Raw genomic sequence first — 57,355 nt, 5'->3', positions numbered from 1 at the left:
CGAAATGGGCCTGCAGATGGTCTCCGGACTCCATGGCGGCGGCGCGCAGGCTCTCCCATTCGGAGATCAGTGCGTCCGATCCGGCCACGAGGAAGCGTCCCGTGGCGGTCAGCCGCAGGCCGCGGCCGTCCTTCGTCAGCAGCTGCATTCCGAGCACACGCTGAAGCTCCCGCAACTGGGCGGACACCGCCGATGGCGAGTACCCCGTGAGCTCCGCGGTCGCCCCGACGGTGCCACATTGGGCGAACACGCGAAGTGTGGTGAGCCTGACATCGATCATGCGCTTATTTTGCATGGATATCTTCAAAATCTCGCGCTTTTTCTGTGGCGATTGTGATCCTAATCTCATTGTGACAAGCCCGTCGCGTATCCCGCCCACCGTGCCTTCCGGGAGGAAACCCATGACCGCTCCAGCGAACGCCCCCATCAGCTCACGCGGACGACTCACCGCCGCGCTGCCTGTGGAGCAACTGGCGGAAATCTCCGCGTTGTTCGAGTTCCGGCGCACCGGATACTCTCTCGACGCCCCGTTCTACACGGATCCGACGCTCTTCAAGGTGGACATGGAGGCCATCTTCGGACAGCACTGGGTCTTCGCCGCGAGTGCCCCGGAGCTTCCGGAGCCGGGAGACTACGTGACGGTCGATTACGGCCCGTATTCGCTGATCGTGCTGCGGAACGACGACGGCGGGGTGAACGTCCTGCACAACGTCTGCCGTCATCGCGGCGCTCGTGTGCTCACCGAAGCCGGGGGAACGACCGGCAACCTGGTGTGCGGCTACCATTCCTGGACGTATTCGCCCGAGGGTAACCTGATCCACGCTTCGGCTCCGGGTGAGACGAAGTTCGACAAGAGCTGCTTCGGCCTCAAGCGCGCTCACGGCCGCGAGGTCGCCGGCCTCATCTTCGTGTGTCTGGCGGAGGAACCGCCGACGGACTTCGACGAGACGTCCAAGATCTTCGAGCCCTACCTGGCACCTCATGATTTGTCCAGGACCAGGATCGCCTACCAGCAGAACATCATTGAAGAAGGCAACTGGAAGCTCGTCATGGAGAACAACCGTGAGTGCTACCACTGCGATGGGCACCCGGAACTCGCGTGCTCCTTGTTTCCCACCTGGGGACTGACGGAAGGCCTCATTCCGGCCCATCTGGAAGACGTCTGGGATCGCAACAAGGAAGCCCAGAGTTCGCTTGAGCAGCGCTGCCGACGCTACGGCCTGCCATATGAGGTGATCGAGGAACTCGACACGCGCGTGGCCGGCATCCGCATTTCCCGGGAGGCCCTCGACGGCGAGGGCGAATCATTCTCGGCCGATGGGCGCCGTCTCTCCAAGAAGCTGCTCGGTGATCTGCCTGACTTCCGGCTGGGCCGTTGCTCGATGCACCTGCAGCCGAACTGCTGGTTCCATTTCATGGCGGATCACGTCATCACCTTCGCCGCTTTCCCCATCAACGAGCATCAGACTCTGGTCCGCACCACCTGGCTGGTGGCTGACGACGCCGTCGAGGGCATCGACTATGACCTGGACAAACTCACCTACACCTGGAAGCAGACCAACCTCCAGGACAAGGCCTTCGTGGAACTGTGCCAGCAGGGCGCCGGAAGCCCTGTCTACGAACCCGGTCCCTACATGAAGAGTGAGTATCAGGTGGAGGCCTTCATCAATTGGTACGTGCAGCGGGTGCAGGAGCACTTGGCATGACCGGACTGCTCACCCAGCCCGCGATCCGGGATCCCCAGCGCATCCGCGGTCTGGAGATGCCCTGGAACCGGGTGATGGGAAGCGCGGAGACTCCCGCCCGGGCCGCCCGGGCTTTGGGCCCCTGGCATCCGCAGGAATTCACGGCCGAATGCGTCGAAGTGATTTCCGAGGCGGGCGGCCTGATGACCTTCGTATTCCGCCGCGGCGACGGCGCCCCCTTGGCGTTCCGCGCCGGTCAATACGTGAACATCGCCTTCCCCGTGAACGGTGAGGACGAGGAACCGGTGGATCGCAGCTATTCACTGTCCAGTTCGCCCACTCAGCCATGGACCTTCAGCGTCTCCGTCAAGAGGGACGCCACGGGAGCCGTTTCGCCATGGATCCACCAGAACGTCAGGCCCGGCACCGTCCTGGACATGCTGGGACCCGTCGGTGCCTTCCACCTGCCCGACGCCGACCGTCGCGCACGGTACCTCCTGCTGGCGGCCGGTGCGGGCATCACCCCGATCATGTCCATGGTCCGGACCATCCACTCCCTGCCGGGGCACGCCGACGTCGTCGTCCTCTTCCACGGTTCCGAAGCAGAAGGCTTCGCCTTCCAACGGGAGCTGAACCACATCGCCTCCGTCGACTCGCGCATCCGGGTCCACTACTCCCTGGGAGACCGCGACACCTCCGGGGAATGGCAGGGCCTGCGTGGACGGCTGACAGCGGCGATGATCGATGAGGTGGCCCCGGACGCCAACGGCAGGCAGGTCTACGCCTGTGGACCCGAGGGGTATCTGAACACGGCCACCGAACTGCTGAGGAAGGTCGGTGTCGACGACACCTCCATCTACATGGAGTTCTTTTCCGGAAACCGGCAGACCCTCCTGGAGTACCAGCAGGAGATCGCGCTCGCTTCGGACCTTGCAGAGGAGATCGCTGAGGAGATCTCCGACTCGCCCGAGGACTACTTCGAAAGCCAGCCTGCCGCCTTCGGGCTCTACGAACCCGGGTACAACGGCGACGGCACTCTCGACGCTTCGGGGCTGCCTTTGGAGGCAGTGGCCACGGACGTGCCCGCTGTCGAGGTGGCCGCGGAGCCCGGAACGCCCGATCCCTCGACGTTCAACACCGTGGGCACCGGAAGCCTCACCCTGTCCTTCCTGCGCACCGGACTCAACGTCCGGATCGATCCCAGCGAACACATCCTCGAGGTGGCACAACGCGCGGGAGTCAGGATCGGCGCGAACTGCAAGGAGGGCATGTGCGGCTCGTGCAAGGTCGTCAAGCTCTCCGGAGAGGTGGACATGAACCATCAGGGCGGCATCCGGGCCAGGGAGATCGCGGCCGGCAAATTCCTGCCCTGCTGCTCCACGGCGGAGACCGATCTGGTCATCGACGCCTGACCTCTCCGTCACCCCTGTCGTCCCTCAGCACGTCTCAAGATCCAGGAGTAGATCGTGACCATTGTTCTTGAAAGCCGCCCCGCCGGAGGCGTCATCGCCGAAAATCCCGCCGCCTCAGGCAAGACCGGCACCGCACAGTACGTCCTGACCCTCGCTTGCCCGGAACGCCCCGGCATCGTCCGGGCCATCACCGCCTTCCTCGCCGACCACGGCTTCGACATCGTCGAGCACCAGCAGTTCGACGACCAGGTCAGCGGCAAACTGTTCCTCCGGACAGCCTTCACGCCCGGAGACGAAGAGGTCTCCGTGGAAGGACTCAGCGCCGAGTTCGCAACCGTGGCCGAGGAGTTCGGGATGGAGTTCATCATCCACGACGGCAAGCCCCAGCGTCTGCTGGTGATGGTGTCCAAATTCGGCCACTGCCTCAACGACCTCATCTTCCGGTGGCGCGCCGGCAGTCTGGGCGCGGAGATCGCCGTCGTGGTCTCCAACCACGAGGATCTGAGAGCGATGGCTGAGGCCGCGGGCCTGCCGTTCATCCACGTCCCGATCACCGCTGACACCAAGCCTCGGGCCGAAGCACGGCTGCTGGAACTGGTGGAGGAATACCAGGCCGACCTGGTGGTGCTGGCCCGCTACATGCAGGTCCTCTCGGACGGTCTGACCCGCACCCTCCGCGGACGCGCCATCAACATCCACCACTCGTTCCTTCCAGGGTTCAAGGGCGCCAAGCCCTATCACCAGGCCTATGACCGAGGGGTGAAGCTCATCGGAGCCACAGCCCACTACGTCACCGCTGACCTGGACGAGGGCCCGATCATCGAGCAGGAGGTCTTCCGGGTGGACCACAGCCTCGACGCGAACGCCCTGGCCACGGTCGGCCGGGACGCCGAGTCCCAGGCCCTGTCCCGGGCCGTGCAGTGGCACTGCCAGCACCGGGTCCTGCTGAACACCACCCGAACAGTCGTTTTCCGCTGACGCGAACCAGGAGATCACAAGAAGATGAGCACATCACCACGAGTCGTCATCATCGGCGCCGGCATCGTCGGCACCAACCTCGCGGACGAACTCTCCAGTCGCGGCTGGAACAATGTCACGGTCGTCGAGCAAGGACCACTGGAGCTGGCGGGCGGCTCGACCTCCCATGCGCCCGGCCTGGTGTTCCAGAACAACGGGTCCCGGACCATGACCCAGTTCGCCAGCTACACGGTGGAGAAGTTCCTGGGACTGAGCAAGGACGGCCAGTCCTGCTTCAACCAGGTCGGCGGGCTCGAACTGGCCACCACGCCCGAGCGGCTGAAGGACCTCCACCGCAAGATGGGCCTGATGACCTCCTGGGGTGTCGAGAGCCGGATCATCGACGCGGACGAGTGCGAGAAGCACTACCCGCTCCTCACCACCGGCGCGCTGAGCGAGGGGCGGAAGATCCTGGGTGGTCTGCTCATCCCGAGTGACGGGCTGGCGCTCGCCGCCCGCGCAGTGCAGCTGCTCATCGAACGCTCCACTGATCGGGGTGTCGAGTTCCGTGGCTCCACCACCGTCACGGGAATCTCCCGCGAGGGCGGCAAGGTCACGGGCGTGGAGACGGATGCCGGCCTGATCCCGGCGGACATCGTCGTCTCCTGCGCCGGGTTCTGGGGCCGTGAGCTGGGCAGGATGGTGGGGCTGGAGGTCCCGCTCCTGCCACTGGCCCACCAGTACGCGGTCACCACCCCGCTGGCCGAACTCGAGGGCGTCAACGAGCTTCCCAAGGGGGCCACCAAGCCGATCCTGCGCTACCAGGACAAGGACCTCTACTACCGCGAGTGGGGAGACCGCATCGGCATCGGCAGCTATGCCCACCGCCCCATGCCGGCGGACATGTCCGCGCTCCCGAAGGTCTCCGCCGAGGACATGTCGGATCACAGCATGCCGTCCCGGCTGGACTTCACCCTGGAAGACTTCCTTCCCGCCTGGGAGGACAGCCGAGAGTTGCTTCCGGCGCTGCGCGACGTGGAGATCGAGGACGGCTTCAACGGCATCTTCTCCTTCACGCCGGACGGCGGACCGCTGATCGGCGAGCACCCAGATCTGACCGGATTTTTCGTTGCGGAGGCCGTCTGGGTCACCCACTCGGCCGGCGTCGCCAAGGCTGTCGCGGAGCTCTTGATCGAAGGCCGCTCCCGCACGGATCTGCACGGGACCGAGCTGACCCGCTTTGAGAAGGTCCAGACCTCGGACGACTACGTCTCGGAGACCTCCCAGCAGAACTTCGTGGAGGTCTACGACATCCTTCACCCGCTGCAGCCCAGGGAGTCGCCGCGCGATCTCCGGGTGAGTCCGTTCCACGTCCGCCAGAAGGAATTGGGCGCCTTCTTCCTGGAGGCCTCCGCATGGGAGCGTCCGCACTGGTTCGAAGCCAACCACGCCCTGGTGGGGGAGCTCCCGGCCGAATGGCAGGCGCCGGAGCGTGAGTCATGGTCCGATATGTTCCACTCCGCCATCTCCGCCGCGGAAGCCTGGAAGACGCGCACCGCCGTCGCACTCTACGACATGACGCCGCTCAAGCGCCTGGAAGTGGTCGGTCCTGGGGCCGAAGCACTTCTGCATCGCCTGAGCACCGGCAACATCACCAAGAAGCCGGGGGCGGTCACCTACTGCCTGCTCCTGGAGCACGACGGCGGCATCCGCAGCGACGTGACGGTGGCCCGGCTCGAACAGGAGCGCTTCCAGCTCGGCGTCAACAGCAATGTCGACTTCGACTACCTGCGCGTCGAGGCGCGCAAGCAGTCGGCCGATGACCCATCGCAGTGGGCACACGTTTCCGACATCACCGGCAGCACCTGCTGCATCGGGCTCTGGGGCCCGCTGGCCCGCGAGGTGATCGGCAAGGTCAGCGGCGACGATCTGAGCAATGACGGCCTGAAGTACTTCCGGGCCAAGGAGATCTCCGTAGGCGGAATCCCGGTCACTGCGATGCGGCTGTCCTACGTCGGTGAGCTCGGTTGGGAGCTCTACACCAGTGCCGAATACGGCTTGAAGCTCTGGGACCTGCTCTTCGAGGCGGGCCAGGAGCACGGCATCATCGCTGCCGGCCGTGGTGCGTTCAACAGCCTCCGTCTGGAGAAGGGATACCGTCTCTGGGGCACGGACATGAACACCGAACACCACCCGTATCAGGCCGGCCTGGGCTTCTCCGTGGCCAAAGACAAGGTGGGCTTCATCGGCGCCGAGGCACTGCTCGAACGCAAGGAGCAGTCGGCGGAGAAGATGCTGCGCTGTCTCACGATCGACGACGGCCGTTCGGTGGTGCTCGGCAAGGAACCGGTGTACGTCGATGGCGAAGCCTCCGGCTACGTCACGAGCGCCGCCTACGGATTCTCGATCCACCGCCCGATCGCCTACGCCTGGCTGCCCACCGAAGTCGGAGTCGGAGACCGTGTCGAGATCGAGTACTTCGGCGAACGGATTCCCGCCACGGTGACGGCCGAACCACTCTACGATCCCAGCATGGAGCGTATCCGCGGCTGAGCCCGCGGACGGTGCAGCTCCGCCCCGGTCATGGACTCTCATGACCGGGGCGGAGCTTTGTGCTGTCCACGGGGCCGTCATAATCGACGGAATTCCCCGGTCTCGTGGGCTTTCTTGCGCTCTGGCAGCCGGGAAACAGCGTCGGGGAACGCAGGGCGGGGACCGGGGCCGAGACCGGGAGACAGTGTGGCGTGGAAAGGCCCGGCCGGTCGAAACCAGCCGGGCCTTTCCGGGAACGGGCCGCCGTGTGCGGACGCGAATGGACTAGTTCACCTCGGAGCGCCTACTTCACTTCGAGTTCGTAGGGACAGCGTGTGGAGGGAACACCGTTGAGCGCCGGTTCGCGGCGGTGATGCCGGTGGTGGACCGGACACGGCAGATATTGTCCCTCAGTCTCCTCAGCCGGGTCACGCGGTGCCACGGCGGCGTGTTCGGCAAGCACCCCGGTGTGATGACGGATCCTCAGACGGTACAGCAGGGAACCGATGACGATGACGCCGACGACGAAGATCACGCCGCCCCACTGGAAGTACCACTCGAACGGCGGGACGGAGTTGTAGATCTCCTGACGAGGCCACACCAGGTTGAGCGTCATCGCCGCACCCCACAGCACAGCCAGGATGTTCACGGGAAGCCCCCACTTGCCCAGGCTGAAGCCCACCTCCGTGCCGTCGTCTTTCAGAGGCCACTTCTTCAGGAACCGGCGGCGCAGCATCGGGGTGGTGACCAGCAGGTAGGACAGGTAGATCAGCACGATGCTGATGCTGGAGAGGATCGTGAAGATGGCCGGCTGAGTGATGTTCACCAGCAGCGGGATGATCGCCAGAACGCCGATGACGACCGCTGCGACGGTCGGGGTCTTGTGGGCCGGATTCACCTTGCTGAGCTGGCGGCTGAAGGGCAGGTTGTTGTCCCGGGCCATGGCGAACATCATGCGGATGGCAGCGGCGTGCACCGCCAGGGTGCAGACGACGACGGCCACGACGATGCAGACCAGGAAGGCCTTCCCGAATGGGCCGCCCAGCACGGAGAGGACGATGTGCTGCAGGCCGCCGTCTGCGGAGCCGAGCTTGGGGTCTTTCAGATCCGGGGCTGCGAGAATGCCGCCGAAGAGCAACAGACCGCCCAGCAGGAACGACGCCGTGACGGCCCGGATGATCGCTTTGGGTGCGGTCTTCTTGGGATCTTTGGTCTCTTCACCCAGGGAGGACGCCGTGTCGAATCCGTACATCACGTATCCGGAGGCCATGGCGGCGATGAGGAACACTCCGAAGAAGCCCAGGGGCTTCCCTTCGCCGAAGCCTCTGGTGTCCACCAGAACCTCAGGGCCGTTGTTGATGTGCCAGAACAGGGCTATGACCAGGAGTACCGCGGCGATGAGCTCGACGAAGACCCCGATGCTGTTGATCTTGGTCAGCAGCTTCACACCGAAGGCGTTGATCAGTGTGGAGATGGTGATCATGATGGTTGCCAGGATCACGCCGTTGATGGCGAAGTCGTAGGGTCCGGAGCCGTCGCCGATGAACTGGAATCCGCTCCACAACTGAGGCAGCGTGATCTGGAGGGCCAGGGCCACGGATCCGAGCGCCATGATCGAGGAGATCAGGAGCAGCCAGCCGGCCAGCCAGGACGGAGTACCGCTGCTGAGCCGCTTGGCCCAGTTGTAGACCGACCCGGCCACCGGATACCGGCCGGCGAGTTCGGCGAAGCAGAGAGCGACCATGAGCTGGCCGACGAAGACGATGGGCCAGGACCAGGCGTAGGCCGGTCCTGCCGTGGAGAAGCCGAAGTAGAAGAGCTGGAAGACGCCGGTGAGAATGGAGATGTAGCTGACTCCGGCGGCGAAACTGGCGAATTTCCCGATGCTGCGGTCGAGTGTCTGGGCGTAGCCGAACTCGTCCATTCCGCTGCTGTCGGCGGCCTTGCCAGGGCCGGTGGTGATGGGTGATTCTGACATCTGTGCTCCTAGCTGATGTGACCCGTTGGCCCAGCGGTGTCCTTCGAGGACAGAGCGGGACCGATCGGGCGTGCCTCGTTGCACGCCCGGCCGGATCCTCTGGAATGCCTGATGTGTTCGTTCAGTCGGCGGAACCGAACCAGCCACTGGGTGCGGGCTGGATGTTCTGCCAGATGTGCTTTGCTTCGCGGTACTCGTTGAGTCCTGCGCGACCGAGCTCACGGCCGATGCCGGACTTTCCGAAACCGCCCCACTCCGCCTGTGGGACATAGGGGTGGTAGTCGTTGATCCACACGGTTCCGTGCCGGAGGGCCCCTGCGACGCGTTGTGCCTTTGAGGCGTCCGAGGTCCACACCGCTCCTGCGAGACCGTATTCCGTGTCATTGGCGATGGTGATCGCCTCTGCTTCGGTCCGGAAGGTTTCGACGGTCAGCACCGGTCCGAAGGACTCCTCCTGCAGCACACTCATGCCGGAACGGCAGTTGCCGAGCACGGTGGGCGGGTAGAAGAAGCCGTCGGCGAGTGGGCCGTCGTCGGGGATGTAGCCGCCGCACAGGAGCTCCGCGCCCTCCGAGATTCCGGCCTGGACGTAGGCGTGAACCTGGTCGCGGTGCTTCGCGGAGATCAGCGGGCCCGTTTCGGCGTCGGTGTCGAAAGGACCGCCCATCCGGATCTTCTGTGCCCGCTCCACGACCTCGGAGACGAACCGTTCTGCGATCGACTCCTCGACCACCAGCCGGGCCCCGGCCGAACAGACCTGCCCGGAGTGCAGGAAGACGGCGGTCAGTGCATTGTCGACGGCGGCGTCCCAGTCCGCGTCCGCGAAGACGACGTTGGGGTTCTTCCCACCGAGTTCGAAGGCGATGCGCTTCACGGTCGGCGCGGCGGCCGCCATGATGGTCTGGCCCGTGGCCAGGCTTCCTGTCATCGAGACGAGATCCACGGCCGGATGAGAACTCAGTACCGGTCCCACCTTCGATCCGCTTCCCGTGACCAGGTTTGCGACTCCGGCCGGGACCCCGGCCTCCGCCAGCGTCTCCATGAGCAGGATGGACGTGGATGGCGTCAGCTCGCTGGGCTTGAGTACGAAGGAGTTTCCCGCGACGAGCGCCGGGGCCACCTTCCAGGCAGCCTGCAGCAGCGGGTAATTCCATGGAGCGATGAGGGAACATACGCCGAGCGGCTCGTACACCACCCGGCTGATGGCGTTCGGCAGCCCTGTGTCGATGACCCGGCCGGCATCGAGGCCGGCGATCTTGCCGTAGTAGCGGAAGCACGCGGCGATGTCATCGATGTCGTACTCGGCCTCGACCAGACGCTTGCCGGTGTCGAGCGCTTCAGCCTCGGCGTAGATGCCCTTGTCCCGTTCGAGCAGTTCCGCGATGCGCAGCAGCACCGCGCCCCGTTCGATGTCCGTCAGTCGGCGCCAAGGGCCGTCGTCGAACGCGGCACGGGCACTGTCGATCGCGCGCTCGGCGTCCTCAGCGGTGGACCGGGCGACGACGGCGACCTCGCGGCCGTCCGCGGGACAACGCACCGTCGTGGTCCCGGCGTCGGACGCCTCTTGCCATGCGCCGTCGATGAACAGTCCCCGGATGGTCTTGGTTTCTGCGTGTGTCATGGTCATCGTCTCAGCCCTTCACTGCGTGGCCGTCGTCGGAGTGTTCCCGGTTGAGAGGGGAGACGCCGTGGCGGTAGAACTCGGTATGCTGCGCGGCGAGCGGCTCCTTGCCCAGGATGAGATCCGCTGCGCGTTCAGCCAGCATCATCACCGGCGCGTAGATGTTGCCGTTGGTCACGTACGGCATGGCGGAGGCATCCACCACGCGAAGACCCTTGGTGCCGTGCACACCCATGGTCAGCGGATCGACCACGGCCAGGGGGTCCGAGGCCGGACCCATCTTGGCGGTGCAGGACGGGTGCAGCGCGGTTTCCGCGTCCTTGGCCACCCAGTCCAGGATCTCCTGGTCCGTCTGGACGCGGGAGCCGGGCGAGATCTCGCCACCGTTGTACGGGGCCATGGCGGACTGGCCCAGGATGTCCCTGGAGATCCTGACCGCTTCCACCCATTCGCGGCGGTCCTGATCGGTGGAGAGGTAGTTGAAGACCATGGAGGGATGGACGGTCGGGTCTGTGGACCGGATCTTCAGGCTGCCGCGGGCATCGGAATACATGGGACCGATGTGTACCTGGTAGCCGTGCTTGGCCTCGGCCTTCTGGCCGTCGTAGCGGACCGCCACGGGCAGGAAGTGGAACATGAGGTTGGGGTAGGCCACGTCCTCGTTGGAGCGGACGAATCCGCCGCCCTCGAAGTGATTGGTGGCGGCGGGGCCCTTGCGGCCGAGAATCCACTGGAGACCGATGAACGGCATGCGCCACACATCCAACGCCGGTTGCATCGAGACGGGTTGCGTACAGGCGTGCTGGATGTACACCTCCAGGTGGTCCTGCAGGTTCTCGCCGACGCCGGGCAGGTCGACCAGGGGAGTGATGCCGACCTCGCGCAGGTGCTGCGCGTCGCCGACACCGGAGAGCTGGAGCAGCTGCGGGGTGTTGATCGCGCCGCCGCAGAGGATGACCTCGCCGGCGTTCACAGTGTGGGTCTGCCCATTGCGGCGGTAGGTGACCCCGGTGGCCGTGTCACCGGAGAAGTTCACCTTGGTGACGAAGGCCCGGGTCAGCACGGTCAGATTCGCCCGGCTCATGCTGGGTCGGAGGTGCGCTCGGGAAGCGGAGAGGCGCTGTCCTTTGTGGACATTGCGGTCGAAGGGGGCGAAGCCCTCCTGACGGTAGCCGTTGACGTCGTCGGTGAGCGGGAACCCAGCCTGCTGTGCCGCCCGGAAGAAGGCCCCGAAGAGCGGATTGGTGGCCGGGCCGCGTTCCAGGACCAGGGGGCCATCGTGGCCACGGAACTCGTCGTCCGGATCTGCGGCCAGGGTGGTCTCCATCCGGCGGAAGTAGGGGAGGCAGTGGGCGTAGTCCCAGGTCTCCATGCCGGCATCGGCACCCCAGCGTTCATAGTCCAGGGGGTTGCCGCGCTGGAAGATCATGCCGTTGATGGAGCTGGATCCGCCGAGCACTTTGCCGCGGGCGTGGGCGACGCGGCGGCCGTCCATGTACGGCTCCGGATCCGATTCGTAGCGCCAATCGTAGAAGGGATTCCCGCTGGGGAAGGTCAGCGCCGCGGGCATCTGGATGAACAGGTCCCAGGGGTAGTCGCTGCGGCCCGCTTCCAGGACCAGCACGCTGCGGGCGCCGCCCTGACTCAGGCGATTGGCCAGCACGGAGCCGGCACTTCCTCCGCCTACGATGACGTAGTCGTAGCTGCTCTTGCTCATGAAGTCTCCTTGTACCTCGAGCGGATGTAAGGCCTGGCGCCAGCTCCATCGAGCATCGAATGGCACGTGCCGTGGACCCAAGTGGTCGCTTCTCCGCCAGACCGCATCTGTGTGACGCAGGTCATATCTGGGAGGCTAGCCGAGCTTGAACAAACGTTCAAGACCCAATCTGGACGTTTGTTCAAATTCCTGGGCGCTCTTCTCCGTATCCCCAGCTCGGAAGGGGTCTCGAAGGTTTTTCGGGCGCGCGGAAGTCGCCCGTCACACTCGGCGGGGAGCTGTAGTGAAGTGCCGTCAGTCGGCGAAGGCGATGTCCTCCGTGCGGAGGATGCTTCGTTCGATGGAGGACTTGTCGATGCCCAGCAGGGAGGTCAGCCACATGCCGTTCTGGATCACGACGATGTCCGCTGCCCTGTCCTTGCGCTGTTCGGGCGAAAGTCCTGGCTTCGCCTCGCCGATCAAGGCGGCGAGGCCGTCGAGATACTGATCGAACGCCTCCGCGTTGATCGCCGCGAATTCCTCGTCCGCCTGGGCCAGGGCCCAGAGGTGGAGGCGGAGGGACAGGTACTGCGTGGTCAGGATGTCCGGCGCTGCGACGCGTCGGAGTGCATCGCGCAACTGCTCGTCGGGGGTCGCTTCCGGGTTCGGGGCCACCAGCCGGAGATCGCTTTCGCTGATCCGGCTCAGGACGGCCCGGATGAGGCTCTGTTTGTCCGCGTAGTAGTAGTTGACGAGTCCGAGTGCGACGCCGGCCTCACGGGCCACCGCTCGCATGTTGACACCCGAAATGCCGTGGCGTGAGAGCAGTTCCAGTACCGCATCCAGGATGCGGGATTGCCTGTCCACCTGCTGCCGGGAGTTCGTTGTCGTGGGTTCCACTCCGACAGACTATGGCGAAAATCCCCAGGGTCGCATTCGACTCTCAAAGCCCCGGCCTTTCGGTGCTCGCGGCTGAGGGCGAGAGAGGCCCTCCCGATCGTGTCGTGGAGGGCCTCTCGCAATGTCAGCGGGTGCTGGAAGGCTGCGTCAGTTCCGCACGTATCCGTTCGGGTTCAGCACGTACTTCGTTGCCGCTCCGGCGTCGAATTCCGCATAGCCGCGCGGCGCATCCTCCAGCGGGATCGCCTTGGCATTGACGGCCTGGGCGATCTGCACCTTGTCGTGAAGGATCGCCATCATGAGCTGACGGTTGTATTTCATGACCGGGCACTGGCCGGTGGTGAAGGACAGGGACTTCGCCCAGCCCGTGCCCAGGGACAGTGAGAGCGAGCCGTGTTTCGCAGCTTCATCGATGCCGCCCGGGTCTCCTGTGACATAAAGCCCGGGAATGCCCAGTGCGCCACCGGCGGCCGTCAGGTCCATCAGCGAATTGAGCACGGTCGCCGGGGCCTCATGGGAGGCGTCCTTGCCGTGCCCCCGGGCCTCGAATCCCACGGCGTCGATGCCGCAGTCCACTTCCGGGACCCCCAGCAGTTGCTCGATCTGATCCCGGGGGTCGCCTGCGCCGACGTTGACGGTCTCGCAGCCGAAGGAGCGGGCCTGCGCCAGACGGTCTTCGTTCATATCTCCGACGATCACCACGGCCGCGCCCAGCAGCTGCGCCCCGGCGGCTGCCGCAAGCCCCACTGGGCCCGCGCCGGCGATGTACACGGTGGACCCGACGCCCACTCCGGCGGTCACGGCGCCGTGGAAGCCGGTGGGGAAGATGTCGGAGAGCATGGTGAGGTCCATGATCTTCTCCAGAGCCTGATCCCGGTCCGGGAACTTCAGCAGGTTCCAGTCCGCGTAGGGGACCAGGACGTATTCGGCCTGGCCGCCGACCCAGCCGCCCATGTCCACATAGCCGTAGGCGCTGCCGGGCCGATCCGGGTTCACGTTGAGACAGATGCCGGTCTTACGCTCTTTGCAGTTGCGGCACCGGCCGCAGGAGATATTGAAGGGCACCGAGACGATGTCTCCGACCTTGATGAATTCGACGTCGGGCCCCACCTCGATCACCTCTCCAGTGATCTCGTGACCCAGAACCAGGTCCTGCGGTGCCGTGGTCCGTCCGCGGACCATGTGCTGGTCCGAGCCGCAGATGTTGGTGGTCACGGTCCGGAGGATGGCTCCGTGCGGGACCTTGCGGCCTACGTTTGCCGGGTTGACGCCGGGACCGTCCTGCAGTTCGAACGTCGGGTATTCGGTGTCGATGAGCTCCACGACTCCGGGTGCTTTGTAGGCGACTGCTCTGTTTCCTGACATGCGTTGCTCTCCATTCTGGTGAGGTGATGAATCGGGACAGGTCGGCTGGTGGGGGTGGCGCCTAGCCTTGACGGTGCGGCGTCGCACTCGATGGCGTCGGCGGGAGGGGTGAGGCTTGCGAAAGGGAAGCCCTGGCTGGCGTACGGAGAGATGGGCTGACCGTCGGTGATGAACGGCGGTTCATCTCAGCCCCGACGGCAGGTCGTTATATACACAACTGTGATGCAACTCATATATCAGAGTCAAGAGATTCGTGCGGACCGGGGCTGCATGGGCGTTCTTCGCTTCGAGCCGGTCGAGGCGGGGTCCGGAGTGCCCCCATGTTGTCGTGAAGCGGCCTCTGCAATGGGCTTGCCGCGTCTATCTCGGCAAGGCTTTCGCGGAGGGTCTGCCGTGGGTCATTTCCAGCGGCGCTGGTCGTGGCGAAGACGCTGTATCAAATCCAGCGAGGAGACCCGGGCACTCTCTTCCAGGAGGCGATCTCGGCCGTCCGTGGAGATGGGGCCCCTTGTCGATGGGGGCTGTTCGAGCTGGGAGGCATAGGTCCCACGAGCGATATCTAGGCGGGGTCGGCGTCGGACAGGTCTTCGACCGCGGAGGGATTCGTCCCCTCAAAAAGCACGGCGATTCCGTAGGGGTCTGCCAACTCAAGCCGTGACTCCGTGAACCGGAGCATCCAGTCGTCGTCGGACCAGATCACCGCTTCAGGTTCGTCGAACAAAGGTTCACCGTTCCGCAGGGCCGATAGTTCGGCTTCCTGCAGTCCGAACTCTGGTTCAGAGAGTCGCTGCTGCAAGTAGGCCTTGGCGAGGTCGGCGAACTCATCAAAGCGCGAGACCACGACGGCGGCGAACTGCAGTAGGCGTTGATCAGGCTGGACCGCAGGCTCAAGGACGATGCTCACTGCCCGAGGCGTGTCCTCGCCCGTGGAGGCAATGGTCGCTGTCCAGCACGCGATTGAATCGGGGGAATCGATACGGGTGAATGCTGTTCCTGCAATGTCCAGATGGGTGGCGAGGTCGGTCACTGCACAAGTCAATCACCAACGGGAACGGAAGGACAGCGTTGCCGAACCCCGGTGCTGAGAGGCGGAATTCACCGCCGCTGTCATAGGGAGCCATGGTCAGAGGACCTTGCGGATCTCCTCTTCGAAGTGGGTGACATGCGCCAGGGAGAGCTCGGCCGCCCGGTCGGCGTCGCCGTCGACGATCGCTTGCAGCAGGGCCGCGTGTTCGACGATGTGGCCGGACAGCCCGGGTAGCCGCTCGATCACGAGGCACCAGATGCGGGTGGAGAGATTGTCATAACGGATCAGCACGTCTTCCAGGTGGGGGTTGCCCGCCGCCCGGTAGATCAGGCGGTGGACCGACATGTCCAGCCGCATGAGTTCCCGTTGCTCATCGCCGGACTCGTCCAGACCGTGGAGTCTTTCCAGGACCTCGCGCATCTCCTGTTTCACGGCAGGCGTGGCGTTCTCCGCCGCGCGGCGGGCGGCCACGGGTTCCAGAACCAGGCGGATGTCCCAGATCGCGGCAAGCTCGGTGATGTCGACGTTCGTGGCGAAGGTGCCGCGGCGGGGGTAGGAGACGAGGAGATGATCCGTCTCCAATCGTTTCAAGGCCTCTCTCACAGGGGTCCGGCCCATGCCCAGTTCCACCGCGATCAGGCTGTCGTTCAGTGGTTCGCCGGGCCGGATGTCGAGCATGACCAGACGGTCCTTGATGGTTTCGTAGGCCTGGTCTGCGAGCGAGCGTCCCGCAACGGCCGGATCCACTGTCATCTCAGGCTTTCCTTTCCTTGCGGGATCATCGTTGACATCTTCTCAGACGAAAGAGATACTCGTCGTAGTGATCTGATATATCAGTTAGATATTAGCGTTGTGAGGAGAGCATATGACCGAGGTTCTGACCCGTTCGCTCGCGGAAACCGATCCCGACGTCAAGGCGGCCATCGACCAGGAACTCCTGCGGCAGCAGGGCACCCTGGAGATGATCGCCTCGGAGAATTTCGCTCCGCTCGCGGTCATGGAGGCCCAGGGTTCCGTTCTGACCAACAAGTACGCCGAGGGGTATCCCGGAAAGCGCTACTACGGGGGCTGCGAGCACGTCGACGTCATCGAGCAGCTTGCGATCGACCGGGTCAAGGCCCTCTTCGGCGCGGAAGCCGCCAATGTCCAGCCGCACTCCGGTGCTCAGGCCAACGCGGCCGCCATGTTCGCACTCCTGGACCCGGGGGACACCATCCTGGGGCTGTCCCTGGCCCACGGTGGCCACTTGACCCACGGGATGAAGATCAATTTCTCCGGCAAGCTCTACGCCGTGGTGCCGTACGAGGTGAACCGGGAGACCCACCTGATCGACATGGCGGAGGTGGAGCGCCTCGCGCTGGAACACCGCCCCAAGCTCATCGTGGCCGGCTGGTCCGCGTACTCCCGGCAGCTGGACTTCGCCGAGTTCCGCCGCATCGCAGATCTCGTCGGCGCTTACCTCATGGTGGACATGGCCCACTTCGCAGGCCTGGTCGCCGCCGGTCTGCACCCCAGCCCGGTGCCGTACGCCGACGTCGTCACCACCACCACGCACAAGACCCTGGGCGGACCTCGCGGGGGAGTGATCCTCAGCAAGGAGTCCCTGGCCAAGAAGATCAACTCCGCTGTCTTCCCGGGTCAGCAGGGTGGACCCCTGGAACACGTCATCGCGGCGAAGGCCGTGGCTTTCAAGCTCGCCTCAGAGCCCGCCTTCCATGACCGCCAGGAACGGACCCTGGAAGGTGCCCAGATCATCGCCCGCCGCCTCCTGGCCGAGGATGTCGCTGCAGCCGGGGTCTCAGTGGTCAGCGGCGGCACGGACGTTCATCTGGTCCTGGTGGATCTGCGGAATTCCGAGCTGGACGGCCAGCAGGGCGAGGACCGCCTGCACCGGGTCGGCATCACGGTCAACCGCAACGCCGTCCCCTTCGACCCCCGGCCGCCCATGATCTCCTCGGGTCTGCGCATCGGCACCCCGGCCCTGTCGGCCCGCGGTTTCGGCGCCGCGGAGTTCACCGAGGTGGCGGACATCATCGCCGCAACACTGAAGCCGGACTTCAGCGATGACCTTGCCGACGAGCTTGCCGCCCGGGTGCGCGTCCTGGCGGACAAGCACCCCCTCTACCCGAAGCTGAACGCTGAGAACGGAGCGCTCTGATGGCGGATCTGCTGCCCGAACACCCGGACTTCCTGTGGCGGAACCCGGACCCCAAACCGTCCTACGACGCGATCATCGTCGGCGGCGGCGGGCACGGACTGGCCACGGCGTATTACCTGGCTAAACACCATGGCATGACGAACATCGCGATCCTGGAACGCGGGTGGCTCGCGGGCGGCAACATGGCCCGCAACACCACGATCATCCGCTCGAACTACCTCTGGGACGAGTCGGCGGCCATCTACGAGCATTCCTTGCGCCTCTGGGAGGCCTTGCCGGAGGAACTGGAGTACGACTTCCTGTTCAGCCAGCGCGGTGTCATGAACCTGGCGCACACGCTCCAGGACGTGCGGGAATCCGTCCGCCGGGTCGGTGCCAACAAGCTCAACGGCGTGGACGCCGAGTGGCTGGAGCCGGAACAGGTCAAGGAACTCTGCCCCATCATCAACACGGGCGAAGACATCCGGTACCCCGTGCTGGGGGCCACTTATCAGCCCCGTGCCGGCATCGCCAAGCATGACCACGTCGCCTGGGCCTTCGCCCGCAAGGCCGACGAACTCGGCGTCGACATCATCCAGAACTGCGAGGTCACCGGCTTCCTGAAGGACGGCAACCGCGTCGTGGGCGTCCAGACCAACAGGGGCACCATTCACGCCGGCAAGGTGGCTCTCTGCGCGGCCGGGCACTCCTCGGTCCTGGCGAAGATGGCCGGCTTCGACCTCCCGATCCAGTCCCACCCGCTGCAAGCCCTCGTCTCTGAACTGCACGAGATCGTCCACCCCACCGTGGTCATGTCCAATCACGTCCATGTTTACGTCTCCCAGGCGCACAAGGGCGAGCTGGTGATGGGTGCCGGTATCGACTCCTACAACGGCTACGGCCAGCGCGGCGGTTTCCACGTCATCGAGGAGCAGATGGCGGCCGCCGTCGAACTCTTCCCCATCTTCGCCCGCGCCCACCTGCTGCGTACCTGGGGCGGAATCGTGGACGTCACCCTGGACGCCTCGCCGATCGTCGGCAAGTCGCCCGTGGAGAACCTGTACGTGAACTGCGGCTGGGGGACCGGCGGCTTCAAGGGGACCCCGGGTGCCGGCTGGACCATGGCCCACACCATCGCCACGGACGAGCCCCACGCGCTGAACGCCCCGTTCGCCCTGGAGCGCTTCGAATCAGGCGCCCTCATCGACGAGCACGGCGCGGCCGCCGTCGCCCACTGACCCCACGAAAGGAGCCGAGCCATGCTGCTCATCACCTGCCCGAACTGCGGGCCGCGCGACGAGACCGAGTTCCACTACGGGGGACAGGCGCATGTCCCGTATCCCGAGGACCCCAGCGCCCTGAGCGACGCCGAGTGGTCGCGGTACCTGTTCTACCGCGAGAACCCTAAGGGCCTGTTCGCCGAGCGTTGGGTCCACAGCGCCGGGTGCCGCAAATGGTTCAACGCCCTCCGCGACACCGTGAGCTACGAGTTCAAGACCATCTACACGGGGGCGAAACCCCTCACCGCCGGCGCGAAAGGAGACTCCCAATGAGCCCCGCAGAGTCCGCCCAGCCGTTCCGCCTCGCCGCGGACCGGGCACCGCACGCCCGCATCGCCCGTGAGGACACCGTCAGCTTCACCGTTGACGGCACCACGTACACCGGCCACCCCGGAGACACCGTCGCCTCCGCGCTGATCGCCCACGGCGTCGTCGAAGCCGCACCGTCCCTCTACCTCTCGCGGCCCCGAGGGATCCTCTCCGCGGGAGTCGAGGAGCCGAACGCCCTGCTCAAGGTCAAGGACCGCGGTGCCGGCGGCGTGGACGAGTCCATGCTCCCGGCCACCCTGGTCGAACTGACCGATGGCCTCGACGCCGAGTACCTCTCCGGCCTCGGGAAGCTGGACCCCCGCAAGGACGAGGCCTACTACGACAAGAAGCACGTCCATACGGACGTGCTGGTGATCGGGGCGGGTCCTGCGGGCCTCTCCGCTGCCCGTGAGGCCGCCGCCAGCGGCGCGCGGGTCATCCTGATCGACGACCAGCCGGAACTGGGCGGCTCGCTGCTGTCCGCCTCCGGAGAGACGGTCGACGGCGTCCCCGCGCCGGAGTGGATCGCTTCGGCAGCCGCGGAACTCGCCGCAGCCGAAGAGGTCACCGTGCTCACCCGCACCAACGCCTTCGGTTCCTATGACGCGAACTACGTGATCGCCCTGGAGTCCCGTACTGACCACCTCGGCACCGAGCGCGCCCGCGAACTCAATGCCCAGGGCGTCTCCCGCCAGCGCCTCTGGCACATCCGCGCAGGCCAGGTGGTGCTCGCCACCGGCGCCCACGAACGCCCCGTGGTGTTCGCTGACAACGACCGGCCGGGCATCATGCTGGCCTCCGCGGTGCGCAGCTACCTCAACCGCTACGGTGTGGTGCCGGGCAGCCGTGCCGTCGTCTTCACCACCAATGACTCCGCCTACGAGACCGTCCGCGACCTCGCCGCCGCTGGTGTGCCGGTGCCCGCCGTCGTCGATGCGCGGGAGGCCAAGAGCAACGCCGTTCTGGCCGCCGAGGCCAGTGGTGTCCGGATCATCTCGGGTGCTGCCGTATGCGGCACCGAAGCAGGAGAGCACGGTCGCGTGAGCGCCGTCGTCGTCCGGACGCTCGACGCCGACGGCTCACTCAGCGGTGAGCCGGAGCGGATCGAGGCCGATCTGCTGGCCGTCTCGGGGGGCTGGAGCCCCGTGGTCCACCTTTTCAGTCAGCGCCAGGGTAGGCTGCGCTGGGACGAGAAGCTCGCCGCGTTCGTCCCGGCCAGCGCAGTGAGGGCGCAGCAGATCGTCGGATCGGCGCGCGGCTCCCATCGCTTGGCGGACTGCGTCTCCGAAGGCGCTCAAGCAGGTGCCGTGGCGGCCTTCAACGCCGGTTTCGTCACCGAGGCCGGGGCCCACGCGTCAGCCTTGTCCAGCCCTGCGCCGACAGCCGCAGGGCCGACGCGCCAGCTGTGGCTGGTGCCCGGCAGCGAAGGCGGTCCGGGGGACTGGAAGACCCACTTCGTGGACCTGCAACGTGACCAGAGCGTCGCCGACGTGCTGCGCGCCACCGGCGCCGGCATGCGCTCCGTCGAACACATCAAGCGCTACACCTCCATCTCCACTGCCAACGATCAGGGCAAGACATCAGGGGTCAACGCCATCGGTGTGATCGCCGCAGCGCTGAAGGATGCCCAGGGAGAGGTGCCGGAGAACCTCGGCTCTATCGGGACCACCACGTTCCGGGCTCCGTACGCACCGGTCGCCTTCGCCGCCATGGCGGGCCGGAAGCGGGGCGACCTCTTCGACCCGGAGCGGATCACCTCGATCCACCCCTGGCATGTGGAGCACGGCGCCGAGTTCGAGTTCGTCGGCCAGTGGCTGCGCCCCTGGTACTACCCGCAACCGGGGGAGTCGATGGACGAGGCGGTGCTGCGCGAGTGCCGGGCGGTCCGGGAATCCGTCGGCTTCATGGACGCCACCACCCTGGGCAAGATCGAGGTCTGGGGAGCAGATGCCGGGGAGTTCCTCAACCGCATCTACACCAACGCGTTCAAGAAGCTGGCCCCGGGCATGGGCCGCTACGGTGTCATGTGCGGGCCGGACGGCATGCTGTTCGATGACGGCGTGACACTCCGTCTGGACGAGGACCGGTACTTCATGACCACCACGACCGGCGGTGCGGCCAAGGTGCTGGACTGGCTGGAGGAGTGGCACCAGACCGAGTGGCCGCAGCTGGAGGTCAATTTCACCTCGGTGACGGAGCAGGTCACCACGGTCGCCGTCGTCGGGCCGAAATCCTGTGCGGTGATCGCCAAAGTGGCACCGGAACTGAACGTGGACAACGAGGCGTTCCCGTTCATGGCCTGGCGTGAGACCACCCTGGCCTCCGGGATCCCGGCCCGGGTCTGCCGGATCTCCTTCTCCGGCGAGCTGGCCTTCGAGATCAACGTGGCCACCTGGTACGGCCTGCAGGTCTGGGAGGACGTGGCGGAGGCGGGTGCCGAGTTCGGCATCACACCCTACGGCACCGAGACCATGCACGTGCTGCGCGCCGAGAAGGGTTACCCGATCATCGGACAGGATACGGATGGCACGGTGACCCCGCAGGACGCCGGCATGGAATGGATCGTCTCCAAGGCGAAGGACTTCGTGGGCAAGCGCTCCTACGCCCGCCTCGACACCGCGCGCACGGACCGCAAACACATGGTCTCGCTGCTCCCGGCGGACCCGTCCTTCCGGCTGCCGGAAGGCACACAGCTGGTGGAGCAGGGCATCTCGCTCAACCCGGCGTACGGCCCGGTCCCGATGCTGGGACACGTGACCTCCAGCTACCACTCGGCCGCGCTGGGACGTTCCTTCGCGCTGGCCCTGATCAAGAACGGCCGGAACCGGATCGGCGAGAAGCTCACTGCCGTCGCCGGGGACCGGATCGTGGAAGTCCTGGTCGGTGAGACCGTCCTTTACGACCCTGAAGGGAAGCGCCGTGATGGCTGAGATGATTTCCGAGGCAACCTTGGCCGACGCCGCGGGCCTGCGGCGCAGCCCGGCCGCGCAACTCGCGGAGGCTTTCGCGATGGCCGGCACCGTGGGCGAGCGTGGCGTCGCCCTCCGGGAGGTCCCATTCCTGACTCAGCTGGGGATCCGTGCCGTGGCGGGCACGCCTGCGGCTGCCGCCGTGGAAGCGGCCCTGAGCGCCCCGCTCCCGGCCGGCCATGGAAGCACGACGACGGGTGGCGGCTACAGCGTGCTGTGGATCGGCCCGGATGAGTTCCTGGCCGTCGGGGATGACGATACGGCCGGGCTGGACCTCGGCCCGGCCGAGTCGGCCCGGCTGGCAGCCGCCCTCGGTGAGCCTGGCAATCGGCTGCCGGGCGCCGTCGTCGATCTCTCGGCGAACCGCGCGACCTTTGAGCTGAGCGGTCCGGCGGCCCGCCTGGTCCTGGAGAAAGGCGTCTCCTTCGATCTGCACCCGAGGTCTTTCGCCGCCGGTCAGGCGATCGTCACCGTTCTGGATCATGTTCCGGTGCTGGTGTGGAAGACGGGCGAGGAGACGTTCAGGGTGCTGCCCCGTGCGTCCTTCGCGGATCACGTGGGGCGCTGGCTCGTGGATGCGATGCGCGAGTTCTCCGCGCCGGAGGTGTTCTGAGATGACCGGACCGGAGTTCGTCCTGACACTCGATTGTGGCTGGTCCACCGGCATCGTCGCCGCAGTGTCCGGATTCCTCGCCCAGCGGGGCTGCGACATCGAGGACATCAAGGAGTACGGGGACCGCCGCGGTGGGCATTTCTACATGCGCCTGCATTTCGAAGCGCGGCCGGATGACACGGCGGAGACGCTGTCCGAGGCCTTCGCCCCGGTGGCCGAGCCTTTCGGCATGACCTGGACGCTGCGGCCGGCGGGGGCGAAGACCAAGGTGCTGCTGATGGTCTCCAAGTTCGGTCACTGCCTGAACGACCTGCTCTTCCGGGCCCGGATCGGTGAGCTGCCGGTCGAGATCGTGGCCGTGGTCTCCAACCATGAGGACCACCGAGGCCTGGTGGAGTGGCACGGAATCCCGTACCACCACATCCCGGTGACCAAGGAGAACAAACCGGAGGCCGAGGCCGAACTGCTGTCCGTGGTGGACCGGTACGGCGCGGAGCTGGTGGTCCTGGCCCGTTACATGCAGGTGCTCTCGGACGCTCTGGCCACTCGGATGGCGGGCCGCGTGATCAACATCCATCACTCCTTCCTCCCGTCCTTCAAGGGCGCCAAGCCGTACCACCAGGCCTGGGAGCGTGGCGTCAAGACGGTCGGTGCCACGGCGCACTACGTCAATGCCGAACTGGACGAGGGCCCGATCATCGCCCAGCAGGTCATCGACGTGGACCACACGCATTCACCGGAGGACTTGGTGGCCGTGGGACGTGACGCGGAGTGCAAGGCCCTGTCCAACGCGGTGCGCTGGCATTGCGAGGGCCGCGTAGTGCTCAACGGGAACCGGACCGTGGTTCTGAGGTGACTGCCGCTCTTGACCGGACCCGCCATTCCGCCGGGTCCGCCGGTCGGTCTGCTGGTCCGCGCCTGGTCGCCAGCGATGTGGATGGCACCCTCATGCGGCCCGATGGCGTGATCTCCGAACGGACGCGCGCCGCATGCCGTGCGGTCCGCGACGCCGGCCTGGAGATGGTCTTCGTGACCGGGCGTCCGATCCGCTGGCTGGGTCCTCTGGAGGAACAGCTGGGGCACTGTGGAACCGTCATCTGCTCGAATGGCGCGGTGGTGTGGGACATGAGTCGCCGAAAGGTCCTTTTCACGGAGGCTTTCGGGCGGGAGCAGGCCTTGCAGCTGCAAGGCGTGCTCCGTGCGCTCCATCCCGCAGCGGGATTCTCCGCCGAGCTGGTGACCGGCCCGCACCGGGAGCCGGAATTCCTTCGGCTGCACCCGTCGCTTCCGGTCGAGGACCAGGTGACGGGGCCGCTCGGAACGACCCTTCCGGCGAACGCCCGGGTCGTCAAGCTGCTGGCCATCTCGCCTGTGCTGACGGCAGAGGAGTTCCATGCCCTTGTGGCCCCTGCGGTGAAGGGGCTGGCGCACGTGACCTACTCGGACGTCAACAGGGTGGCGCTGCTGGAGTTCTCGCTTCCCGGGGTCACCAAGGCCCGCACCCTCGAGGCCTTCGCCAAGTCCCGGGGCATCGGGGCCTCGGAGGTCATCGCCTTCGGGGACATGCCCAACGACGTCCAGATGCTCGCCTGGGCAGGGGAGGGTTACGCGATGGCGGACGGCCATCCGGAAGCTCGGGCCGCTGCCCGCTTCGAGGCACCTCGATGCCGGGACGACGGCGTCGCTCTGGTTCTTGAATCGGTGCTCGCGGGCTGACGTCCTGCGCACCGTTCCAGGGGAACCGTGCGGCGGGCACCCCTCGTTTTTCTGATATATCAGCCATACGCTGGAAAGGAAGGTCCGCGCATGTCCATCGTGATGAGGAGTGGAACACGTATGCAGAATCTCGCGCACCGGCTGGAACGCCTGGGAACCGAAACCGCCTTCAGCGTCGCGCAGGCCGCCGCCGCGTGGAAGGCGGAGGGCAACCCTGTGTATCCCTTCCACCTCGGTGATATCAACATCCCCACCGCCGGGAACATCATCGAGGCGATGAACCGCGCCATCGCGGATGGGCACACCGGCTACTGCCCCGGGCCCGGCATCCCGCAGCTGCGGGAGGCCTTGGCGGATGACATCGGGTCCCGGCGGGGCATCACCTTCAGCCCGGACAACGTCGTGGTGATGACCGGCGGCAAGCCGGTGATCACCAAATTCCTGCAGGCCGTCATGAACCCGGGTGAGGAAGTGCTTTACCCCAACCCGGGCTTCCCGATCTACGAGTCGCAGATCGAGTACCTGGGCGGCACGGCGGTCCCTTACCGCTACGTCCCCACCGAGTCCGGCTTCGCCATCGACCTGGACCAGATCCGTGCGTCGATCACCCCGAACACCACGGCGATCATCTACAACGATCTGCAGAACCCGATCTCGGCGGAGTCCACGGCGGCCGAGCGAGAGGCCGTGGCTCAGATCGCCATCGAGCACGATCTCTGGGTCCTCTCCGACGAGGCCTACTTCGAGACCCGCTACGAGGGTGTCTCCAGTTCCATCGCCGCCCTGCCGGGCATGGCTGAGCGCACGGTCATCCTCTACACCTTCAGTAAGAAGTTCGCGATGACCGGTTCACGGCTCGGCTGCGCCGTCGCACCTCTTCAGATCGCCCAGGTTCTGAGCAAGCTGAACACCAACGACGAATCGTGCACCACCCACTATGTGCAGTGGGCTGGGATCGAGGCGCTCCGAGGCCCCCAGGAGTCGGTGCAGGGCATGCTGGACGTGCTCCGGGAACGCCGCGACGCTGCGTGCGAACTGGTCAATTCGATTCCCGGAATGCGGGTGGCCGTGCCACAGTCCACCTTCTATCTCTTCCCCGACGTGACCTCTACGATGGAGCGCATGGGCTACACCGCGGTCGGCGATTTCGCCACGGCCGCTCTTCAGAACACCGGTGTCTCCTTCTGCACCCGTGAACACTTCGGACGACGTCTGCCCGGCGAAGACCGCCAGTACATCCGTCTGGCCTACTCCGGGATCGACCTGAACGACATCCGGGACGGCCTTGGCCGCCTGCGTCAGTGGATCGAGGCCGCGTCGTGAGCCGGGTCGTCGTCACGGGCGCAGTGCCCGAAGCCGCCCTGGACAAGCTCCGCGCCGAACACGAGGTGGACGCCTGGAGCGAGCCCGTCTCCATCGGCCGCGAGGAACTGCTGCGCCGTGTCGCCGGTGCCGATGCCGTGGTGAGTCTGCTCACCGAGCGGATCGACGGCGAACTCCTGGACGCTGCGGGCCCGCAGCTGAAGGTCGTGGCCAACGTAGCCGTCGGCTACGACAACGTCGACGTTCCGGCCTGCGCCGCGCGCGGCGTGGTCGCGAGCAACACTCCAGGGGTCCTCACGGAGGCGACGGCGGATATCGCCTTCGGCCTCATTCTCATGGCGACGCGTCGCCTCGGCGAGGGAGAGCGGCTTCTCCGCGCTGGGACGCCGTGGAAGTGGGGGATGTTCTTCCTGCTCGGCAGCAGCCTGCAGGGCAAGACTTTGGGCGTCGTCGGGATGGGCGGGATCGGTCAGGCCACGGCGCGCCGGGCCAAGGCGTTCGGCATGGACGTCGTCTACCAGTCCCGCGGCGAAATCGATCCCGCGATCGCCCAGGAACTGGGTGCGCGGCGTGTGGACCTCGACGAGCTGTTGAAGGTGTCCGATGTCGTCTCGATCCACTGCCCTTACGGTCCCGGCACGCACCACCTCATCGGCGCCGGGCAACTGGCCGCGATGAAGAGCACCGCGTTCCTCGTGAACACGGCACGCGGGCCGATCGTCGATGAGGCCGCCCTCGCCGAAGCGCTGAGCACGGGTGTGATCGCGGGCGCCGGCCTGGATGTCTTCGAGAAGGAGCCGCAGATCCATCCCGCACTGCTGACGCTGGAGAATGTGGCGATCGTGCCGCATCTGGGCTCTGCCACTGTGGAGACCAGGACGGCCATGGCGGTGCTGGCCGCGGAGAACGTCCTCGCCGTGCTGCGCGGCGGGGACGCCGTGACACCCATCGGCTGAAGGGGGCGCGGTCTCCCGCTGAATTCCTGTCAGGGCCACCGGCGATGATGGATCCATGGACACTCACGATCTGAACAGCCCGGCCGGGATCGCCACGCTCTACTTCGACTGTTGGAGGGCTGGGGACCCGGAACCGCTGCGGCCCTATCTCTCGCCCGACGTCACCTTCGACGGGGTGCTCGGAAGCACCCACGGTCCCGAGGATTTCCTCCGGGGTCTCACCGCGATGTTCGCTGCCACGGATTCCCTGCAGATCCGGCTCCGGCTGGCCGACGAGCGGGACGCCGTGACCTGGTCGGAGCTGCGGATGGACGGCAAGGAACCGGTGGAGGTCGCCAACTGGACCCACGTGGAGGACGGGGTCATCACCGCGGTCCGCGTCACCTTCGACCCACGCCCACTGTTCGCGGCCTGAACTGGAGCTTTGCCCACGGCGATGCCGGACGCTCAGAATGTGCCCCCTCCTCATTCAGCCCACATTCAGCTTAGGCTGGAGGGAGCCCTACCGGGCAGAGACAGAACTTTCCACAGAAAGGCAACGTCATGGGATTCATCGGTTGGATCGTACTCGGTTTGATCGCCGGCGCCATTGCGAAGGCGATCATGCCAGGGAAGCAGGGTGGCGGCTGGCTGGCCACCCTTCTCCTGGGTGTGGTGGGAGCCTTGCTGGGCGGCTGGATCGGTTCCGCTGTCTTCCATGTGGGCCTGAACGAATTCTGGTCCCTCTCCACTTGGCTCCTGGCCATCGTCGGCTCGCTGATCGTTCTCTTCATCTGGGGACTGATCACCAGGAAGCGCAGCTGAGCTGAGAAGAGAAGGAGGGCCCGTCCGTTGGACGGGCCCTCCTTCTTCGTGGGGGAGCGAGAGCTGTCAGGCCCGGGGCGGGACGAATACGCGCGGTTGTCCAGCCCATTGGGGAGACAAGTCCTCGATGGTCTCATTGATGAGCTTGGTCGAGGCCCGCCGCGCCGTCACTGCTTTGCCGTCCAGGATCGCCCGGGCCACGTCGAGATGCCATTGCAGGGCCTCTTCTTTCGGCTGCGACGGCATGAGGCCGTGCGTCGTCCGGCCCGCCAGGGTCTCGGCCACCTGCCCGATGAGGGTCGCGAACATCTCGTTCCCGGACCCTGAGAGGACCAGGGCGTGGAAGCGGGTGTCGAGCTCAAGGAACCGTTCGAGCCGCCCCTGACGCCCCACCCGGGCCATCTCCTCCGCAACCTGCATGAGCTCCCGGCGGAGAGCGAAGGGAGCGTTCTGCGCCGCGAGCTCGCTTGCCACGGGTTCGACGGCGGAGCGCAACTCGGCGAGCGAGCGCAACTGGGCGCCCCGCGCGTCGCTGTCCATCCGCCAGCGGATCACGCTCGCATCGAAAGGATTCCAGGCGGACGCGGGCAGGACCCTGATACCGACCCGTTTGATGCTCTCGACCATGCCGATGGACTGCAGAACGCGCACGGCCTCCCGCACCACGGAGCGGGAGACTTTGAGTTCTGATTCGAGGCTCTCGGCGAGCATGACATGCCCGGGCGGCAACGCTCCCGTCACGATCCGGTGGCCCAGGATCTCCAGGGCCTGATGATGAAGGCTAGGCTGACGGCTCGTCATCGATGTCCGAATCCTCACAGTGAAGTGATCAAATGGGAGTGAAGAACACCAGCCTAGGCACTTCTCAGGTCCGGGCGAAATGTTCGTCACCTTGGTGGCAGCCCTTCCCTCGTCTATGACGAGGACGTAGGGTGGAAACGCGTCCTAAAAATCAGATTACTAGTATTGATGTGGAGTGTAGATGCCTGCACATATCGGTGTCACCGGCCTCGCCGTCATGGGAGCCAATCTGGCTCGTAACCTCGCCCGCAACGGATTCACCGTTGCCCTGCACAACCGTTCGGTGGAGAAGACCGACGCCCTCCTGGCAGCACACGGCGATGAAGGCGACTTCGTCCGCACGGAGACGCTGCAGGAACTCGTCGATTCGCTGGAGAAGCCCCGCCGGGTACTCATCATGGTGAAGGCCGGCGCCCCCGTCGACGCCGTCGTCGATCAGCTCGTCCCGCTGCTGGACGAAGGCGACATCGTGATCGACGCGGGCAACTCCCACTACTCGGACACCCGGCGCCGCGAGGCGGCCCTGGCCGAGAAGGGACTGCACTTCGTGGGCGTCGGAGTCTCCGGCGGTGAAGAAGGCGCCCTCAACGGCCCGTCGATCATGCCCGGTGGGTCCAAGGAGTCCTACGACGCACTCGGCCCGCTGCTGGAGAAGATCTCCGCCCACGTGGACGGCGAGCCCTGCTGCGCCTGGATCGGCACCGACGGTGCCGGCCACTTCGTCAAGATGGTCCACAACGGCATCGAGTACGCCGATATGCAGGTCATCGGTGAGGCTTACGATCTGCTGCGCAGCGGTGCCGGCATCGAGCCCGCCGAGCAGGCGAAGATCTTCGCAGAGTGGAACAAGGGCGAGCTGTCCTCCTTCCTCATCGAGATCTCCGCCGAGGTCCTCGGACACGTGGATGCCAAGACCGGCAAGCCCTTCGTGGACGTGGTGGTCGACTCCGCAGGCCAGAAGGGCACCGGCCGCTGGACCGTGCAGTCCGCGTTGGATCTCGGTTCCCCGGTCTCCGGCATCGCCGAATCCGTGTTCGCCCGCGGCATCTCCTCCCAGCGCTCCCAGCGCGCCATCGCCCAGGAGACCCTGGCAGGCCACGAGGCCGAGGTGGCGCTCCCGGAGAACTTCGTGGAGGACGTCCGTCAGGCGCTCTACGCCTCCAAGCTCGTCAGCTATGCCCAGGGCCTGGACATGCTCACCAGCGCCGCCAAGGAGTACGGCTGGGATCTCAAGCTGGACGAGATCGCTTCTCTGTGGCGGGCCGGTTGCATCATCCGCGCCGAGCTGCTCAAGGACATCATGGCCGCCTACAAGGGCGATGCCACGCCGGAGAACCTGCTGTTCGCTCCGGCCTTCGTCGAGTCCGTCGGCGCGGCCGTCCCGGCCTGGCGTCGCGTGGTGGCCACCGCGGTGCAGCTGGGTATTCCGGTGCCGGTGTTCTCCTCCTCGCTGGCCTACTACGACGGTCTGCGCCGCAAGCGTCTCCCGGCGGCCCTGATCCAGGGCCAGCGTGACCTCTTCGGCGCTCACACCTACGGCCGTGTGGATGAAGAGGGCACTTTCCACACCCAGTGGAGCGGCGATCGCAGCGAAGTCAGCGCGGTCGACACTCACTGACACCCCTGTACGACGGCGGCCCCCATCGGAAGGTGGGGGCCGCCGTCGTTGTTTCCGCGCGTTGTGTGCTCAGTTGTGGCTGATGATTTCGCCGAACACCCGCCACAACTGAGCACACAACAGCAGCCGGCGGGGGAGAGGCTCAGATGTAGTAGTACTCCGCAGGGTCCACGGCGGGCTTGGTCTCGACCTCGGCCACCCGAGGCCGCCAGGTGGCCGGGATACCCGTGATGATCGAGTTGGCCGGAGCATCCTTGACGACGACGGCGTTCGCGCCGACAGCCGAATCGGCACCGATCACGATGGGTCCGAGAACCTTGGCTCCTGCGCCGATGGTGACCCGGTCTCCGATCGTGGGGTGGCGCTTGACCTTCGCCAGGGAGCGGCCGCCGAGAGTCACCCCGTGGTAGATCATGACGTCGTCGCCGATCTCGGCCGTCTCGCCGATCACCACGCCCATGCCGTGATCGATGAAGAACCGGCGGCCGATCGTGGCTCCGGGGTGGATCTCGATCCCTGTCAGGAAACGGGTCAGCTGGGAGAGGACGCGGGCCGGGAACCGCAGTGCAGGGTTCCTCCACATACGGTGGGTCACACGGTGGACCCAGATGGCGTGCAGGCCCGAATAGACGAAGAAGTTCTCTGCGGAGCCGCGGGCTGCCGGGTCATGCGATCGGGCGCCCTCGAGGTCCTCTTTCAGCCGGGTGTAGAAGCTCACGCTGTCCTTCGGGTCGCCGTACACGCTGGGCGTACGTGGTGTGTTCTGAACGGGTAACCAGTGCGGCGGGCAAAGAATTCCCCGGGCAGCCGACTGCCCGGCGCCGCGCTCCGCCCCGGGCTCCCATCGTGTGCTGGCACGGGGTGGGAGTCTTTCGGAGCGGGAAGTGCGACGCCGGGCAGTGGCGTTCGGCGGATCAGCCGCGGATGTCGTCGTACAGCACGGTGGAGATGTAGCGCTCACCGAAGTCGGGGACGACGGCGACGATCAGCTTGCCCTTGTTCTCCGGGCGCTTCGCCAGTTCGAGTGCGCCCCAGACGGCTGCGCCGGAGGAGATGCCGCCGAGAATGCCCTCCTGGACACCCAGCGCGCGGGCTGTGGCGACCGAGTCTTCGAGAGTGGCGTCCAGAACCTCGTCATAGACGGCCGTGTCGAGGACTTCCGGGACGAAGTTGGCGCCGAGGCCCTGAATCTTGTGCGGGCCGGGTGCGCCGCCGTTGAGGATGGGGGAGTCCTTGGGTTCCACGGCGACCACCTGAACGGACGGCTTGCGCTCTTTGAGGACCTGACCGACGCCGGTCACGGTTCCGCCGGTGCCGACGCCGCCGACGAAGATGTCGACCTCACCGTCGGTGTCGGCCCAGATCTCCTCGGCCGTGGTGGTGCGGTGAATGGCCGGGTTGGCCGGGTTGGCGAACTGCTGGGCCCAGATGGCGTTCTCCGTGTTGGCCACGATCTCCTGGGCCTTTTCGACGGCGCCCCGCATGCCTTCGGAGCCAGGGGTCAGGACGATCTCCGCACCGAAGGCGCGCAGCATCACGCGGCGTTCGGTGGACATGGTCTCCGGCATGGTCAGGATGACCTTGTATCCGCGAGCCGCACCCACCAGGGCCAGTGCGATGCCGGTGTTTCCGGAGGTGCCTTCGACGATCGTGCCACCCGGCTTCAACGCGCCGGCCTTCTCAGCGGCGTCGACGATGGCGACGCCGATGCGGTCCTTGACGCTGTTGGCCGGGTTGTAGAACTCCAGCTTCACGGCGACCGTGGCCTCAAGACCCTCGGTCAGACGGTTCAGCCGGACCAGGGGGGTACGGCCGATGAGCTGGGTGACGTCGTCGTAGATACGTGCCATGGTGAACTGCTGCCTATCTCCAGTCGGATGGTTAAGGTAAGCCTAATGAGCGGCCGAGCCGCTCGTCAGGACTTCAGCCATGCGGAGTAATATTTCCGGGCCTTGGCCAGCTTGGGATTGATGATCACCTGGCAGTAGCCCTGCTGCGGGTTGTTGGCGTAGTAATCCTGATGAATCGCCTCAGCCTCATAGAAACGGCTCGCCCGGGTCACCTCCGTGACGATCGGGGCGTCCCAGAGGGCCTGGTTCCGTTCGATGGCCTCTTTGTACAGCATGGCCTCCTCCTCGTCCCGGTAGAACATGGCGGAGCGGTACTGGGTACCCACGTCATAGCCTTGCCGGTTCAAGGTGGTCGGATCATGCAGCGCGAAGAACATGTCGAGGATGACCTCCGCAGGAATGACTGATTCGTCGAAGGTCACCTCCACGGCCTCCGCATGGCCCGTGGTGCCGGCGCAGACTTCGTAGTAGCCCGGATCGGGCACGTGCCCACCCGTGTAACCGGAGATGACCGAGGTGACGCCGCGCGTCTGCTGGTAGACCGCATCGAGGCACCAGAAGCAGCCGCCGGCCAGAAGAAAAGTTCTCACAGCCTGCTCAATGCATCCAGCCCGGGAATTGTTCCCGGACCGGAGTGTTCGATGCGATGGGGTAGAACAGAGGTATGGACAACGAGACGCCCTCAGCGGGCGAGCACCTCGGGGATGACACCGATAGCGGCTTGGGGGAGCCGGACACCGTGCCCGAGGACGAAACCAGTGGTCACAGCGAGGATGCACAGCCGGAAACGGCCCCGCCGACGTTGGCGGAGGTGTTGCTGGCAGTCGAAGAGCTCTGGCCGGAGTCGCTGTCCGAGGAGTGGGACCGGAACGGTCTGGTCACCGGCCGGCTGGAACAGCGGATCCGACAGGTCCGTTTCGCCGTGGATCCGACCCTGGAGGTCATCCAGAACGCCGTCGACGACGACGTCGACCTTCTGATCACCCACCATCCGCTGCTTCTGCGCGGGGTGAGTTCGGTCGCCACCACGACTGCGAAGGGGCGCGCCGTTCACCTGTTGATCGAGAACGGCATCGCGCTGCTCACGGTGCACACGAATGGGGACTCGGCCGTGGGAGGAGTTTCCGACGTGATCGCGGATGCGCTGGGGCTGACGGATCGTGAGCCGCTCAGCCAGGCTCGTAACGGCCTGCCGGAGGAAGGCATCGGACGGGTGGGCTCCCTCGCCGAAGCCACCACCCTTGGTGAACTGGCCGCCCGGTTGTGCGCCTTCCTGCCATCCGTTGCGGGCGGCATCAGGGTCGCCGGTGAACGTGACGCCGTCGTGAGCCGCGTGGCCGTCTGCGGGGGTGCCGGGGATTCGCTTTTCCACGAGGTGCGGGCACGGCAGGCGGACGTCTACATCACCGCAGATCTTCGTCACCATCCGGCATCGGAGGCGCGGGAGGAAGCCCGTGGCGGGCGGCCCTATCTGATCGATGTCTCGCACTTTGCGAGCGAATGGCTGTGGCTTCCGGCCGCTGCACAGGCCTTGGACAACGTCCTGGAAGACCAGGGCTTCGGGGTGGAGATCGGCGTCAGCGGAATCAACACCGACCCCTGGGACTTCATCCTCACGCCACACGGGGATGCCTGAGGACGCCGCTTTCGGTCAGGTCCTTGCGATGAACATCCCGGGTGGCCGCGTGGTTGCATTCCACAGCGCCTGAATATCGCCTAGTCTCAGAGCACTTGTCTAGTCATAGGGCGTTGCGGAACGGCGGCGGCGCCACAGGAGGTTCGCATGGCCAAATCACCAGCGGCAGAACAGTTCAAGCTCCTTGAACTCCAGGCTTTCGACAGCGCCCTCAAAGCGCTGTCCACCCGGCTGACGCAGCTTGACCAGGACCCCCGCTTGCCTGTGCTTCGTTCGGCCGTCGAGGAGACCAAGGCCGGTGCCGCCGAAGCGGTCCAGGCGAGGGAAGTCGTGAAGAAGGCGTTGACAGGTCTGGAAGACGAGGTCGGTGCGCTGGACACCAAGATCGAGCGTGACACCGTGCGTCTGAACGCGGGAGGGCTTTCGAAGGACCTCATGGCCCTTCAGAAGGACATTGAGACACTCAGTGCCCTCAAGTCCTCCAAGGAGGACACCGAGCTGGAACTGATGGAGGAGCTGGAGAGCGCAGAAGCCGAGGTGAGCACCCGACAGGACGCCCTCGCTGAGGCGCAGCGGCAGCTCGACGCCGTTCAGGAGGAACTCGGAGGGCTCCGCGCCGTCAGCCTTGAGGAGAAGACGAAAGTGTCCCTCGAACGCGAAGCGTTCGCCGGCACGATCGACCAGGCGCTGCTCGCCCTCTACCAGAAGACCCTCGACCGTCGTGGGGTCGGGGCCGCGAGGCTCTTCCACGGGCACAGCGAGGGGTCGGGCATGGATCTCAGCCCGGGTGACCTGGCCGAGGTCCGGGCGGCAGCCGAGGACGAGGTGGTGTACTGCCCGGATTCCGGCGTCATCCTCGTCCGCAGCCCGGAATGGGTCTGACGGCGGCCCGGATCAATCCGTCAGTACGAGGTTGAGGGCGTGGGGCCGCTTAGCGCTCCCGGCCACCAGTTCCGCTCGATAGAACTCACGTGCCACCCGGAGGAGATCTTCGGGCGTCGCGGGGGTCTTGCCTCGACGGGACAGCAGATGCCGGCCCAGTTCACCGCGCGTGTGTTTGGCGAAGTGGCTGACCACGCTGCGCTTGCCGTCCCGTTCACGGAAGACGTTCACCGCCACCGTTTGCTTGGCCGGCGGGACCCAGGCCGTGGCGTAGGTGCTTGAACGGCAATCCACCAGCAGTTGTCCCTCGCTGAGATCCTTCAGCGCATCGTTCAGCCTCGGCTTCCAGAAGGAGGCGAGGCGTCCGAGCCCGCCCAGGGCGGTGCTCATCGACAGGCGGTAGGCGGGGACGACGTCGTCGAACCGCAGAGCGCCCCAGAGCGCCGAGATGATGACGACGGTGTCGTCGGCCTTGCGCTTCTGGACCGGTGTCAGCGTGGCGTAGCCGAGCGCGTCGTACAGGACGCCGGAGTACACGCTATGCGCCGGAGCTGCGGCTTCATGCCGCAGACGGGTGTTCCGCGCGACTTCCTCGTGAAGGGATGCCCCGACGCCGAGCAGTGCCAGTGCATCCTCGTGCGAGCTCACCGTCCCAAGCGCCTCCAGGACCTCGGCTCGTGCTTCATTGAGCATGGGGAAGCTCAGCGAGGTGAAATCGACGGGGGAACCAGACGCCGCAGCGGTCTTGCCCTCGGAGGGCGGGAGGAGGATCAGCACCGTTCGATGGTAGCCAATCGGAGGCTGGGCTGAGAGACGGACCGGGAGGGATAGAATGGTCGGCGGACGGGTTGGCCGGGCGATCGCGTTGACATGAGTCACCGAGGAAAGTCCGGGCTCCGCAGAGCAGGGTGGTGGGTAACGCCCACTCGGGGTGACCCGCAGGCCAGTGCCACAGAGAACAGACCGCCCCGTGCGTGCACGGGGTAAGGGTGAAACGGTGGTGTAAGAGACCACCAGCTCCCCGGGCGACCGGGGAGGCTAGGTAAACCCCACCTGGAGCAAGGCCAGACAGGATGTGTTCGAGGGCTGCTCGCCCGAGCATCCGGGTAGGCCGCTTGAGGCCACTGGCAACAGTGGTCCTAGATGGATGATCGCTACGCCGCACCTGGCAACGGGTGCGGCTGACAGAACCCGGCTCACAGGCCAACCCGTCCACTCATCTCCGCGTTTGTGACTGATGTCACCGGAGTCCCGTCCCGGGGGCGGTCCCCGGGACGATAAACTGAAGCCGAACGCTGTTGTTCACCCCGCCGGGCCTGCGTTCGCCTAGGCGGTTTTTTCATGCCCTGAACCCCGGTGGCGAACTGCGCCCGACGTCGCGCGCAGAAGAGAAAGGTTCCTTGAGTGAGTCAGAACTCCGAGTCCTTCGAGCAGTGGATGAGCCGTGAGGCCAAGGCGGAGGCGATGATCCCGATCGTCGGCCGTCTGTACCGCGACAACAATGTGGTGACGAGCATTCACGGGCGCAGCCTGATCAACAAGTCCACCATGCAGATTCTTAAGGCGCATCGTTTCGCCCGCCGGATCAGCCAGCGCGAGCTGACCCTGGAGGACACCTTGCCGCTCGTGGAGGCGATCGACCGCCTTGAGCTCGGCGCCGCGGCGGTCGATCTGGCCCTGCTGAACGAGAAGTACCACGACACCGCCGCCGGCCGTCCGCTGGAGGAGTTCCTTCGGGAGGAGCTGGCTCCCGTCGTCGGCCGCCAGGGTGCTGATGACCGGACCAGTCAGGACGTGGTGTTGTATGGTTTCGGCCGGATCGGCCGTTTGCTGGCCCGGATTCTGGTGGAGAAGCATGGTGGCGGTCAGGGTCTGCGCCTGCGCGCGATCGTGGTCCGTAAGGGCAGTGACAACGATCTGGCCAAGCGGGCGAGCCTGCTCCGTCGTGACTCGGTTCATGGTCCGTTCGAGGGCACCATCCAGGTGGACGAGGAATCCCAGACGATCACGGTCAACGGGATCCGCATCCAGGTGATCTATTCGGACAGCCCGTCCACCGTGGATTACACCGCGTACGGCATCGACAATGCCTTGGTGGTGGATAACACGGGTCGTTGGCGTGATGCGGAGGGCCTCAGCCAGCACTTGCAGAGCAAGGGCGCGGCCCGGGTGTTGCTCACGGCTCCGGGCAAGGGGGAGTTGAAGAACATCGTGCACGGCATCAACCATGGGGTGATCTCGGATGAGGACACGATCGTCTCCGCGGCCAGTTGCACGACGAACGCGATCACGCCGGTGTTGAAGGCCATCAATGACAAGTTCGGTGTCCTGCACGGTCATGTGGAGACGGTGCATTCCTTCACCAATGATCAGAACTTGATTGATAACTTCCATAAGGGTGACCGTCGGGGTCGTTCGGCGGCGTTGAACATGGTGATCACGGAGACCGGTGCGGCCAAGGCCGTGGCGAAGGCGCTGCCGGAGTTGACGGGCAAGCTGACGGGCAACGCGATCCGGGTTCCTACCCCGGATGTGTCGATGGCGATCCTGAACCTGAACCTGGAGAAGGGCACCACCAAGGATGAGGTGAACGAGTATCTGCGTGAGCTGTCCCTGCATTCGGGGCTGCGGAAGCAGATCGATTACATCGACTCGCCCGAGGTGGTCTCCACCGACTTCGTGGGCTCGCGCCGCACGGGCATCGTGGACGGCCTCGCCACGATCGCCAACGAGAAGAACCTGGTCCTGTACGTCTGGTACGACAACGAGTTCGGCTACTCCTGCCAGGTCGTCCGCGTCATGGAGGAAATGGCAGGCGTCAACCCACCCACCTTCCCGGTGGCTTGATTTCGCCGCGGCCTGATTTTCCTGTGGCCTGATTTGGCCCTGGCCTAAATTCGCCGTGGCCTGACCCAGCAGTGCCAGGGACTTTCCCGAGAGACCACGCCAACCATGGCGTGGTCTCTCGCTTTTTCTCCTGGTCAGACCGAAAATGAGGGCATGGAACACGAGACAACTCTGGAACACGCACTCGACATCGCCACGGCCAACAGCAAGGAGGCGCACCGCCTTCTCGACCAGGCCAAGGGCATGCTGGCACAGGGCGACGTCACCCCCGAACGCGTGGCGCAGCTGCAAGAGCTGGCAGACGCGGCCGATGCAGATCTGCAGAGGGTGCGGAAGGAACAGTAGTTCTCCTCGCGGCGCTGGCGTGACATTTTCCACAAGCGCTCGTTGAGCAGAGAACACTGTCGGAGCCGCCTCATAGGCTGATGCGGTGCGCAGACGCGCACGGCGGATGAGGTGAGGAGGCCCATGAGTCTGACATGGACTCAGTACAAGAACAGACGCAGGCGATCCAGGGCGGCCACGGCCGCCCTGAGTCTGTTCACGATGGCGATACTGGCACTCGTGGGATGGTTCTTCCTCCGCGGCCAGTTCGACGTCGCAGGGACGGGCACGGGACCGACCGTCGCCCGCGTCTACGACTGGCGATGGATGAAACCGGTGATGGCACCGCATTCCGTCCCGGCAGAGCGTGCGTCGGCTCTGCTGGATGCACTGCCGGTCGCCGCGAAGGAGCCCGGCGGGAGCTATCAGCGCTCCGCCTTCGGCCAGGCCTGGGCTGACGAGGACCACAATGGCTGCGACACCCGGAATGACGTACTCCGCCGTGACCTGGAGCAGGTGACCTTCACCTCCAGCTCGGCGAAGTCTCAGTGCCGCGTGGCTTCAGGCGATCTCTGGGATCCATACAGTGGCAAGCGCATCGCCTTCACAAGAGGTGAGACGAGCAGTCAGGCCGTGCAGATCGATCACGTGGTGGCGCTGGGGGAGGCCTGGCGGAGCGGTGCGGATCGGCTCAGCGCTGCACAACGGCAGGCCCTGGCCAACGACCCCCTCAATCTGATCGCCGTCGACGGGGTGACCAATCAGTGGAAGAGCGCCCAGGACGCATCCACCTGGTTGCCCGCGAACCGTGGGTTCAGATGTCATTACGTGGCCCGGCAGGTCTCCGTGAAGTACGGCTACGGCTTGAGTATCAGCTCCGAGGAGAAGACAGCAATGCGTCGGGTACTCGACAGCTGCCCCGGACAGGCGACGATACGGGGTGCGGGATGACCCCAGGCTTCATGGAGGTCAGTCTTCGGCCCTTGCGGTTTCCGGGGTGTTCTCCTGCTTCTCGCGTGCCAGCTTGATGCCGTCCCGCACCGCTGAGCGCACGGTGAAGTACAGGAGGTAGAAGAAGATCAGGGTGAAGAGGATGCTCAGGACGATTTCGTTCAGGGACACCGTCATTGCTCCTTGTGATTCGCTCGGAATGAGCGATCAGCGTATCAGGGCGGCTGTTCCGGTGGGCAGCCGTATCGCAGCCCCTGAGGCCTACTTCAACTCCATGTATACGTCCGCACGCTCCAGCCGCCAGGCGTAGTAGTCGGCGACGGGCACCTCCTGCGGCTGCACCTGAACGAAGCCGCAGGAACGGTAGAGGTGCAATGCCGTGCTGAGTTCGTGATTGGTGCTCAGGAACAGGTGAGCCGCTCCGAGTTCGCCGGCCCGGGAAATCGCAGCGAGCACCAGTGCCCGTCCCACCCCACGTCCTTGCGACTCGGGCCGGACGCCCATCTTGGCCAGTTCGAAGACATCCTCCGGATACGAGACCAGGGCGACGCATCCCAGCACATCGCCGCTCTCCGTGTCGATGGCGAGCAGTACATCGCCGCCGGCCGCGATGATCCCAGTCCGGGGATCGTCGAGGGCCTTGAGGTCAGCCGGTTCCACGGCGAAATAGCGGGTCAACCATTCCTCGCTGATCTCCCGGAACGCCACGGCTTCGGCCTCGCTGCTCAGCGAACGGACCACGATCTTCTCCACGGGGACGATCTGCATTTCGGGGCTCCTCTCGGTCACTGGTGAAAGTCTTGTGGAGAAGGATCAAGAAATCCAATAAATTCATATCGCTAGATTGATAAAATTTCATGATGGATTCCAGGATCGAGTTGAAACACCTCCGGGCCTTCTCGGTGCTGGGGGAGGAACTGCATTTCTCGGGTGCGGCCGCTGAACTCAGGGTCGCGCAACCGGCCCTGTCCCAGTGGATCAGGCATCTGGAGCGCGAGCTGGGCGTGCGGCTGTTCGAACGGACCTCCCGCAGCGTCCGTCTGAGTGATGCGGGTGCCGTCTTCCTGCCGCGGGTGAGGGAACTGTTGGACCGCCTGGAGCGCGATGTGGAAGAGGTCCGGCGTGTGGACCGTGGGGAGGCCGGCACCTTGGATCTCGGATTCATCACCTCCGCCGGGGTGGTCGTGAGCGATCGTCTCAAGGACTTCGCCGCTCTTCGCCCGGATGTGAATGTGAGGTTGTCGACGGGTGACACCACTCAGATGCTCGAACGGCTGCGTCGTGGCAGCTGCGACATCGGTGTAGTGCGGGACGCCGAACATGAGACGGGCATCGAACTGCACTCGCTGCGTTGGGAGGACTTCGTCGCCGTTCTGCCGCACACTCACCGGGCCGTGGGGCGGCGCACGGTGACGGCGGAGCAACTGCGTGAGGATCCGCTCATCCTGTTTCCTCGCGCCAGTGGTCCGAGGGCCTATGAAGTCAACATGAAGCCGTTCCGGGACGCCGGGGACGACCGAAGGCCGGATCAGGAATGCACTGGATGGCACACCGTCCTGCAGCTTGTATCCCGTGGGCTCGGCGTCACGATCGCGCCGCGGAGCGCGACGGAGGAACTGCCCGACGGCGCTGTCGTGGTGGAACTCGACGGGCCGGTGCCGTATCGCAGCGAGGTGCAGCTCGCCGTGCGGGAAGGCGACCGGAGGCCGGTCGTGGAAGCGTTCCTCCGGGCGGCGGCGGAGTCCTCTCCGGCCGGATTCGAATGAGGTGACGTGGTTCGGACGGCATCAAGCCGGGCCTTCCGTCATCCGGTGGTCGCTCGGGCGTGTGCGAGGCCATGCCTTTTGGCAGCGCGGCCCGGGAAGGTCGTGTTCGGCGCGTTATCGGAGAGGACGATAGAAATCACGCAGTTCGCGGACCAGACGTTCCGGATTCTCGAGAGCGAGGAAGTGGCCTCCGGGTTCGGGCCCATTCCAATACCGGATGTCCTGGTAGGTTCTGGCAGCGAACTCGCGGGGATAGCCGATGTCTTCGGGTGTGAGCGTCAGTCCCGCGGGGACTGTGACGGGTGCCAGAGCCGGGGTGGCGTGGTCATCGATGTACGGACCGAAAGAGGTCCCAATGGTATTGGTGACCCAGTACAGCGTGACGACGTTCAGCAAGGTGGAGCGCTCGATGGCGGAATCAAGTTCTGAATCGGACCAATCGTGGTACTTCTCCAGAATCCAGCCGGCGAGGCCCGCCGGCGAATCGGACAATGCGGCGGCAAGTGAGTTCGGCCGCGTCGTCTGAACCGCGGCGTAGCCATCATCATGATCTGGATCGGGGACGCTTCGCTGCTCGAGGTAGCGCTGCTCTGCGATGGAGAGGGGTGTGTCCGGGCCGATGACGGGATGCAGATATGGGTGATGGGTGAAGAGCCCGATGAGACGGTCGCCATGGTCTGCTCCGAGACGGTTCGTCACGTGGGATCCGACATCACCGCCGTAGGCTCCGAAACGCTCATAACCCAAAGCGTCCATGACGTCCACCCACAGCGCGGCGATATGGGAGGGCTCGTTGCTTCCTGGGGCGAGCGGGTCCGAGTAACCGTACCCTGGCAGTGATGGGATGACGACGTCGAAGACATCCGAAGGATCTCCTCCGTTGCGCGCGGGGTCGGTCAGAGGCTCGATGAGCGGCAGGAATTCGAAGAATGAGCTTGGCCAGCCATGGGTCAACACCAGCGGAATCGGCTTCGTGTCTTTCGGACCACGGTTCCTGACATGGATGACGTGGACGTCGCCGCCATTCACACGGACCATTTTCTGTGGCAGGGAATTGACGATTCGCTCGGTGGCTTTCCAGTCGAATTCGTCTCGCCAGCAAGTGACGAATTCGGCAAGATAGTCCGGATCGACCCCGCCGGACCAGCCCGGTCCGAGACGGGGAGCGAATCGCGTATGTGCCAGTCTCGCCTTGAGGTCACTCAGGACCGAGTCGGGGACATCAAGCTGAAAATCGCGCACCTTGTTCGTAGCCGGCCGGTTCACAGCCGGCTCGTCTCAGTGGCTCGGGTGCTCGTTTCGCGGATGGAGGGGAGATATCGGCAGTCCATTCAGAGTGGCTCCTGCACACTGTTCGGTCACCAGGATGCGCCAGGAAACGGCGCGCTTTCTCGGAACTATACGACGACCTTCACGGCTCGTCCACGGTCCCGGTGACCAGATCTCCCCGACCGGAGCGGCCCATGCCCGCTCAGCCCTGAGGCAGCTCCAGGTGACCGTGCCCCAAACCCCATTCGCCGCCGTCGTCGAGGTGCTCGAGCACCGCGCGCTGCAATGAGCTTTCACGAGGCAGCTGATCCAGACCGTCGAGACCGCGCTTGCGGAAGGTGAAATAGACGGCGTCGCCGGGGGAGGCGCTCGTCCGGTCGAGGGCGAACCGCTGTGCGAAACGGGCCATATTGCTCGCCGGAAGGCGGCGGGTGAGTTCCGGGTCCAGCAGCCACGAGATGCACTCGGCCTGCTGCACGGGCTTGTCCGGGAAGAACTCGGCGAAGAACGTGACGGCCCTGGACATGCTGTCGTCGACAGCGGCAGGGGAGAGGCCCCCGCCTTCCGGAATGTGGACCGAAAGCAGCCACTCGCCAGGCCGTGCCCACTCGGCGTCCTCGTGATGCTGCAGGAGATGGAACTGCAGGCGGCCAAGCTGGAAGAGGCTGCCCGCATAGTGCAGCGAAAGCCAGCCAAAGGTCTCGAGGCTGAAGTGGCCGAAGACCCGCCGGCTGATGTCCACATGACGGCCGAGGTCGGCGAGGGTGGCCTCAGCCACCTCTGCGGGGATGTTCAGACCGTTCCAGTACTCGAGCAGTTCAGGGGTGAAACGGAGATAAGCCTCCAGCCAGACGAACTCGCCGAAGCCGCTATTCGAGGCGTAACCGCCGGGGAAGGAGCCGAGCCGTTCGCGGAGTATCTCCATCGCCGCGAGAACTTCGGGGCCGGGGACGCCGGACAGCAGTCGCAGGACGTCGTCCCGGTCACCGGCCTCAATGCCGGTGAGGTCGAGCAGCTCGGATTTCTCCACGATGCTCAGTCCTCCGTGTCGTGGCCGAAAGGGTCCGGATCCACGCCGGGCATCCAGCTCAGGCCGGGGACACCCCAGCCGTTCCGCTTCACCTGTCGCATGGCCTTGCGGGAGTATCGATCGATCAGGCGGTTGATGTAGAGCAAGCCGTCCAGATGGTCGTATTCGTGCTGCATGACGCGGGCGAACCAGCCGGTGGCCTCGAAGGAGACCGGCTCCCCGAATCCGTCGAAGCCGTCCACGCGGACCCACTCGGCACGCTGCACGGGATAGTGCTCGCCCGGGAAGGACAGGCAGCCTTCCACGTCCTCCTCTGGATCCGGCGCCGCACCGGAGACCTTGGAGAGCGTGAGCCGGGGGTTGACCAGGACACCCTGAGGCGGGACGCCGTCGTCGTTGGCGTACTTGTAGACGAAGATGCGCTTGCCGACACCGATCTGCGGAGCCGCGAGGCCCACACCGTTGGCGACATCATTGGTCTCGAACATATCGGCGATGAGGGCGCGAAGATCGTCGTCGAAGACGGTGACTTCCTCGGCCCGGCGGTGGAGCAGCGGTTCGCCCCAGATGGTCACAGGATGGACGGCCATCGCTGCCACTTCCCCTCTTGCCGATGTGCGGATGAACGACTAAGGCCGCATCGGAATCCGATACGGCCAAACGGGGCAGGCCCCGGAACTGTGCCATGAGGACACGTCCGGCAACGATACCGGAAGGCGTCAGCGCGGACAAACCGCCTGTCCGTCAGGACGGCGTTCCGGGCTTCGGCGAGCTTGCCCGCCGCTTCGGCGCTTCGATACGGTCAAAATATGCCTACGGAGAGTCAAAGCCCGCCCGAAGCGTCCACCACCGTCTCACGAACCGGGATCGCCCGTTGGGTGTTCTGGCCCACGGCGGTCATCGTGCTAGCCTTCGTGACCGCCACCGTCATCAGCCCGGAGGGCATGAGCGTCGGCATCGCCGCCGTCCAGGGTGCCATCATCGCCAACTTCAGCTGGTGGTATGTCCTGCTCGCCTTCGGCTTCGTATTGTTCTGCGTGTACCTGGGATTCTCCCGCAAGGGGGACGTGACGCTCGGCCGGCCGGAGCACGGTCCAGAGTTCTCCCTGATGAGCTGGTTCGCCCTGCTGTTCGCGGCAGGCATGGGCATCGGCCTCGTGTTCTACGGTGTCACCGAGCCTCTGACGCACTTCGCGACTCCGAAGCCGTCCATCGTGGAACAGAACCTGCAGCCCGGCGCCCAGGCCCAGGAGGCGATCGCCACGACGTTCCTGCATTGGGGATTCCAGCCGTGGGCGATCTACGTGGTGGTGGGGCTCTCGCTGGCCCATGCGATCCATCGCCGCGGACGGCCGCTGGCCGTGCGCTGGGCCCTGGAACCGCTCATCGGTGAGAAGGCTGTCCGCGGAGGCTGGGGGCACACGATCGACGTCGTCGCGCTCGTCGGCACGGTGTTCGGAGTCGCCACTTCGCTCGGCCTCGGAGTCACGCAGATCAGCGCAGGCCTGAAGTCGCTCGGCGTGATCGCGGCGGACAACCAGTGGATCGAATACGTGATCATTGTCATCGTCACGTGCTTCGTTCTCTGGTCGGTTCTTTCCGGTGTCTCCCGCGGGATGAAGTGGCTCTCGAACATCAATCTGATCCTCGCCGGAGGTCTTCTGCTGTTCGTCCTGATCGTCGGGCCTACGCAGTTCCTGGCCAAGGAGATCGTTCAGTCGGTGGGCCACTATCTGCAGAACTGGCTGGGAATGTCCACGGACACCTCTGCCTTCACGGGCGACGCCGGAGCTGCGTGGCAGGCCTCATGGTCCACCTTCTACTGGGGCTGGTGGATGAGCTGGGCGCCGTTCGTCGGTGTCTTCATCGCCCGGATCTCGCGCGGCCGCACGGTACGGGAGTTCATCCTCGGAGTGGTGCTGGTGCCCGCGCTCATCACCTTCGTCTGGTTCGGTGTCCTCGGCGGCACGGCGATCTTCCACGAGATGAACAAGTCGGACGGCTACACCTCGGTGATCGCAGCCGACGGCAGCGTGGATGCCAATGCTGCCTTGTTCCAGGTTCTGGAGCAGCTCCCGGCAGGCGGACTGCTGGTGGTGGGTGCGATCATCCTGTCCGCGATCTTCTTCATCACCTCGTCCGACTCCGGATCGCTTGTCATGGCCATGCTGGCCACCGGCGGCGATGCGGAACCCCGCAACTGGATCCGGGTCTTTTTCACGCTTGCGACGGCGGCCCTGGCCGCCGCACTCCTGCTGGCGGGAGGTCTGGCGGCCATTCAGACGCTTGCGATCACGATTGCGCTGCCGTTCAGTGTCGTGATGATCCTCATGTGTGTCGCGACGTTCAAGGCGCTGCAACGAAACGTCCGGCGTGCGGATCGCCTGCGTCGCGAGGCTCTGGTCGCCGATCTGTCGGAGAAGTTCGGTCTCGAATCCGACGACGATGCCATCGAGTCGGGACCCCGCAACGCCGATGCTTGGTGGGACGGACTGAGCAGCCGCCGACGGCAGGCCATCGTCATGGGAGTCGCCAAGGCAGCGCAATCGCTTCCGGCGGAACACCGTGAAAGTCTCCTGGGACGGCGTAAGCGCAAAGAGTAGACGGTGTGGGGGCGGTGCTAGAGCAGCACCGTCCCTTCCACACAGCTGCGGACGGTCCCGCCGACCCACAGCCGGCCGTCCGTGCCGCGACTCAGCCTCAGGCGGCCGGTACGGCCGATGCCCGTGCCCTGATGCGCCGTGTAGGGCAGGTTCAGGATGCCCTCCTGGGTCAGCCATGCGGCGAGGCCGGCGTTCAGGCTTCCCGTTGCCGGATCCTCGGCGATGCCCTGGGGCGTCAGAGTGATGCCTCGAACCTCCAGGACGGGGGATTCCCCTTCAGAGAAAGGGTGAATGGCGCACATCCCGGCTTTCACCCCGAGGCCGTGCAGCTCAGCGGCGTGGGGACGCGCTGCGCGCAGGGATTCGACATCGTGCAGGAGCAGACCCATCCAGCGGGCGCCGTTGTCGATCCATCGGCACCCGATCAGCGCGTCCGACGGCAGCTCCAAGGCCTTCAGCACCTCGGCCTGCAACTCCTCCGGGACGGGGTCCAGGACCGGGTCCGGGGCCGCGAAACTCAGCAGTTCGCCGTCGCGCCGCACGTGGACCAGCCCCTGCGCGCTTTCCTGCACCACGTGCCCAGGGTTCCGGGCCGTGCCGCCGGCAGCGAGCCAGGCGTGGCAACTGCCCAGCGTGGGATGCCCCGCGAAGGCCAGCTCAGCCAAGGGCGTGAAGATCCGCACCCGGTAGTCGGCCTGAGGTGATGTGGGAGGCAGCAGGAACGTGGTTTCGGAGAGGTTCGTCCACCGCGCGAACTCCTGCATCTGCTCGGTGTCCAGCTCCTCGCCGTCGAGCACCACGGCGAGGGGATTGCCCCGGTACCGGGCTCCGGAGAACACATCGACTTGGCGGAACGGGCGCTGGCGCATGGGATCCTCGCTGTGGGCGGAGTGGGTTCACGGATCATTCTGCCTGCTCGGCGCGTCACCACTCGTCAGGGCCGGCTCGGCCGAAGGGTTCAGCCTCCGGACAAGCGGTAGAGGTGTTCCTTCACCGTGCGTCCGATCCCGGGCGCGTAGCCGGAGTCCTGCCCGATCTCCTCGAACCCGTTCTTTTCGAGGACGGCGCAGGATGCGGGGTTGGTCTCAGCGACCCGTCCCCGGAGAGGGCGCGTGGTCTCCACCGCGAGGAAGAGTCCGAGTGCCTGTGTGGCGATGCCCTGGCCCCAAAGTTCCGGGGCGATCCAGTAGGAGATTTCGCGATCATGGCCGATCCAGAAGCTGGAGATCGTCCCGACCGGTTCGTCGCCGGCCACGATCACCCGGATCAGATTCGACGACTCCGCGCGCACTTTCCGGTAATGCTCCTCGAACGCCTCGCGGTCGCCCGGATCGGCGCGGGTGAACGCAGCCATCCTGACCCCGGCCGGATCGCTCTCCCACACGAAGATCGTGTCCAGGTCCGCATCCTCCAGGTCACGGAGTCGAAGATCCACGGGAAACCCCTTCCGGTGCGGCCATCGGTGCGATGCCGCGAACCGGTCACCGCTCGGTCAGTCTAACGACCGGCGGAATCCTCCCGGAAGGAAATGCCCCGGAAAACAGAAGTGGCGAGGTTCAGAACTGAACCTCGCCACATATGGGGTGAGTAACGGGGGTCGAACCCGCGACCTTCTGGACCACAACCAGACGCTCTGCCAACTGAGCTATACCCACCAAGCACTGCTCAACGGCGGTTTCGCGTGATTCCGTCGAAAAGCAACGTTGAATAGCTTAGCTGATCAGCGGGGCCCTTCGTGCCACTTTTCCTGGTTTCGGGGAAAATTTTTCCCGCGAGTGACGCGTATTACAGTTCCTGCTCCTGCTGGGCGGCATGAGCGGCACTCCCGGGCGCGCTGGAGATGGCCGCCGAGACTTCCCGAGCCGTCGCCGTGTCCGGTCCGGGGGCGGGTACGAAGACGGCCTGCCGGTAATACCGCAGTTCGTCGATGGAGTCCCGGATGTCACCGAGCGCCCGGTGCCCGCCGTGCTTGGCCGGGGCCTGGAAGTATGCGCGCGTGAACCAGCGGCGGGCGAGCTCCTTGATGGTGCTGACGTCGATGACGCGGTAGTGCAGGTGGTTCACCAGCTCGGGCATGTCCCTCAGCAGGAACATCTTGTCGGTCCCCACCGAGTTGCCACCCAGGGGAGCGGCGCCCGCACCGGGAGCCCATTCCTTGATGTAGGCGAGAACCTTCTCCTGAGCCTCCTCCATGCTGACTCCGTGAGGGAGTTCGTCCAGCAGCTTGGAGTCCGTGTGCATCTGGCGCACGAAGTCGTTCATCTGTTCCAGCGCCTCGTCGGAGGGCTTGATGACAACATCGACGCCGTCGCCGAGGATGTTCAGCTCGGAGTCCGTGACCAGGGCGGCCACTTCGATCAGAGCGTCCTTCTCCAGGTCCAGCCCGGTCATCTCGCAGTCGATCCAGACAATTCGGTCTTGTGTTTTAGCCACCGTGCAAGACTACCGGGCGGTCGGTTCCGGCGGCGCAGTCCGTGCCCCCGACGTCGCGGGTCCTCCGCGCCGCCGGGGAATCACGCTGATAAAATGACGTCTGCGAAAGTGGAGGCCGGGACCGTCGTGAGTCCAGCGCCGCCTTGGGCGAAGAAGTTGTGGGCGGACGTGGTACGGACAGACAGGTGGCGGGGATGACGGACAAGTCGGGCACGAAGGAATCTCCCGCACCCACCCGCTCACCGCTCAAGCGTCTTGCCCGGCTCCGCGAACCCTGGGCAGGCAATCCCTGGCCCGCGATCGTCGAAGGGACCATCGGGTCCTTCCTCGTCTTCGCCGGATCCATCGGCATGGGCTGGATCGCACCGGCCTCGCCGATGCTCCGCCACCCCCTCGTGATCTTCCTTCGCACCGAAGGGCAGGGCCTCACCGCATCCACTCTCGCCCTGAGTCTCGGTGCCATGATCCTGATCCGGTCCTGGATCCGGCTCGGGCAGCGCCTGGGCGGCTGGCAGAAGGGCTCGCTGAGGGCGGTCGTCTGGGCCATCGGCCTCTGGACTCTGCCGTTGTTCTTCGCGGTTCCCATCTTCTCTCGGGACGTGTACGCCTATACCGGTCAAGGCCGGCTCGTGGCCGAGGGCCTGGACCCGTATTCGCAGGGCATCTCGTCGCTCAGCAACTGGTTCTCACTCGGAGCCGATCAGGCCTGGGCGGAGAACCGCACACCCTACGGCCCCTACTTCCTCTGGCTGGCGCGCGCCGTCGTCGGCATCACGGGTGCCCAGCCCGATTATTCGGTGCTTCTGTTCCGTGTGGTGGCGTTGATCGGCGTCGTGCTCTGCGTGGTATACGTCCCCAAGCTTGCGGCGCAGCACGGCATCAACCCGGGCCGGGCGTTGTGGCTCGCGGTCGCGAATCCGCTTTTCCTCATCAGTTTCGTCGCCAGTGCGCACAACGACGTCCTCATGGTCGGACTGGCCGTGGCGGCTTTCTACTTCGCTTCCGTGGGGAAGCACAAGACGGCCCTCCTGCTCATCACGGCCTCCATCGGCGTCAAGATCATCACCATCGTCTTCCTGCCGTTCCTCGCCCTCATGTGGGCCGGGAAAGGGGCGAGCTGGCCTCGCCGGATAGCGTTCTGGGCCTTGGCCGGAGCAGGTTCCTTCGCGATCCTGGCGGTGAGCGGGATCCCGTACGGGCTCGGCTTCGGCTGGCTCTTCGCCCTCACCGACCCGACGCCCGGCTACACGGGATACGCGCCTTCCGGTTTCCTGGGGCAGCAATTGGAGATGTTCTGCAATGCTCTCGGTCTGCCCGGCGGGGATATTGCGACAGGGTTCCGGAGCCTTCTGAAGTACGCCTCCATGCTGCTTGCCGCCTGGCTGATCCTTCGCGGGAAGCACGAGCACCTGGTCCGCCGCGCCGGCCTGGCGATGGCATCGATCGTGCTGCTTTCGCCGATCATCCAGCCCTGGTACATCCTGTGGTTCGTGCCGTTGCTGGCTGCCACGGGAATCCGGAACGACTGGCAGATCAAGTCCCTGTACGTCGTGATCACCTTCTTCGTGGTGTTCGGCGCCCAGGACCAGCTCTCGGTCTTCTCCTTCGTGCAGCTGGGCGTCCCCGTCTCCACGGTCGCCTTCGGAGTGGCGCTGGCGATGACGGTGTACCTGGCGTTCCTGGACGTCCATACGCGCAAGGCGCTCTTCGGAACCCGCAAGTCCGACCCGTACTGGGGCGTCATCTGAACCGGACGGCCGGCGGGCGCCCGCGCCTGGAGCCGGCAGGCTGACGCCGGCGGACCGGAAACGGAGGAGCCCGACGACGCCGCACGGCGTCGTCGGGCTCCTCCATCGGGCCCCGCTTGTCAGTCAGCGGGCGGGAGCCTCGGCTCCCGAAGACAGCGGCTTCGCGGCCCGTCCCAGTTGTACGGTGCGGCGCACCGACCACACGAGCAGCACCACGAGCAGGACGTTGCGTACGGTGAGCACGGCGGCCATGAGCGGATGGGCATGGATCAGCGGAGTGTAGAAGAGCGGGTAGATCACGAAAGTGGTGATGGCGATCACCATGAGCAGCGCCCCCGGCACCTTCCAGCGTTCCCAATCGTGAGTCAGACCCGCGATGACCACGGGGGCGAGCCAGACCATGAACTGCGGGGACCCGACCTTGTTGAACACGATGAACGCCGCCGTCATCAGCAGCGCGCCCTCCAGGAAGAGCTCCTCCCGTTCTGCGCCGCGGCGCAGAGCCCAGAGGAGCAGCCCCGCACCGACCAGGACCACCACCAGGAAGAGCGGCTGCATGAGCCATGCCGCCACCGAGGCACCGGGGCCATAGACCTCCGATGAGTTGATCGCCACATTGTCCGCGATGTGTGAGCCGGCGATCCCGAACACGCTCAGCCAGACCCACGGGGTGGAGAACGTGGCCTCCAATTGCATCCCGCGTTCACCCTGCTGGGTCATGAAGTCCGCGATATGCGAGAGATTGCCGGTGGACCAGGTGCCGATGACGACGGCGGCCGTGACGGCGACGCCGGTGATGAGCACCTTCAGCCGGTCGCGGCTGGCGATCAGAATCGGTGCGATCACAGCTGCAGGCCAGACCTTGATCCACGTGGCGACACTCAGCAACGCTGCTGCGATCACCGGGCGCCGGACCGCCGCGAGCAGCGCGACCAGCACGAGGGGGGCGACGATGCCTTCGACGCGGGCGAAGCTGAGGTAGCCCATGAAGACGAGGAAGAACATCCACCACCAGGCCGGTGCGATGCCGCTCTGGCGGCGTGTTCCGGAGACCAGGACCGCGAGGGCCCAGGCATTCAGAGCCGTGATGATCAGGAACCAGCCGAGGAGGTACAGCGACGGGCCGAACAGGTTCGCCAACTGGATCGGGATCTGCGCCAGGGCCGGATAGACCCACGGCGTGATCGGCACCATTCCGGGCCGGTCCGGCACGAACCCGGTGGCCCATTGACGGTATTGCTCGGTGTCACTGAAGGTGTCGCCCTTGAGGAAGAAGGACGCCATCCACGCCAGGAAGTAGAGATGAACCACCGCGAAGCCCCACCACACGCTCGAACGCGTGCCGAACCAGGCGACGGCTCGTGGGGGAAGCACCCGGTCGCGCAGGGTGGTCAGACGGTCCAGCATGCGGGGCTTCACTCCGCTTCCGCGATGTCGGCGCCGCGCGCGGGACTCTCAGCGGCGGTCGGCGTCGTGCGCGGCGCGGGGGAGACCTTCGCGTCCCGTCCGAGCGAGTAGAGCCTACGGACCGAGAGCACCAGCAGGCCCACCAGCAGCAGGTTCCGGACGGTGAGGACGAGGGCCATGAGCGGATTGTTGTGGCTCAAGGCGTCGTAGAAGAGCGGATAGATCAGGAAGGTGGTGATCGCGATCAGGATCAGCATCACGGCGGGGGTGCGCCACGCCTTGAAGTCGTGCACCAGGCCGAGTGCGACGGCCGGGGCGAGCCAGACCATGAACTGAGGGGATCCGACCTTGTTGAAGACGATGAAAGCCGTCGTCAGCGCGAGTGCGCCGGCCAGCAGCAGCTCGGTCCTGTCGATGCCGCCGCGCGTCTTGCCCTGGTGCAGAGCCCAGAACACCAAAGCGGCGACCACGGCCGCGGCAAGGATCAGAAGAGGCTGCATGAGAGCGGACATCACGGTGGTGCCCGGGCCGTCTACCTGCATCGAGTTGATATCGGTGTTCATGTACATGTGGGAATCCCCGATGCCCAGCACCGAGAGCCACAGCCACGGCGTGGTGAAGGTGGCTTCCAGCTGCATGCCACGGTCGCCCTGCTGGGTGAGGAAGTTGAGGAGTCTGGGCAGTACGCCCAGCGCAGCGGCGGCGACCCCGACGGCGGCCGTCACGACGCCGCCGCCCAGGATGACCTTCACGCGGTCCTTGACCACTGCGAACAAGGCGAGCATGACGGCCGCCGGCCAGACCTTCATCCAGGTCCCGACGGCGAGGATCACCGAAGCGACGAAGGGACGCCGCACCCCGTAGCTGAGGGCGATCAGTACGATCGGGGCCGTGAAGCCGTCGACGCGGGCGAATCCGAGCCAGCCCATCAGGAACACGAAACTGAGCCACCACCAGGCCGCAGGCATGGATTCACGCTTGCGTCCCCAGTCCGTGAGCATGCCCAGGGCGACTCCGTTGAGCACGGTGATCATGAGGACCCACAGGAAGAAGAACAGCGCCGGGCCGAAGACGTAGGCGATCGCCATCGGCGGCAGGGCCAGGATCGGGTAAACCCACGGACTCGGTCCGGAGATGAGACTTTCGTTGAATCCCGCCGCGACCCAGTCCCGGTAGATGAACGTGTCACTGAAGGCCTCATTGCGGGTGGCAAGGACCAGCGCGAAGATCAGGAAGACCGCGTGGAGCAGGCCGAAACCGGCCCACAATCCGGTCCGGCTGCTCAGCCAGTCCTGGGCCGGACGCGAGAAGATCCGGTTCCGGACGGTCGTGAGTTTCGAGAAAAAGGCGTCGGAGAAAATGAGAATGTCCTTGTCTGCCAGCGATCAGGTCCATGGCCGTGCACAGTGAAGAAGGCCTGTGACTGGGCGTGTGCGGTGGAGCGAGGTGAAGGCCCAGACGGTACATTTTATCCCAGTGGCTTCTTCCCAGCCGATCTGCAGTGACGGCGGGTAGTGTCTCCGGCTGTGGCCTCGGCCGGGCACGGACCTCCGGATCGATCATTCCGGTGCGCCGCGTTGTTGTGAGGCTGTCGAATCGGAAGGAACAAGAGCTGAGATGAGTGCGCCGAAGCCGGCCCCGGGCGGGCCGGAAGTGGCCCTGCGTCAAGGCCTGGTCGGTTCGATCCTCATGACTGTGGGATCGATGGGCGTCGGCTGGCTCGCTCAGGGCAGTGTGCTGATCCGCACCTGGCCCTTCATCGTGGCCCGGACCACGCTTCCCGCGGTCATCGTCTGCACGGTCCTGGTGTGCGTCGGCGCGCTCCTGCTCCTGCGCGCGTGGTTGCGGCTCAATCAGCGTGTCGGTGCCTGGACCCCGGAGCATCGCCCGCTGCTGAAGAAGGCGCTGTGGTACTGGGTGACGCCGTTGGTGTTCGCCTTGCCGCTCTTCAGCCGGGACATGTACGCCTACTTCGGGCAAGGCCGTCTGATGCTCGAAGGCCTCGACCCGTACAAGAGCGGCATCTCCTCCCTCAGTAACTACTTCTCCCTCGGACCGGACACGCTCTGGACCGAGGCGCCGACCCCGTACGGCCCGCTGTGGCTGTGGATCGAGTTCGGGGCGGTGCTCATCAGCGGTGGCGCACCCGAACCGGCCCTGTTCATCTTCAGGCTGGCCGGCGTACTGGGTGTGGTGCTGCTGTACATCTACATCCCGCGACTGGCCGTGATGTGCGGACTCAACGCCGAACGGACCATCTGGCTCGTGGTGCTCAATCCCGTCCTGCTGATCAACTTCGTCGCCAGTGGCCACAATGATTCGCTCATGATCGGGCTGGTGGTTGCAGGTGTTTACTACGCGGCCACGCGCCGGGCGGTTCGAGGGGTCATCCTCATCACGGCGTCGATCGCGGTCAAACCGATCACCATCCTCGCCCTGCCCTTCGCCGGGCTGTTGTGGGCGGGCAAGGGTGCACGATGGCCTCGTCGTATTCTCTGCTGGGGTGCGACGGCGGGGATCTCGCTCGGTCTGCTGGCCGTGGTGGGGGTCTCGAACGGGCTCGGCTTCGGCTGGCTGGGGGCGTTGCAGACGCCGGGGACGGTCTGGATCTGGTTCGCCCCGGTGGGACTGCTCGCGCATACGGTCGGTTTCGTGGTCCAGCTCTTCGGGAGCAGCGGAGACCCTGTGACGGATGTGATCCTCACCGTCGGCAAGGTGCTTTCGGTGCTGGTCGTCCTCTGGCTGGTGTTCCGCTGGCCTTCCGGGGAGAAGAACTTCACTCGCGAACTGTTGCGCAACACCGCCTGGGCGTTCGCCGCTGTGGTGGTCCTCGCACCGGTCATCCAGCCCTGGTACATGGTGTGGCTGCTGGTCTTCTTCGGTGTGACCGGAATCAGTGACGGCTGGCAGATGAAGCTGGTCTACTACCTCTCCGCGTTCTTCGTCCTCATCGCCCTGACCGACCAGCTCAACGTCTTCGGCTGGATCCCCATCGACATCGTGCGGGCAGTGGCGATCGTCGTCGGCGTCGTCCTGGTGCTGCACATGATCTACGCCGACCGGAAGACGCACCACCTCTTCCACGCGCCGCGCTTCTGGAAGAGGCTGTCCCGCTCAGAGCGGTAGGCGTCGCTCAGCGGGGCTGCACGCCGTCGTCGTCCGTGGAATGACGCAACGGAGCGGGGTGCGACAGTCCGCGGGAGTCGGGGACGAGCAGCCAGGCGAGGGTTGCCGCCCCGAGGAGCGCGGCCGTGATTCCGAAGGCCCAGCCGAAGCCGGCGGCGTCCACCACGGCCCCTGCGACGAGTGGCCCGAGCACGCCGCCCAGATCGCTCGCCATCGAGTAGGCGGCCACGACGTTTCCGCCCCGCCGTTGGGCGAGCACGTCCGCGAGGACAGCTTGCTGGGCGGGGTTCACCAGCGCCGAGCCGGCACCGGCCACGAGCATGACCAGCAAGGTGGTCCAGAGGACCGGCGTCGCGGGAACCAGCAGATAGGCCACCGTGAGGGCCGCCATCCCGATGACCAGCAGCGGTTTACGGCCGAGCGTGTCGCCCCAGCGTCCCGCAGGGAAGATGAGCAGGGCGTTGCCGGCCGCATAGGCGGCGAGGACCCACGCCGCCGTCGCGGGGCTGCCGTGCAAGGCGACCACCACGAAGAGCGGGAGTACCGAGACGCGGATGCCGAAGGATGCCCAGCCGAAGGAGAAGACCGAGAGGAGCAGGGTTCTGTACTGCCTGATCCCGAGTGCTAGGCCGAAACTGAGCTGAGGAGTGTCCTCGACGGGCTGCGTCAGGCTTGCCGTCCGGCGTGAGCTGCGCAGGGCGACCGTGACCACGATGGCCGCGGCGATCAGGGTCAGGAAGTAGAAGACGAACGGCGCGCGCAGTCCGAAGGTCGTGACGAGACCGCCGAACACAGGACCGAGGAGCCCTCCGAGCAGGAATCCTGCGGCATTGAGGCTCGCGACCCGGGCTCTGGCGTCCGGCGGGCTCACCTTGATGAGCAGGGCGGTTGCGGCGATCGTGAACATCGCAGACCCGACACCGCCCGCGCCGCGCAGCACGACGAACTGGGTGTAGTCGACCGCCAGAGAGGCGGCTCCGGTGGACAGGGCGACGATCAGGATGCCGGCGATGTAGGTTCGCTGTTCCCCGAACCGCCCGATCACCCAGCCGGCCAGTGGTGCTGACACCAGACGCATGAGGGCGAAGGCACTGACGATGGCGGATGCAGCGAAGTTCGAGACGCCGAATTCGAGGGCGAACTGCGGGATGACGGGGGCGACGACGCCGTAACCGAGGGCTACGGTGAAGCCTCCGGCGACGAGCGCCCAGACCTCGAAGGGCAGCCGGGGTTTCCGGGTTTCGGGGGTGTTGAGCACCAGATGATCTTAGCCGTGGACAGAACGGGCCGCTCCTGATTGGCCGTCGGGATGCAGATTGCTCCTGGACTTCAGGGCGTCTGGATGAGTCCAGTCGCAGCGAGGGACCGGCGCGCCTTCATATGCGGGCCTGGGGCATTGATCGTCTCGACAGCGACGACGGTTCCGTTGCGGACTCGCTCGACGACCAATTGTCCGTTGTCGCCCTGCGACACGACGCGAGCACCGTCGTCAGGTTTCGCGATCCCGGCGATCTGCAGACGTCGTTCGCCCTGGGTGCTCCAAAACCAGGGGACGGCGCAGTAGCTGTCGGAGCTCTGACCGGTGAGGACGGCGGCGATGAATCGCGCCTGGTCGGTTGCATTTTGGACTGATTCGACACGCATCTCCGCGTCGGCGAAAGGGTTTGGGTACTTTGCACAGTCACCGATGGCGAAGATTCGATGGTCTTGAGTCCGGAGCAGATTGTCCACCAAGATGCCGCCGTCGGTGGCCAGACCGGCCTGCTTCGCCAGTTCGTCGCAGGCTTCGGCACCGATGCTCACGACGACCCGGGCTGCTGGGATGATCTCGCCGCCGGCGAGCTCCACGCCTGCCACACACCTGTCCTCGCCAAGGATCGACGTGATGTGGGATCCGCAGCGGATCTCGACACCTTCTTCTGCATGGTAGCTCGCGAGGGCGTCCGCAGTATTGCGGCTGAGGACGCGTCCGAGGATTTGAGGGGCCATCTCCAGAACCGTTACATTACCGATCTTTCTGGCCTCGATCGCGACTTCCAGATTAAGGAGTCCTCCGCCGATGAACACGGTATCGCCACCTAGTTCGAGGTCTCTGTGCAGGGCATCGGCATCTTCGATGGTGCGCACCGTATGGATGCCCATCAGGTCGTGACCCGGAAGCCGGAGACTTCGAGGGCGAGAGCCCGTTGCAAAGATCAGCGTGTCGAAGCCGATTCGACGGCCATCGCGGAGCTGTACCTGCCCGGCTCCGCGGTCGACTGCCTCTACGAAGGTGTTGCACCACAGCGTAATGCCGTCCTGTTCAAGCGCGTCACGGCTGCGGAGCCGTAGGTCTTCTCGTCCTTCTTTGCCTGCCAAATAGCCCTTGGAGAGGGGCGGCCGCTGGTACGGATCGTGAGTTTCCTCCCCTAACAGATGAATTTCGCCCTTCCATCCTCGCTCGCGGAGCGCGACCGCCGCTGTGAGTCCGGCTTGGCCGGCTCCGATGATCACCACGTTCTTGTCCACGTCACACCTGCCGCTGAGGAAGACGAACGATGATCTCCGAGAAATGGCTGCCGGCGGAGAGCTGGCAGCCGAGTCTGCTGTTGCTGCGTCGTTCGTCGGCCGTGCACTCGAGCATTTCCGCTTCGTCGTCCTCGATGTCCGGCAGCTCGCAGTCGGCGCCTTCGACGAAGACATGGCAAGTGGCACACATCGCCTGGCCGCCGCATTCCCCGACGATTCCGCCGATGCCGTTCAAGACTGCCGCGCGCATGATGCTTTGGCCCTCGGTGGCTTCGACCTCCACTGAGTCGTCGAGCCCGATATACGTGATCTTCGGCATCCTTGCCTCCTTGAAACGTGCTTCGCGGGCCATGGGAACCCCTGTGCTGCCTCGAGTATGGAGCAAGTTGATACCTTCGGAAAAGCGGGAATAGTCGTTGAACTTTCCCGGAATATTCGCAATAGTTGTGAAATGCGCAACAGCGAGTCGGTATCTCTCGTCCCTGCGGAAAAGGTTCCGCAGATCCCCTACACCCTCCGGCAGATCGAGTGTTTCCTCGCAGTCGCGGAATCCGGATCGATCGCCAAGGCGGCTCTGGCACTCAACGCGTCGGACTCCGCGGTGTCCGATGCGATCACTGTCCTGGAAAAGGCGTTGGGTGCTGAGCTGTTCCGTCGGCAACGTTCCCGCGGCGCGACGCTCACCTCGGACGGCCTCACGATCCTGCCCATAGCCCGTCGCATCGTCACGGACGGGGCGGAACTGAGCGCATCCGTGGGACGAGAGCTCAGCGCGGTGGTGGGTCCAGTCCGGATCGGAGTGCTCGGCACCTTGGCGAGCGTCATCCTTCCGCGTCTGATCCTCGTGCTCCGTGAGAGCTACCCCGGCATTCACCTCGAGTACCGGACGGGTGATCTTGAATCGATGATCTCAGCCGCTGACAGCGGGGAGATCGACTTGATCGTCACCTTCGACATCGGCGTACCGCCAGAGTACCGCCGCGTCGGTATTGCGGTCACAGAAGCTGTTCTGGCGGTCTCCGAGGATCATGCACTCGCGGGGCGGAGCCGTGTGGCGCTTTCCGAAGTGGCAGATGAACCGATGGTGCTTCTCGACATCGTGGCGAGTCGTACTCACACGCTCGAACTGATGTCCAGCCAGGGGATCACTCCGAGAATCCATTACCGAACCCCCGACTACGAGCTTTGCCGAGCGCTGGTCGGCCGTGGTCTGGGCTACACGCTCCTCATGCGGCGTAAGGTGTCGCCGGAAACGTGGGATGGAAAGCGGCTCGTG

The 57,355-nt window shown here is 65.5% G+C and carries 52 protein-coding genes, 1 tRNA gene and 1 other RNA gene (2 of these 54 cut by a window edge); 27 read left to right on the top strand and 27 right to left on the bottom strand.

The window, feature by feature from the left end; all coding sequences use genetic code 11:
* Positions 1-280, bottom strand: the beginning of a protein-coding gene (locus ACIPXZ_RS04530; protein WP_400590937.1) for a LysR family transcriptional regulator. The gene continues 650 nt to the left of window position 1, outside the view; the window shows 280 of its 930 coding nt (coding positions 1-280); the start codon lies at positions 278-280; its stop codon lies beyond the left edge, outside the window.
* A 121-nt stretch (positions 281-401) separates the two neighbouring features.
* Between ACIPXZ_RS04530 and ACIPXZ_RS04525 the strand changes: the two genes are divergently transcribed.
* The 4 genes from ACIPXZ_RS04525 to ACIPXZ_RS04510 are packed head-to-tail and all read left to right on the top strand — an operon-like array spanning position 402 to position 6,607.
* The gene (locus ACIPXZ_RS04525) at positions 402-1,706 is read left to right on the top strand and encodes an SRPBCC family protein (RefSeq protein ID WP_400590936.1); all 1,305 of its coding nucleotides are present in this window, start codon (positions 402-404) and stop codon (positions 1,704-1,706) included.
* Positions 1,703-3,097, top strand: a complete 1,395-nt coding sequence (locus ACIPXZ_RS04520; RefSeq protein WP_400590935.1) for a flavin reductase family protein — start codon at positions 1,703-1,705, stop codon at positions 3,095-3,097. The genes ACIPXZ_RS04525 and ACIPXZ_RS04520 overlap by 4 nt, the downstream gene beginning before the upstream one ends.
* A 54-nt stretch (positions 3,098-3,151) precedes the next feature.
* Positions 3,152-4,075 carry a formyltetrahydrofolate deformylase gene (gene purU, locus ACIPXZ_RS04515; protein ID WP_400590934.1) on the top strand — a complete coding sequence of 308 codons (924 nt, stop codon included), beginning with the start codon at positions 3,152-3,154 and terminating at the stop codon, positions 4,073-4,075.
* Positions 4,076-4,099: 24 nt separating this feature from the next.
* Entirely contained in the window at positions 4,100-6,607 is a 2,508-nt protein-coding gene (locus tag ACIPXZ_RS04510) for an FAD-dependent oxidoreductase (RefSeq protein ID WP_400590933.1), read from the top strand.
* A 283-nt stretch (positions 6,608-6,890) separates the two neighbouring features.
* On the opposite strand, the gene ACIPXZ_RS04505 is transcribed toward ACIPXZ_RS04510, so the two are convergent.
* The 7 genes from ACIPXZ_RS04505 to ACIPXZ_RS04475 all read right to left on the bottom strand — a co-directional run bounded on the left by ACIPXZ_RS04505 (position 6,891) and on the right by ACIPXZ_RS04475 (position 15,926).
* Positions 6,891-8,564, bottom strand: a complete 1,674-nt coding sequence (locus ACIPXZ_RS04505) for an APC family permease (protein WP_400590932.1) — start codon at positions 8,562-8,564, stop codon at positions 6,891-6,893.
* Positions 8,565-8,685: 121 nt separating this feature from the next.
* A complete protein-coding gene (locus tag ACIPXZ_RS04500) occupies positions 8,686-10,191 on the bottom strand; it encodes an aldehyde dehydrogenase family protein (RefSeq protein WP_400590931.1) in 1,506 nt (501 codons plus the stop codon).
* Positions 10,192-10,195: 4 nt separating this feature from the next.
* On the bottom strand, positions 10,196-11,902 hold the full coding sequence (gene betA / locus ACIPXZ_RS04495) for a choline dehydrogenase (RefSeq protein WP_400590930.1): 1,707 nt from the start codon (positions 11,900-11,902) through the stop codon (positions 10,196-10,198).
* Between the two features lie 294 nt (positions 11,903-12,196).
* Entirely contained in the window at positions 12,197-12,781 is a 585-nt protein-coding gene (locus ACIPXZ_RS04490) for a TetR/AcrR family transcriptional regulator (protein ID WP_400590929.1), read from the bottom strand.
* Between the two features lie 147 nt (positions 12,782-12,928).
* The gene (gene fdhA / locus ACIPXZ_RS04485; protein ID WP_400590928.1) at positions 12,929-14,146 is read right to left on the bottom strand and encodes a formaldehyde dehydrogenase, glutathione-independent; all 1,218 of its coding nucleotides are present in this window, start codon (positions 14,144-14,146) and stop codon (positions 12,929-12,931) included.
* A gap of 559 nt (positions 14,147-14,705) precedes the next feature.
* The gene (locus ACIPXZ_RS04480) at positions 14,706-15,173 is read right to left on the bottom strand and encodes a hypothetical protein (RefSeq protein ID WP_400590927.1); all 468 of its coding nucleotides are present in this window, start codon (positions 15,171-15,173) and stop codon (positions 14,706-14,708) included.
* Positions 15,174-15,269: 96 nt separating this feature from the next.
* On the bottom strand, positions 15,270-15,926 hold the full coding sequence (locus tag ACIPXZ_RS04475) for a GntR family transcriptional regulator (RefSeq protein ID WP_400590926.1): 657 nt from the start codon (positions 15,924-15,926) through the stop codon (positions 15,270-15,272).
* 112 nt (positions 15,927-16,038) lie between these two features.
* Here ACIPXZ_RS04475 and glyA point away from each other — a divergent pair, with 112 nt between their 5' ends.
* From glyA to ACIPXZ_RS04420, 11 genes are all read left to right on the top strand, one after another.
* Positions 16,039-17,331, top strand: a complete 1,293-nt coding sequence (gene glyA / locus ACIPXZ_RS04470; RefSeq protein ID WP_400590925.1) for a serine hydroxymethyltransferase — start codon at positions 16,039-16,041, stop codon at positions 17,329-17,331.
* Positions 17,331-18,548 (top strand): sarcosine oxidase subunit beta family protein, encoded by a 1,218-nt coding sequence (locus ACIPXZ_RS04465; protein WP_400590924.1) that lies wholly within the window; start codon positions 17,331-17,333, stop codon positions 18,546-18,548. The genes glyA and ACIPXZ_RS04465 overlap by 1 nt, the downstream gene beginning before the upstream one ends.
* Before the next feature lie 21 nt (positions 18,549-18,569).
* The gene (locus ACIPXZ_RS04460; protein WP_400590923.1) at positions 18,570-18,863 is read left to right on the top strand and encodes a sarcosine oxidase subunit delta; all 294 of its coding nucleotides are present in this window, start codon (positions 18,570-18,572) and stop codon (positions 18,861-18,863) included.
* Positions 18,860-21,829, top strand: coding sequence for a sarcosine oxidase subunit alpha family protein (locus ACIPXZ_RS04455; RefSeq protein ID WP_400590922.1), 2,970 nt, complete (start codon positions 18,860-18,862; stop codon positions 21,827-21,829). The genes ACIPXZ_RS04460 and ACIPXZ_RS04455 overlap by 4 nt, the downstream gene beginning before the upstream one ends.
* Positions 21,822-22,481: a sarcosine oxidase subunit gamma gene (locus ACIPXZ_RS04450; protein ID WP_400590921.1), complete on the top strand. Its 660-nt coding sequence runs from the start codon at positions 21,822-21,824 to the stop codon at positions 22,479-22,481. The genes ACIPXZ_RS04455 and ACIPXZ_RS04450 overlap by 8 nt, the downstream gene beginning before the upstream one ends.
* Position 22,482: 1 nt before the next feature.
* Positions 22,483-23,337, top strand: coding sequence for a formyltetrahydrofolate deformylase (gene purU, locus ACIPXZ_RS04445; RefSeq protein WP_400590920.1), 855 nt, complete (start codon positions 22,483-22,485; stop codon positions 23,335-23,337).
* Complete coding sequence (locus tag ACIPXZ_RS04440; protein ID WP_400590919.1) at positions 23,334-24,197, top strand: HAD family hydrolase; 864 nt, start codon at positions 23,334-23,336, stop codon at positions 24,195-24,197. Before purU (ACIPXZ_RS04445) ends, ACIPXZ_RS04440 begins: the two co-directional genes overlap by 4 nt.
* 120 nt (positions 24,198-24,317) lie before the next feature.
* Complete coding sequence (locus tag ACIPXZ_RS04435; protein WP_400590918.1) at positions 24,318-25,520, top strand: pyridoxal phosphate-dependent aminotransferase; 1,203 nt, start codon at positions 24,318-24,320, stop codon at positions 25,518-25,520.
* A complete protein-coding gene (locus tag ACIPXZ_RS04430; protein ID WP_400590917.1) occupies positions 25,517-26,476 on the top strand; it encodes a 2-hydroxyacid dehydrogenase in 960 nt (319 codons plus the stop codon). The genes ACIPXZ_RS04435 and ACIPXZ_RS04430 overlap by 4 nt, the downstream gene beginning before the upstream one ends.
* Positions 26,477-26,531: 55 nt before the next feature.
* Positions 26,532-26,891, top strand: a complete 360-nt coding sequence (locus ACIPXZ_RS04425; RefSeq protein ID WP_400590916.1) for a nuclear transport factor 2 family protein — start codon at positions 26,532-26,534, stop codon at positions 26,889-26,891.
* A 128-nt stretch (positions 26,892-27,019) separates the two neighbouring features.
* Complete coding sequence (locus ACIPXZ_RS04420; protein WP_400590915.1) at positions 27,020-27,280, top strand: GlsB/YeaQ/YmgE family stress response membrane protein; 261 nt, start codon at positions 27,020-27,022, stop codon at positions 27,278-27,280.
* Between the two features lie 66 nt (positions 27,281-27,346).
* On the opposite strand, the gene ACIPXZ_RS04415 is transcribed toward ACIPXZ_RS04420, so the two are convergent.
* A complete protein-coding gene (locus ACIPXZ_RS04415; protein ID WP_400590914.1) occupies positions 27,347-28,081 on the bottom strand; it encodes a FadR/GntR family transcriptional regulator in 735 nt (244 codons plus the stop codon).
* 181 nt (positions 28,082-28,262) lie between these two features.
* Here ACIPXZ_RS04415 and gndA point away from each other — a divergent pair, with 181 nt between their 5' ends.
* Positions 28,263-29,699: an NADP-dependent phosphogluconate dehydrogenase gene (gene gndA, locus ACIPXZ_RS04410; RefSeq protein ID WP_400590913.1), complete on the top strand. Its 1,437-nt coding sequence runs from the start codon at positions 28,263-28,265 to the stop codon at positions 29,697-29,699.
* A gap of 142 nt (positions 29,700-29,841) precedes the next feature.
* On the opposite strand, the gene epsC is transcribed toward gndA, so the two are convergent.
* From epsC to msrA, 3 genes are all read right to left on the bottom strand, one after another.
* Positions 29,842-30,417 (bottom strand): serine O-acetyltransferase EpsC, encoded by a 576-nt coding sequence (epsC, locus tag ACIPXZ_RS04405; RefSeq protein ID WP_400590912.1) that lies wholly within the window; start codon positions 30,415-30,417, stop codon positions 29,842-29,844.
* A 196-nt stretch (positions 30,418-30,613) separates the two neighbouring features.
* Positions 30,614-31,549, bottom strand: a complete 936-nt coding sequence (gene cysK / locus ACIPXZ_RS04400) for a cysteine synthase A (protein ID WP_400590911.1) — start codon at positions 31,547-31,549, stop codon at positions 30,614-30,616.
* Between the two features lie 65 nt (positions 31,550-31,614).
* On the bottom strand, positions 31,615-32,139 hold the full coding sequence (msrA, locus tag ACIPXZ_RS04395) for a peptide-methionine (S)-S-oxide reductase MsrA (RefSeq protein WP_400590910.1): 525 nt from the start codon (positions 32,137-32,139) through the stop codon (positions 31,615-31,617).
* Between the two features lie 74 nt (positions 32,140-32,213).
* Between msrA and ACIPXZ_RS04390 the strand changes: the two genes are divergently transcribed.
* Complete coding sequence (locus ACIPXZ_RS04390; protein WP_400590909.1) at positions 32,214-33,185, top strand: Nif3-like dinuclear metal center hexameric protein; 972 nt, start codon at positions 32,214-32,216, stop codon at positions 33,183-33,185.
* Between the two features lie 147 nt (positions 33,186-33,332).
* Positions 33,333-34,067, top strand: a complete 735-nt coding sequence (locus tag ACIPXZ_RS04385) for a zinc ribbon domain-containing protein (protein WP_400590908.1) — start codon at positions 33,333-33,335, stop codon at positions 34,065-34,067.
* A gap of 12 nt (positions 34,068-34,079) precedes the next feature.
* Here ACIPXZ_RS04385 and ACIPXZ_RS04380 read toward each other — a convergent pair whose 3' ends face one another.
* Positions 34,080-34,844 (bottom strand): YaaA family protein, encoded by a 765-nt coding sequence (locus tag ACIPXZ_RS04380; RefSeq protein ID WP_400590907.1) that lies wholly within the window; start codon positions 34,842-34,844, stop codon positions 34,080-34,082.
* Between the two features lie 67 nt (positions 34,845-34,911).
* On the opposite strand from ACIPXZ_RS04380, the gene rnpB reads away from it, so the two are divergent.
* From rnpB to ACIPXZ_RS04360, 4 genes are all read left to right on the top strand, one after another.
* Positions 34,912-35,282: RNase P RNA component class A (gene rnpB, locus ACIPXZ_RS04375), an RNA gene on the top strand.
* A 189-nt stretch (positions 35,283-35,471) separates the two neighbouring features.
* On the top strand, positions 35,472-36,914 hold the full coding sequence (locus tag ACIPXZ_RS04370) for a glyceraldehyde-3-phosphate dehydrogenase (RefSeq protein ID WP_400590906.1): 1,443 nt from the start codon (positions 35,472-35,474) through the stop codon (positions 36,912-36,914).
* 153 nt (positions 36,915-37,067) lie between these two features.
* On the top strand, positions 37,068-37,259 hold the full coding sequence (locus ACIPXZ_RS04365; RefSeq protein WP_400590905.1) for a hypothetical protein: 192 nt from the start codon (positions 37,068-37,070) through the stop codon (positions 37,257-37,259).
* 123 nt (positions 37,260-37,382) lie between these two features.
* The gene (locus tag ACIPXZ_RS04360; protein WP_400590904.1) at positions 37,383-38,189 is read left to right on the top strand and encodes an HNH endonuclease family protein; all 807 of its coding nucleotides are present in this window, start codon (positions 37,383-37,385) and stop codon (positions 38,187-38,189) included.
* 18 nt (positions 38,190-38,207) lie between these two features.
* Here ACIPXZ_RS04360 and ACIPXZ_RS04355 read toward each other — a convergent pair whose 3' ends face one another.
* On the bottom strand, positions 38,208-38,360 hold the full coding sequence (locus ACIPXZ_RS04355; RefSeq protein ID WP_400590903.1) for a hypothetical protein: 153 nt from the start codon (positions 38,358-38,360) through the stop codon (positions 38,208-38,210).
* 90 nt (positions 38,361-38,450) lie between these two features.
* On the bottom strand, positions 38,451-38,957 hold the full coding sequence (locus tag ACIPXZ_RS04350; protein WP_400590902.1) for a GNAT family N-acetyltransferase: 507 nt from the start codon (positions 38,955-38,957) through the stop codon (positions 38,451-38,453).
* Between the two features lie 92 nt (positions 38,958-39,049).
* Here ACIPXZ_RS04350 and ACIPXZ_RS04345 point away from each other — a divergent pair, with 92 nt between their 5' ends.
* Positions 39,050-39,955 carry a LysR family transcriptional regulator gene (locus tag ACIPXZ_RS04345; protein WP_400590901.1) on the top strand — a complete coding sequence of 302 codons (906 nt, stop codon included), beginning with the start codon at positions 39,050-39,052 and terminating at the stop codon, positions 39,953-39,955.
* A 114-nt stretch (positions 39,956-40,069) separates the two neighbouring features.
* Here ACIPXZ_RS04345 and ACIPXZ_RS04340 read toward each other — a convergent pair whose 3' ends face one another.
* The 3 genes from ACIPXZ_RS04340 to def all read right to left on the bottom strand — a co-directional run bounded on the left by ACIPXZ_RS04340 (position 40,070) and on the right by def (position 42,844).
* On the bottom strand, positions 40,070-41,221 hold the full coding sequence (locus tag ACIPXZ_RS04340) for an epoxide hydrolase family protein (protein ID WP_400590900.1): 1,152 nt from the start codon (positions 41,219-41,221) through the stop codon (positions 40,070-40,072).
* 205 nt (positions 41,222-41,426) lie between these two features.
* Positions 41,427-42,254 (bottom strand): acyltransferase domain-containing protein, encoded by an 828-nt coding sequence (locus ACIPXZ_RS04335; protein WP_400590899.1) that lies wholly within the window; start codon positions 42,252-42,254, stop codon positions 41,427-41,429.
* A gap of 5 nt (positions 42,255-42,259) precedes the next feature.
* Positions 42,260-42,844: a peptide deformylase gene (gene def, locus ACIPXZ_RS04330; RefSeq protein WP_400590898.1), complete on the bottom strand. Its 585-nt coding sequence runs from the start codon at positions 42,842-42,844 to the stop codon at positions 42,260-42,262.
* A gap of 219 nt (positions 42,845-43,063) precedes the next feature.
* Here def and ACIPXZ_RS04325 point away from each other — a divergent pair, with 219 nt between their 5' ends.
* Positions 43,064-44,857: a BCCT family transporter gene (locus ACIPXZ_RS04325; RefSeq protein ID WP_400590897.1), complete on the top strand. Its 1,794-nt coding sequence runs from the start codon at positions 43,064-43,066 to the stop codon at positions 44,855-44,857.
* Positions 44,858-44,874: 17 nt separating this feature from the next.
* Here ACIPXZ_RS04325 and ACIPXZ_RS04320 read toward each other — a convergent pair whose 3' ends face one another.
* The 4 genes from ACIPXZ_RS04320 to orn form a co-directional block, all read right to left on the bottom strand.
* Positions 44,875-45,726 (bottom strand): PhzF family phenazine biosynthesis protein, encoded by an 852-nt coding sequence (locus ACIPXZ_RS04320; protein WP_400590896.1) that lies wholly within the window; start codon positions 45,724-45,726, stop codon positions 44,875-44,877.
* 89 nt (positions 45,727-45,815) lie between these two features.
* Positions 45,816-46,292 carry a GNAT family N-acetyltransferase gene (locus tag ACIPXZ_RS04315; RefSeq protein ID WP_400590895.1) on the bottom strand — a complete coding sequence of 159 codons (477 nt, stop codon included), beginning with the start codon at positions 46,290-46,292 and terminating at the stop codon, positions 45,816-45,818.
* 144 nt (positions 46,293-46,436) lie between these two features.
* Positions 46,437-46,512 (bottom strand) — tRNA-His (locus ACIPXZ_RS04310).
* Between the two features lie 130 nt (positions 46,513-46,642).
* The gene (gene orn, locus ACIPXZ_RS04305) at positions 46,643-47,290 is read right to left on the bottom strand and encodes an oligoribonuclease (protein WP_400590894.1); all 648 of its coding nucleotides are present in this window, start codon (positions 47,288-47,290) and stop codon (positions 46,643-46,645) included.
* Between the two features lie 194 nt (positions 47,291-47,484).
* On the opposite strand from orn, the gene mptB (ACIPXZ_RS04300) reads away from it, so the two are divergent.
* Positions 47,485-49,038, top strand: a complete 1,554-nt coding sequence (gene mptB, locus ACIPXZ_RS04300) for a polyprenol phosphomannose-dependent alpha 1,6 mannosyltransferase MptB (protein WP_400590893.1) — start codon at positions 47,485-47,487, stop codon at positions 49,036-49,038.
* Positions 49,039-49,161: 123 nt separating this feature from the next.
* On the opposite strand, the gene ACIPXZ_RS04295 is transcribed toward mptB (ACIPXZ_RS04300), so the two are convergent.
* Positions 49,162-50,445: a glycosyltransferase 87 family protein gene (locus ACIPXZ_RS04295; RefSeq protein WP_400591095.1), complete on the bottom strand. Its 1,284-nt coding sequence runs from the start codon at positions 50,443-50,445 to the stop codon at positions 49,162-49,164.
* 8 nt (positions 50,446-50,453) lie between these two features.
* Positions 50,454-51,806 (bottom strand): glycosyltransferase 87 family protein, encoded by a 1,353-nt coding sequence (locus tag ACIPXZ_RS04290; protein ID WP_400591093.1) that lies wholly within the window; start codon positions 51,804-51,806, stop codon positions 50,454-50,456.
* A 256-nt stretch (positions 51,807-52,062) separates the two neighbouring features.
* Between ACIPXZ_RS04290 and mptB (ACIPXZ_RS04285) the strand changes: the two genes are divergently transcribed.
* A complete protein-coding gene (mptB, locus tag ACIPXZ_RS04285) occupies positions 52,063-53,571 on the top strand; it encodes a polyprenol phosphomannose-dependent alpha 1,6 mannosyltransferase MptB (RefSeq protein WP_400590892.1) in 1,509 nt (502 codons plus the stop codon).
* Between the two features lie 7 nt (positions 53,572-53,578).
* Here the strand turns inward: mptB (ACIPXZ_RS04285) and ACIPXZ_RS04280 are convergent, their stop codons facing one another.
* From ACIPXZ_RS04280 to ACIPXZ_RS04270, 3 genes are all read right to left on the bottom strand, one after another.
* Positions 53,579-54,829, bottom strand: coding sequence for an MFS transporter (locus ACIPXZ_RS04280; RefSeq protein ID WP_400590891.1), 1,251 nt, complete (start codon positions 54,827-54,829; stop codon positions 53,579-53,581).
* Positions 54,830-54,900: 71 nt separating this feature from the next.
* Positions 54,901-56,079, bottom strand: a complete 1,179-nt coding sequence (locus ACIPXZ_RS04275) for an NAD(P)/FAD-dependent oxidoreductase (RefSeq protein ID WP_400590890.1) — start codon at positions 56,077-56,079, stop codon at positions 54,901-54,903.
* A 1-nt stretch (position 56,080) separates the two neighbouring features.
* Positions 56,081-56,398, bottom strand: coding sequence for a 2Fe-2S iron-sulfur cluster-binding protein (locus tag ACIPXZ_RS04270; protein WP_400590889.1), 318 nt, complete (start codon positions 56,396-56,398; stop codon positions 56,081-56,083).
* Between the two features lie 132 nt (positions 56,399-56,530).
* On the opposite strand from ACIPXZ_RS04270, the gene ACIPXZ_RS04265 reads away from it, so the two are divergent.
* Positions 56,531-57,355: the 5' portion of a LysR family transcriptional regulator gene (locus tag ACIPXZ_RS04265; protein ID WP_400590888.1), read on the top strand. The gene runs 138 nt beyond the window's last position; the window shows 825 of its 963 coding nt (coding positions 1-825); the start codon lies at positions 56,531-56,533; the stop codon falls past the right edge of the window.

The organism is Arthrobacter sp. NPDC090010, assembly GCF_044748305.1.
Classification (GTDB): Bacteria; Actinomycetota; Actinomycetes; order Actinomycetales; family Micrococcaceae; genus Arthrobacter_E.
This window is presented reverse-complemented; position numbering and strand designations above follow the sequence as displayed.

Coding starts and splice junctions, on each gene's coding strand:
- ACIPXZ_RS04360 (WP_400590904.1), top strand. CDS start 37,383: ATGAGTCTGACATGGACTCAGTACAAGAACAGACGCAGGCGATCCAGG.
- ACIPXZ_RS04455 (WP_400590922.1), top strand. CDS start 18,860: ATGAGCCCCGCAGAGTCCGCCCAGCCGTTCCGCCTCGCCGCGGACCGG.
- gndA (WP_400590913.1), top strand. CDS start 28,263: ATGCCTGCACATATCGGTGTCACCGGCCTCGCCGTCATGGGAGCCAAT.
- betA (WP_400590930.1), bottom strand. CDS start 11,902: ATGAGCAAGAGCAGCTACGACTACGTCATCGTAGGCGGAGGAAGTGCC.
- ACIPXZ_RS04295 (WP_400591095.1), bottom strand. CDS start 50,445: ATGCTGGACCGTCTGACCACCCTGCGCGACCGGGTGCTTCCCCCACGA.
- ACIPXZ_RS04350 (WP_400590902.1), bottom strand. CDS start 38,957: ATGCAGATCGTCCCCGTGGAGAAGATCGTGGTCCGTTCGCTGAGCAGC.
- ACIPXZ_RS04365 (WP_400590905.1), top strand. CDS start 37,068: ATGGAACACGAGACAACTCTGGAACACGCACTCGACATCGCCACGGCC.
- ACIPXZ_RS04345 (WP_400590901.1), top strand. CDS start 39,050: ATGGATTCCAGGATCGAGTTGAAACACCTCCGGGCCTTCTCGGTGCTG.
- mptB (WP_400590892.1), top strand. CDS start 52,063: ATGAGTGCGCCGAAGCCGGCCCCGGGCGGGCCGGAAGTGGCCCTGCGT.
- ACIPXZ_RS04425 (WP_400590916.1), top strand. CDS start 26,532: ATGGACACTCACGATCTGAACAGCCCGGCCGGGATCGCCACGCTCTAC.
- ACIPXZ_RS04385 (WP_400590908.1), top strand. CDS start 33,333: ATGGCCAAATCACCAGCGGCAGAACAGTTCAAGCTCCTTGAACTCCAG.
- ACIPXZ_RS04475 (WP_400590926.1), bottom strand. CDS start 15,926: ATGACAGTGGATCCGGCCGTTGCGGGACGCTCGCTCGCAGACCAGGCC.
- ACIPXZ_RS04390 (WP_400590909.1), top strand. CDS start 32,214: ATGGACAACGAGACGCCCTCAGCGGGCGAGCACCTCGGGGATGACACC.
- mptB (WP_400590893.1), top strand. CDS start 47,485: ATGACGGACAAGTCGGGCACGAAGGAATCTCCCGCACCCACCCGCTCA.
- ACIPXZ_RS04320 (WP_400590896.1), bottom strand. CDS start 45,726: ATGCGCCAGCGCCCGTTCCGCCAAGTCGATGTGTTCTCCGGAGCCCGG.
- ACIPXZ_RS04415 (WP_400590914.1), bottom strand. CDS start 28,081: ATGACGAGCCGTCAGCCTAGCCTTCATCATCAGGCCCTGGAGATCCTG.
- ACIPXZ_RS04435 (WP_400590918.1), top strand. CDS start 24,318: ATGCAGAATCTCGCGCACCGGCTGGAACGCCTGGGAACCGAAACCGCC.
- fdhA (WP_400590928.1), bottom strand. CDS start 14,146: ATGTCAGGAAACAGAGCAGTCGCCTACAAAGCACCCGGAGTCGTGGAG.
- ACIPXZ_RS04270 (WP_400590889.1), bottom strand. CDS start 56,398: ATGCCGAAGATCACGTATATCGGGCTCGACGACTCAGTGGAGGTCGAA.
- ACIPXZ_RS04325 (WP_400590897.1), top strand. CDS start 43,064: ATGCCTACGGAGAGTCAAAGCCCGCCCGAAGCGTCCACCACCGTCTCA.
- ACIPXZ_RS04460 (WP_400590923.1), top strand. CDS start 18,570: ATGCTGCTCATCACCTGCCCGAACTGCGGGCCGCGCGACGAGACCGAG.
- glyA (WP_400590925.1), top strand. CDS start 16,039: ATGACCGAGGTTCTGACCCGTTCGCTCGCGGAAACCGATCCCGACGTC.
- purU (WP_400590920.1), top strand. CDS start 22,483: ATGACCGGACCGGAGTTCGTCCTGACACTCGATTGTGGCTGGTCCACC.
- ACIPXZ_RS04520 (WP_400590935.1), top strand. CDS start 1,703: ATGACCGGACTGCTCACCCAGCCCGCGATCCGGGATCCCCAGCGCATC.
- ACIPXZ_RS04525 (WP_400590936.1), top strand. CDS start 402: ATGACCGCTCCAGCGAACGCCCCCATCAGCTCACGCGGACGACTCACC.
- cysK (WP_400590911.1), bottom strand. CDS start 31,549: ATGGCACGTATCTACGACGACGTCACCCAGCTCATCGGCCGTACCCCC.
- ACIPXZ_RS04420 (WP_400590915.1), top strand. CDS start 27,020: ATGGGATTCATCGGTTGGATCGTACTCGGTTTGATCGCCGGCGCCATT.
- def (WP_400590898.1), bottom strand. CDS start 42,844: ATGGCCGTCCATCCTGTGACCATCTGGGGCGAACCGCTGCTCCACCGC.
- ACIPXZ_RS04505 (WP_400590932.1), bottom strand. CDS start 8,564: ATGTCAGAATCACCCATCACCACCGGCCCTGGCAAGGCCGCCGACAGC.
- ACIPXZ_RS04510 (WP_400590933.1), top strand. CDS start 4,100: ATGAGCACATCACCACGAGTCGTCATCATCGGCGCCGGCATCGTCGGC.
- ACIPXZ_RS04465 (WP_400590924.1), top strand. CDS start 17,331: ATGGCGGATCTGCTGCCCGAACACCCGGACTTCCTGTGGCGGAACCCG.
- ACIPXZ_RS04450 (WP_400590921.1), top strand. CDS start 21,822: ATGGCTGAGATGATTTCCGAGGCAACCTTGGCCGACGCCGCGGGCCTG.
- ACIPXZ_RS04500 (WP_400590931.1), bottom strand. CDS start 10,191: ATGACCATGACACACGCAGAAACCAAGACCATCCGGGGACTGTTCATC.